The organism is Mitsuaria sp. BK041 (genome assembly GCF_014193085.1).
In the GTDB taxonomy this organism is placed as follows: Bacteria; Pseudomonadota; Gammaproteobacteria; order Burkholderiales; family Burkholderiaceae_C; genus Roseateles.
The window spans coordinates 2,473,691-2,531,096 of record NZ_JACHYT010000001.1; the positions used below are offsets into that span (position 1 = coordinate 2,473,691).

General features: G+C 70.7%; 46 protein-coding genes (2 of these 46 cut by a window edge). 23 read left to right on the top strand and 23 right to left on the bottom strand.

From position 1 onward, the window contains the following. On the top strand, positions 1-1,220 hold the 3' end of the coding sequence (locus tag FHT38_RS10455; RefSeq protein ID WP_183491710.1) for an MBG domain-containing protein. It extends 5,236 nt beyond the left edge of the window; the window shows 1,220 of its 6,456 coding nt (coding positions 5,237-6,456); the start codon falls outside the window, past its left edge; its stop codon occupies positions 1,218-1,220. 28 nt (positions 1,221-1,248) lie between these two features. Further along, positions 1,249-2,943 carry a ShlB/FhaC/HecB family hemolysin secretion/activation protein gene (locus FHT38_RS10460; RefSeq protein ID WP_183491711.1) on the top strand — a complete coding sequence of 565 codons (1,695 nt, stop codon included), beginning with the start codon at positions 1,249-1,251 and terminating at the stop codon, positions 2,941-2,943. Positions 2,944-2,988: 45 nt separating this feature from the next. On the opposite strand, the gene FHT38_RS10465 is transcribed toward FHT38_RS10460, so the two are convergent. Beyond that, the gene (locus FHT38_RS10465; protein ID WP_183491712.1) at positions 2,989-3,999 is read right to left on the bottom strand and encodes an expansin EXLX1 family cellulose-binding protein; all 1,011 of its coding nucleotides are present in this window, start codon (positions 3,997-3,999) and stop codon (positions 2,989-2,991) included. A gap of 191 nt (positions 4,000-4,190) precedes the next feature. Between FHT38_RS10465 and FHT38_RS10470 the strand changes: the two genes are divergently transcribed. Beyond that, positions 4,191-6,167: a phosphatase PAP2 family protein gene (locus tag FHT38_RS10470; protein WP_183491713.1), complete on the top strand. Its 1,977-nt coding sequence runs from the start codon at positions 4,191-4,193 to the stop codon at positions 6,165-6,167. A gap of 26 nt (positions 6,168-6,193) precedes the next feature. After that, positions 6,194-7,015: an NPP1 family protein gene (locus FHT38_RS10475; RefSeq protein WP_183491714.1), complete on the top strand. Its 822-nt coding sequence runs from the start codon at positions 6,194-6,196 to the stop codon at positions 7,013-7,015. A 72-nt stretch (positions 7,016-7,087) separates the two neighbouring features. On the opposite strand, the gene FHT38_RS10480 is transcribed toward FHT38_RS10475, so the two are convergent. Both FHT38_RS10480 and norR read right to left on the bottom strand, forming a co-directional pair. Beyond that, entirely contained in the window at positions 7,088-8,299 is a 1,212-nt protein-coding gene (locus FHT38_RS10480) for a PAS domain-containing sensor histidine kinase (RefSeq protein WP_183491715.1), read from the bottom strand. A 59-nt stretch (positions 8,300-8,358) separates the two neighbouring features. Then, entirely contained in the window at positions 8,359-9,921 is a 1,563-nt protein-coding gene (gene norR, locus FHT38_RS10485; protein WP_183491716.1) for a nitric oxide reductase transcriptional regulator NorR, read from the bottom strand. A gap of 183 nt (positions 9,922-10,104) precedes the next feature. Here norR and hmpA point away from each other — a divergent pair, with 183 nt between their 5' ends. Further along, positions 10,105-11,298 carry an NO-inducible flavohemoprotein gene (gene hmpA / locus FHT38_RS10490; RefSeq protein ID WP_183491717.1) on the top strand — a complete coding sequence of 398 codons (1,194 nt, stop codon included), beginning with the start codon at positions 10,105-10,107 and terminating at the stop codon, positions 11,296-11,298. 78 nt (positions 11,299-11,376) lie between these two features. Then, positions 11,377-12,210, top strand: coding sequence for an enoyl-CoA hydratase-related protein (locus FHT38_RS10495; RefSeq protein WP_183491718.1), 834 nt, complete (start codon positions 11,377-11,379; stop codon positions 12,208-12,210). A gap of 184 nt (positions 12,211-12,394) precedes the next feature. Here FHT38_RS10495 and FHT38_RS10500 read toward each other — a convergent pair whose 3' ends face one another. From FHT38_RS10500 to FHT38_RS10515, 4 genes are all read right to left on the bottom strand, one after another. Continuing rightward, the gene (locus FHT38_RS10500) at positions 12,395-12,670 is read right to left on the bottom strand and encodes an HU family DNA-binding protein (protein ID WP_091724693.1); all 276 of its coding nucleotides are present in this window, start codon (positions 12,668-12,670) and stop codon (positions 12,395-12,397) included. Positions 12,671-12,919: 249 nt separating this feature from the next. Next, positions 12,920-14,407 (bottom strand): PA domain-containing protein, encoded by a 1,488-nt coding sequence (locus FHT38_RS10505; protein WP_091724694.1) that lies wholly within the window; start codon positions 14,405-14,407, stop codon positions 12,920-12,922. A 3-nt stretch (positions 14,408-14,410) separates the two neighbouring features. Beyond that, positions 14,411-14,866, bottom strand: a complete 456-nt coding sequence (locus FHT38_RS10510) for a post-PEP-CTERM-1 domain-containing protein (RefSeq protein WP_147242362.1) — start codon at positions 14,864-14,866, stop codon at positions 14,411-14,413. 61 nt (positions 14,867-14,927) lie between these two features. Next, positions 14,928-15,608 carry a choice-of-anchor J family PEP-CTERM protein gene (locus FHT38_RS10515; RefSeq protein WP_183491719.1) on the bottom strand — a complete coding sequence of 227 codons (681 nt, stop codon included), beginning with the start codon at positions 15,606-15,608 and terminating at the stop codon, positions 14,928-14,930. Between the two features lie 558 nt (positions 15,609-16,166). On the opposite strand from FHT38_RS10515, the gene FHT38_RS10520 reads away from it, so the two are divergent. Next, the gene (locus tag FHT38_RS10520) at positions 16,167-16,937 is read left to right on the top strand and encodes an alpha/beta fold hydrolase (protein ID WP_183491720.1); all 771 of its coding nucleotides are present in this window, start codon (positions 16,167-16,169) and stop codon (positions 16,935-16,937) included. A 240-nt stretch (positions 16,938-17,177) separates the two neighbouring features. Then, positions 17,178-18,722, top strand: a complete 1,545-nt coding sequence (locus tag FHT38_RS10525) for an HD domain-containing phosphohydrolase (RefSeq protein WP_310737368.1) — start codon at positions 17,178-17,180, stop codon at positions 18,720-18,722. 31 nt (positions 18,723-18,753) lie between these two features. Here the strand turns inward: FHT38_RS10525 and FHT38_RS10530 are convergent, their stop codons facing one another. From FHT38_RS10530 to FHT38_RS10545, 4 genes are all read right to left on the bottom strand, one after another. Continuing rightward, on the bottom strand, positions 18,754-19,587 hold the full coding sequence (locus FHT38_RS10530; RefSeq protein ID WP_183491721.1) for an alpha/beta fold hydrolase: 834 nt from the start codon (positions 19,585-19,587) through the stop codon (positions 18,754-18,756). 303 nt (positions 19,588-19,890) lie between these two features. Beyond that, positions 19,891-21,132, bottom strand: coding sequence for an MFS transporter (locus tag FHT38_RS10535; protein ID WP_183491722.1), 1,242 nt, complete (start codon positions 21,130-21,132; stop codon positions 19,891-19,893). A 96-nt stretch (positions 21,133-21,228) separates the two neighbouring features. After that, on the bottom strand, positions 21,229-23,016 hold the full coding sequence (locus FHT38_RS25625; RefSeq protein WP_183479685.1) for an ATP-binding protein: 1,788 nt from the start codon (positions 23,014-23,016) through the stop codon (positions 21,229-21,231). Positions 23,017-23,323: 307 nt separating this feature from the next. After that, on the bottom strand, positions 23,324-24,013 hold the full coding sequence (locus tag FHT38_RS10545) for a response regulator transcription factor (RefSeq protein ID WP_217648414.1): 690 nt from the start codon (positions 24,011-24,013) through the stop codon (positions 23,324-23,326). Positions 24,014-24,447: 434 nt separating this feature from the next. Here FHT38_RS10545 and FHT38_RS10550 point away from each other — a divergent pair, with 434 nt between their 5' ends. The 8 genes from FHT38_RS10550 (at position 24,448) to FHT38_RS10585 (ending at position 38,114) form a co-directional block, all read left to right on the top strand. Continuing rightward, positions 24,448-27,078 carry a TonB-dependent receptor gene (locus FHT38_RS10550; protein ID WP_183479687.1) on the top strand — a complete coding sequence of 877 codons (2,631 nt, stop codon included), beginning with the start codon at positions 24,448-24,450 and terminating at the stop codon, positions 27,076-27,078. A gap of 10 nt (positions 27,079-27,088) precedes the next feature. Next, complete coding sequence (locus FHT38_RS10555) at positions 27,089-28,057, top strand: family 43 glycosylhydrolase (protein ID WP_183491723.1); 969 nt, start codon at positions 27,089-27,091, stop codon at positions 28,055-28,057. Between the two features lie 95 nt (positions 28,058-28,152). Continuing rightward, complete coding sequence (locus tag FHT38_RS10560; RefSeq protein WP_183491724.1) at positions 28,153-29,901, top strand: IlvD/Edd family dehydratase; 1,749 nt, start codon at positions 28,153-28,155, stop codon at positions 29,899-29,901. A 99-nt stretch (positions 29,902-30,000) separates the two neighbouring features. Further along, positions 30,001-31,554, top strand: a complete 1,554-nt coding sequence (locus FHT38_RS10565; protein ID WP_310737369.1) for an alpha-L-arabinofuranosidase C-terminal domain-containing protein — start codon at positions 30,001-30,003, stop codon at positions 31,552-31,554. A 2-nt stretch (positions 31,555-31,556) separates the two neighbouring features. Beyond that, positions 31,557-33,131 carry a glycoside hydrolase family 43 protein gene (locus FHT38_RS10570; protein ID WP_183491725.1) on the top strand — a complete coding sequence of 525 codons (1,575 nt, stop codon included), beginning with the start codon at positions 31,557-31,559 and terminating at the stop codon, positions 33,129-33,131. Beyond that, on the top strand, positions 33,131-35,740 hold the full coding sequence (locus FHT38_RS10575) for a glycoside hydrolase family 127 protein (RefSeq protein ID WP_255488655.1): 2,610 nt from the start codon (positions 33,131-33,133) through the stop codon (positions 35,738-35,740). The genes FHT38_RS10570 and FHT38_RS10575 overlap by 1 nt, the downstream gene beginning before the upstream one ends. Positions 35,741-36,081: 341 nt before the next feature. Continuing rightward, positions 36,082-36,798: a MipA/OmpV family protein gene (locus FHT38_RS10580; RefSeq protein WP_175538277.1), complete on the top strand. Its 717-nt coding sequence runs from the start codon at positions 36,082-36,084 to the stop codon at positions 36,796-36,798. A 152-nt stretch (positions 36,799-36,950) separates the two neighbouring features. Next, positions 36,951-38,114: a sterol desaturase family protein gene (locus FHT38_RS10585; RefSeq protein ID WP_183491726.1), complete on the top strand. Its 1,164-nt coding sequence runs from the start codon at positions 36,951-36,953 to the stop codon at positions 38,112-38,114. A gap of 65 nt (positions 38,115-38,179) precedes the next feature. On the opposite strand, the gene FHT38_RS10590 is transcribed toward FHT38_RS10585, so the two are convergent. Together FHT38_RS10590 and FHT38_RS10595 are read right to left on the bottom strand one after the other, a co-directional pair. Beyond that, a complete protein-coding gene (locus FHT38_RS10590) occupies positions 38,180-39,286 on the bottom strand; it encodes a DUF4126 family protein (RefSeq protein ID WP_183491727.1) in 1,107 nt (368 codons plus the stop codon). Positions 39,287-39,372: 86 nt separating this feature from the next. Continuing rightward, positions 39,373-40,824 carry a PLP-dependent aminotransferase family protein gene (locus tag FHT38_RS10595; RefSeq protein ID WP_183491728.1) on the bottom strand — a complete coding sequence of 484 codons (1,452 nt, stop codon included), beginning with the start codon at positions 40,822-40,824 and terminating at the stop codon, positions 39,373-39,375. Between the two features lie 260 nt (positions 40,825-41,084). Between FHT38_RS10595 and FHT38_RS10600 the strand changes: the two genes are divergently transcribed. Beyond that, on the top strand, positions 41,085-41,546 hold the full coding sequence (locus tag FHT38_RS10600; protein ID WP_183491729.1) for a carboxymuconolactone decarboxylase family protein: 462 nt from the start codon (positions 41,085-41,087) through the stop codon (positions 41,544-41,546). A 29-nt stretch (positions 41,547-41,575) separates the two neighbouring features. Here the strand turns inward: FHT38_RS10600 and FHT38_RS10605 are convergent, their stop codons facing one another. Beyond that, positions 41,576-42,202, bottom strand: a complete 627-nt coding sequence (locus FHT38_RS10605; protein ID WP_183491730.1) for an N-methyl-D-aspartate receptor NMDAR2C subunit — start codon at positions 42,200-42,202, stop codon at positions 41,576-41,578. A 60-nt stretch (positions 42,203-42,262) separates the two neighbouring features. On the opposite strand from FHT38_RS10605, the gene FHT38_RS10610 reads away from it, so the two are divergent. Next, on the top strand, positions 42,263-43,174 hold the full coding sequence (locus FHT38_RS10610; RefSeq protein ID WP_183491731.1) for a pyridoxal-phosphate dependent enzyme: 912 nt from the start codon (positions 42,263-42,265) through the stop codon (positions 43,172-43,174). Positions 43,175-43,179: 5 nt separating this feature from the next. Here the strand turns inward: FHT38_RS10610 and FHT38_RS10615 are convergent, their stop codons facing one another. Together FHT38_RS10615 and FHT38_RS10620 are read right to left on the bottom strand one after the other, a co-directional pair. Further along, a complete protein-coding gene (locus FHT38_RS10615) occupies positions 43,180-43,812 on the bottom strand; it encodes a hypothetical protein (protein ID WP_183491732.1) in 633 nt (210 codons plus the stop codon). Positions 43,813-44,022: 210 nt separating this feature from the next. Continuing rightward, positions 44,023-44,457 (bottom strand): DUF1801 domain-containing protein, encoded by a 435-nt coding sequence (locus tag FHT38_RS10620; protein WP_183491733.1) that lies wholly within the window; start codon positions 44,455-44,457, stop codon positions 44,023-44,025. Positions 44,458-44,771: 314 nt separating this feature from the next. On the opposite strand from FHT38_RS10620, the gene FHT38_RS10625 reads away from it, so the two are divergent. The 5 genes from FHT38_RS10625 to FHT38_RS10645 all read left to right on the top strand — a co-directional run bounded on the left by FHT38_RS10625 (position 44,772) and on the right by FHT38_RS10645 (position 50,458). Further along, positions 44,772-45,746 (top strand): ABC transporter substrate-binding protein, encoded by a 975-nt coding sequence (locus FHT38_RS10625; RefSeq protein WP_091724714.1) that lies wholly within the window; start codon positions 44,772-44,774, stop codon positions 45,744-45,746. After that, positions 45,746-47,266: a sugar ABC transporter ATP-binding protein gene (locus tag FHT38_RS10630; protein ID WP_183491734.1), complete on the top strand. Its 1,521-nt coding sequence runs from the start codon at positions 45,746-45,748 to the stop codon at positions 47,264-47,266. The genes FHT38_RS10625 and FHT38_RS10630 overlap by 1 nt, the downstream gene beginning before the upstream one ends. A gap of 201 nt (positions 47,267-47,467) precedes the next feature. Then, positions 47,468-48,451, top strand: a complete 984-nt coding sequence (locus tag FHT38_RS10635) for an ABC transporter permease (RefSeq protein ID WP_183491735.1) — start codon at positions 47,468-47,470, stop codon at positions 48,449-48,451. After that, positions 48,448-49,431 carry a galactofuranose ABC transporter, permease protein YjfF gene (gene yjfF / locus FHT38_RS10640; RefSeq protein ID WP_183479713.1) on the top strand — a complete coding sequence of 328 codons (984 nt, stop codon included), beginning with the start codon at positions 48,448-48,450 and terminating at the stop codon, positions 49,429-49,431. The genes FHT38_RS10635 and yjfF overlap by 4 nt, the downstream gene beginning before the upstream one ends. A gap of 37 nt (positions 49,432-49,468) precedes the next feature. Then, on the top strand, positions 49,469-50,458 hold the full coding sequence (locus tag FHT38_RS10645) for a glycoside hydrolase family 43 protein (RefSeq protein ID WP_183491736.1): 990 nt from the start codon (positions 49,469-49,471) through the stop codon (positions 50,456-50,458). Positions 50,459-50,479: 21 nt separating this feature from the next. Here the strand turns inward: FHT38_RS10645 and FHT38_RS10650 are convergent, their stop codons facing one another. From FHT38_RS10650 to FHT38_RS10680, 7 genes are all read right to left on the bottom strand, one after another. Further along, entirely contained in the window at positions 50,480-51,430 is a 951-nt protein-coding gene (locus tag FHT38_RS10650; RefSeq protein ID WP_091724719.1) for a LysR family transcriptional regulator, read from the bottom strand. A gap of 14 nt (positions 51,431-51,444) precedes the next feature. Continuing rightward, entirely contained in the window at positions 51,445-52,206 is a 762-nt protein-coding gene (locus tag FHT38_RS10655; protein WP_183479719.1) for a FadR/GntR family transcriptional regulator, read from the bottom strand. A gap of 132 nt (positions 52,207-52,338) precedes the next feature. Further along, positions 52,339-53,292, bottom strand: a complete 954-nt coding sequence (locus tag FHT38_RS10660; RefSeq protein ID WP_183491737.1) for a family 43 glycosylhydrolase — start codon at positions 53,290-53,292, stop codon at positions 52,339-52,341. Between the two features lie 51 nt (positions 53,293-53,343). Beyond that, positions 53,344-54,963: an alpha-N-arabinofuranosidase gene (locus tag FHT38_RS10665; RefSeq protein ID WP_183491738.1), complete on the bottom strand. Its 1,620-nt coding sequence runs from the start codon at positions 54,961-54,963 to the stop codon at positions 53,344-53,346. A 1-nt stretch (position 54,964) separates the two neighbouring features. Continuing rightward, positions 54,965-56,308: an extracellular solute-binding protein gene (locus tag FHT38_RS10670; protein WP_147240503.1), complete on the bottom strand. Its 1,344-nt coding sequence runs from the start codon at positions 56,306-56,308 to the stop codon at positions 54,965-54,967. After that, positions 56,308-57,144, bottom strand: coding sequence for a carbohydrate ABC transporter permease (locus FHT38_RS10675; protein ID WP_091724724.1), 837 nt, complete (start codon positions 57,142-57,144; stop codon positions 56,308-56,310). The genes FHT38_RS10670 and FHT38_RS10675 overlap by 1 nt, the downstream gene beginning before the upstream one ends. Further along, a protein-coding gene (locus tag FHT38_RS10680; RefSeq protein ID WP_183491739.1) for a carbohydrate ABC transporter permease crosses the window boundary here: on the bottom strand, positions 57,141-57,406 show its final stretch. Its footprint extends 661 nt past the window's final position; only the last 266 of its 927 coding nucleotides appear in the window; its start codon lies off the right edge, out of view; its stop codon occupies positions 57,141-57,143. Before FHT38_RS10680 ends, FHT38_RS10675 begins: the two co-directional genes overlap by 4 nt.

The following is a 57,406-nucleotide window of genomic DNA, read 5'->3' on the forward strand; positions in this document are numbered from 1 at the left end:
CGTCCGGTGTCTCGCAGCTGGGCGCGCTGGCCGTGGGCGGCACCACGACGCTGAATGCCGGCGGCGGGGCCGTCACGCTGCAGGACCCGCTCAATGCCCTACACACGCTGCGCGTCGTCGACGCCGGCAGCCTCGCCGTCGTGAACGGCCGGGCGATGACTGTCGATGGTGTCGGCGCAACGGGGAATGTCTCGTTGACGACGACCTCCGGCGACCTGACCGCCTCCGGGACCTGGCGCGTCAGCGGTGGCGACCTCCTCCTGTCGGCCGGCGCCGCCCGCGCGCGCGGCGATGCGGCCGGCGGCGACGTGATCAGCACCGCCACGCTGAGCCTGGACCCCGGCCGCCTGCTCTCCGTCTACACCGGCAGCCTCGACGGGACCGGGCTGGCGGGCACGCTGGCCGAGCGCGCGCCCGACGGCAGCGGCAATTTCCGCTATGGCCGGCAGGCCGGCGACGCGCCGGGCGCGACCGGCATCGGCGACGGCAGCACCTACGTCCTGTACCGCGAGCGCCCCGTGCTGACGGTCACGCCCACCGACGGCGCCAACACCAAGGTCTACGACGGCGGCCTGAGCGATCCCGGCATCGCCTACACGGTGGCGGGCCAGCGGCACGGCGACAGCGCCGCGATGATCCTCACCGGCAGCCTGGACCGCGCGTCCGGCCAGGACCGCGGCCGCTACGCGGTCCAGCCGGGCACGCTGGCCGACCGCCTCGGCTACCTCGTCACCGTGACGCCCGGGCACAGCTACGAGATCACGCCCGCGCCGTTGCTCGTCTCGGTCACGGACGCCAGTCGCCTCATCGGCCGGCCCGACCCGGCGTTCTCGGTGACCTATGCCGGCCTGGTCGCGGGCGAGACGGCCGCGACCAGCGACCTGTCCGGCACGCTGCGCTACCTCACCGGCGCGACGGCATCGTCCCCGCCCGGACGCTACGAGGTGTCGGTCACGGGCCTGTCCAGCCGCAACTACGACATCCGCTATGCGCCGGGCGTCCTGACCGTCTTCCCGGCCAGCGCCGGCCTGATCGCGACCGGCTCGGAGCAGGCCGCGTCGCGTTACCTCTCGGCGCTCGCCGACCTGTTCTGGAAGGCCCGGACCATGACCTCCGCACCGCTGGACCACCTGGAACCGGCGACGGTGGGCATCGGCCGCTGGTGGACCGGGACGCTCTCGGTCGAGACCCGCGATCCGCCGCCGGAGTCGGTGCGATAGAGTCGCCGGGTCCCACGACGATCCCCTCATGATCCGCCGCCCGCGCGACACACCCCCAGCCCATCGAACCCTCGTCCAGGCCTCGCTGCTGCTCCTGATGGCACAGCAGGCCCAGGCGGACGCACTGCCCATGGCGGCGGAGGCCGCCAATCGCGCCAGCGCGCCGCCCAGCCTGCTCACCACCCCGCCGCGCGACATCGCCTTGCCCCGTCGCCCGGACGATCCCGCCCAGGCCTCGGCCGCCGCGGACGCGACCCCCATTCCCGTGCGCCGCGTCCGCGTCACCGGCGCGCGGTTGTTCCCGGCCGAGGCCCTGGAGGCCCTGGTCGCCGACCTGAACGACGGCGCGCGGACGCTGGACGAGCTCGCACGCGGCGCGGCCCGCATCACCGAGCACTACCGCGATCACGGCTGGTTCCTGGCACGCGCGGTCCTGCCGCCGCAGACGATCCGGGATGGCGAGGTCGAGATCCGCGTGATCGAAGGCCGCTTGGCCGAGGTGCGTGTCCAGGTGGCCCCCGGCAGCCGCATCGACGCCTCGGTCCTCGAGGCCCGGATGGCCGCGATCCCGCTCGGCGAGCCGCTGAACCAGGCGCAGGTGGACCGCACGCTGCTGCTGCTGTCCGACCTGCCCGGCGCCCGGTTGAAGGCGCGGCTGCAGGCCGGCGCGCAGCCCGGGGACACGACGATCTCGATCGAGTCCGAACCCGCCCCTCTGGTCAGCGGCCGGATCGAGGCGGACAACCACGGCTCGCGCTACACCGGCCAGCGCCGCGCCGGTGGGTCCATCGTGCTGGACAGCCCGACCGGGCACGGCGAATCGATCAGCGCCCGCCTGCTCGCGAGCGAGGGCGACCTCTACTACGGCCGCCTGGCGGCGCAGCTCCCCCTCGGCAACGGCGGATGGAGCACGGGGCTGAGCGTGACGCGCACCCAGTACGCGCTGGGCTCGTCCTTCGCCGAGCTCGACGCGCGCGGCCAGGCCAACGTGGCGGAATGGCAGCTCAGCTATCCGCTGATCCGCGGCACCGCCCTCAACCTCACCGCGCAGGCCAGCCTCGAGCGTCGTCGCCTGAACGACGAGATCCGCGCCACCGGGACCGCCACCGGCAAGCGCGCGACGCATGGCACGCTGCAGCTGATGCTCGGCCTGCGGGACGATGTCGGCGCCGGCGCGGATACACGGATCGCGCTGCGCGTCGGCCGCGGGCACCTGGGCTTCAGCTCGCCGGACGCGGCGCTCATCGACAGCCTGAGCGCGCGCACCGCGGGGCGCTACGGCACGCTCAACCTCGACCTGCAGCGCAACCAGCGACTCGGCGGCGGCTGGGGTGTGCTGATGACGGCCAGCGGGCAGCTCGCCTCGCGCAACCTGGACTCGTACCAGAAGTTCGTCCTCGGCGGCGTGCAGGGCCTGCGCGGCTACCCCTCGGGCGAGGCCGTCGGCGACGAGGGCTGGCTCGCGTCCGGCGAGCTCTACTACGCCGCGAACCCGGCCTTCATTCCCAGCGTGTTCCTGGGCGCCGGCGGGGTGCGGCTCAACGAGGCGCCCTTCCTCCCGACGGACAACCGCCGCACGCTGCACAGCTACGGCGCCGCCCTGCGCGGCACCTGGCGGACGATGGACTGGACGCTCTCGATCGCCGGACACGGCGCGGAGCGGGCGCAGTCCGAGCCGGACCGCGCCGTGCGCGTCTGGGTCCAGGCCGGCTGGGCGTTCTGACCGGTCAGGGTCGTCGCGCCGGTCCGGCCGCCGTGCCCGTCCCGCTCAGCGATTGGCGCAGAAGCCGAAGGAGGTGGTCGCGCCGGCCTGCAGCGTCTGGTTCCAGCTGACGCCCACCGCGCTCGCGCTGGTGCCGCTCTGCGACACCGTCGCGTTCCAGGCGGTGTAGACCGCGCCGACGACCGGGAAGGACACTGTCCAGTTCAGCGGCGTCGCGTTGGGATTGCCCACGGTGACGTTGCTGCAGTAGCCCTGGCCCCAGTCGTTGGCCACGCTGATGCTGACCGTGGCCGGCTGCGCGGGCGTCGTCGGCGTGCCGCCGCCGCCGGACGATCCGCCCGAGCCCGCCGCCGGCAGGACCAGCGGGAACTGCTGGCCGAGGTCGATCTCCGTCGTCACCGCCAGCGTCACGTTCGGGGCCAGCATCTGCTGGCCGAAGACGTCGGTGATCCGGATGTCGTAGGGGCCTGGGCCCATGCCGCTCGGGGCGATGAAGTAGTTGTACATCTCGCGGCCGAGCGTCGTGAACGCGCCGCCGCTGCTGGGCCGGTATTCGAGCGAGGCCACCGGGCCGGCGTGATCGCGAACCTGCACCCCCGCCCACCACTGGCTCGATCCCTCCTTGAAGAACAGCTTGGCCGAGCGCGCGTTGCACGACACGTAGCGCCAGCTGATGGGGATGCGTCCGGCCTCGATCGGCGAGATCTTCGCGAAGGCCTCCTGCGACAGGTCCACGTCACCGGGCGCGCACTCGGGGCAGCGGTCGTCGACGCGCGCCACCACCTTCTGCTGCGTGTTGAGGTTGGTCACCTCGATGCAGGCGCCGCAGGCCTGCGCGGTGTTGTAGTCGGCGGTGTTCATCGCCGCGGTCAGGATGTCGGTGGGCTTGGGCAAGGAGCAGTTGCCGCCTCCGCCGTAGCCGTAGAAGGTGCCCTGCCCGGTGTGGGTCTGCTGGTAGTTGCCCTGCGCCGCGGCGGTGAGCTGCAAGCCCGCCAGCAAGCCGCCAACCAGCAGCGACAGGAACGCGCGGCGCTGCGCCGCAAGCCGTGATGTCATGACGATTTCCCCCGTTGACCTCGATGAACACTGGTGAATCCGTGGTCTGCCCCACTGGACCGCCGCAGTGTCCCGGCTTCGTCCGCAAGCCCTGGTGAGAATGGGTAACGCCATATGACTGCGTTGTCATCGGCACGACATCGAGGCGCCCTAGAGTCCGCCGCCGTCCCCACCCGCTTGTCTCTCCACCGATGTCCCTCTCCGCCTTCCCGGCCAAGCGCCGCCCGCTGCTGCTCGCCCTGCTCCCCGTGTTCGTGCCCGCGCTGCTGCTCGGCGCCTGCTCCTCCGACGACGACGACAGCCCGGAGCAGCCGCTGGTCATCCCCGCCGCGCCCAAGGGCCTGGGCACGACCGACAGCGCCGCGGTGCAGGACGAGACGCAGGTCCCGCCCTTCATCGACAACATCGCGAGCAACCAGCGCGGCGACGCGCGCTACGCCACCTTGCAGACCAATGCCGGCGTGCGCGTGGTGTCGGGCTTCCTGGACATCTGGCAGCCGAGCACGCTGCTCGTCGACGCGGGCGCGAGCGCCCCGGCGCGCGACGGCTTCGCGGCCGTGGCCGCATCGAGCTGGAGCGGCCTGCCCGGCGACGCGACCGACGGCAAGGTGCTCAACGCGGCGGTCCATGCCGCCAACGTGCAGTACGTCGTCGATGCCACCGCGCGCCGCACCCCGGCGCAGGAGCTGGCCGCCTACCTCGACGATCGCCGCGGCAAGGGCTACAGCATCAGCGACGGCATGGGCCCGTTGACGACGGCCTGGCGCACGCTCAGCGAGCAGAGCACCACCATCACGGACATCGCGGCCGACGCGACCACGGTGCTCTACAACGACAAGGGCAACGACATCGGCAACGCGGGCAGCGCCAACAGCCACGGCTTCGGCGCCGCGATCGACCTGGTGGCCAACATCGGCAACAACGCGTCGACGGAGCCGGCCAAGCGCTTCTACAAGTACGCCCGCCCCTGGCGCTGGAGCGCCGGCGTCAAGGTGGTGCCGGCGCTGGAGCCGGCCAAGAGCGGCACGCCGACGACCGACGGCGGCTTCGTCAGCGGCCACAGCGCGGAAGCCGTGCGCAAGGCGCTGGCGATGGCCTACCTCGTGCCCGAGCGCTACCAGGAGATGGTCACCCGTGCCCTGGTGCTGGGCGAGAACCGCATCTACGCGGGCATGCATTCGCCGCTGGACGTGATCGGCGGTCGCATCCAGGGCGTGGCGGCCGCGGCGGCCAACCTGGCGACCGATCCCAACAAATCCGGCCGTCAGGCCGCCTACGACCAGGCGCGCACGGCATTGATGGCCGCCGTCGGCGCGAAGGACGCCGCGGCGCTGCAGGCCTATGCGCATTCGCTGCCGCTGGCGCAGGACCCCTACGCCGACTACGCCACCAACAAGGCGACGGTGTTGCGCCTGATGACCTTCGGCCTGGCGCCGATCGCCGCCACCACCAAGGCGGCGGTCGTGCCCAAGGGCGCGGAGGTGCTGCTGGAGACCCGCCTGCCCTACCTCAGCGCCGACCAGCGCCGCGTGGTGCTGAAGACGACCGCGCTGGCCTCCGGCACGCCGGTCATGGACGATGCCGAGGGCTGGGGCCGGCTGAACCTCTTCGCCGCAGCGGACGGCTACGGCGCCTTCGATGGCGACGTCAGCGTCACGATGGATGCGGCCCGAGGCGGCTTCCAGGCGCTGGATGTGTGGCGCAACGACATCCGCGGCGCCGGCAAGCTGACCAAGCTCGGCAGCGGCACGCTGGCCCTGGCGGGCGCGAATGCCTTCACCGGCGGCACGCAGGTTTCGGGCGGCGTGCTGCGCGCCGACAGCGCCAAGGCGCTGGGCACCGGCGATGTCTACGTCGACACCGGCACGCTGATGACGCAGGCGGCCACGCCGGTGGCGGTGGTGAACTACACCCAGCTCGCGACCGGCGCGCTGGAGCTGCACCTGGGCGCCGCCAACGCCGGCAGCCTGACCGCGGCGGGCAACGTGGTGATCGCCGGCGGCACGCTGACGGTGAAGTTCCAGGCCGGCGCCGTGCCGCGCAGCGGCGACACCGTGGTGGCGATCCAGGCGGCGACGCTGAAGGGCAAGTTCGACAAGGTGGTGGTCGAGGGCTTCACCGCGACGCCGACCTACACGGCCACCGGCCTGCAGATCCGCATCAACTGAGCACGAGGGGACATCGCATGAACGGCATGAACCACACGAAGCGCATGAATCGCATGAGCCGCTTGAGCGCCGCCGCCGCGCTGGTCCTGTCGACGGTCGTCGCCGCGCCGTCGGCATGGGCCGACGACTTCCCCGCCCTGTCGGCGGCCTGGCCGGCGAACGTGTCGATCGCAGCGACCTATCCGCTGTTCGACTTCGACACCGACGGCTGCCTGCCCAGCGCCGGCATCAGCCGCGGCGGGCAGCAGAACGGCGGGCTGAAGACCTCGGGCGGCATCACCGCCGGCTGCCGCCGCGCGGACTTCCTGGACTACGCGAACACGCTGCACCGCCACGCCTGCGTCACCAGCGGCGGCAACGTCTATTGCGGCCATTTCTACGCGCTGTATTTCCTGAAGGACCAGGTGACGGCGCTGGGCGGCGGCCATCGCCACGACTGGGAGCACGCGGCGATCTGGACCACGAATGGCGTGGTCACCCATGCCGGCTACAGCGCGCATGGCGACCTGACCAACGCGGCGGTCGGCACGCTGGCCGTGCAGAACGGGCATGTGCGCTTCGTCTATCACAAGGATGGCGCGCTGACGCACGCGATGCGCTTCGCCGGCACCGACGAGATCGCCGCCGAGAACCCGTACGGCCAGTGGCTCACGCCAGCGATCGTCAGCTGGACCGCGATGAGCGGCGACGGCGTGAGCAACGCGACGATGCGCGGCCTGCTCAACGGCTTCGACTACGGCTCGGCCAACGTGCCGGTCAAGGACAGCAACTTCCTGACCAACCTCAACAACGGCCGTCCAGCCGGTTATCCGGCGTTCACGTCGGCCAGCATCGACGCGGCGCGCTGAATCGCCGCGGACGGCTTGGCGCCTCGGGCGCCGGGCGCGACCCAGGGCCGCGGCACGATGCCGCGGCCCTTGTCATTTCATCGCATGCGCCGTTTCGTCCGCCGGCGCTTCGGCGCTCAGCGGCAACCGGACCGACACCGACGCGCCCTGCCCGCTGCCCGCGCTGTGGGCGGCCGCACCGCCGCCATGCAGTTCCGCGATGCTGCGCACCAGCGCGAGCCCCAGGCCCAGGCCGCCGTGCGCCCCATGCGCGCCGTGACCGCGCGCATGCTCCTCGCCCTGCGAGAAGGGCTCGAACGCATGGGCCAGCGTCTGCGCGGTCATGCCGATGCCGTTGTCGACGACGGTGACCACCGCCGCGTCGCCGTCGCGCCGCAGCGTCAGCGCGATCGTGCCGCCCGGCGGCGTGAACTTGATCGCGTTGCTGAGCAGGTTGCTCACCAGCTGGATCAAGCGCGTGCGGTCGCCCGTGACCGCCAGCGGCTGCGTCGGCCAGGTGGCCAGCAGGCGATGCTCGCGGGCCTCGGCCGCCGGACGCATGCCCTCGACGGCCTCGCGCACCACCTCGCCCAGTTCGAGCGGCGCCATGGTCAGCCGCACCTTCCCGGTGGTGACGCGGCTGACGTCCAGCAGGTCCTCGACCAGCCGGTTGATCTGCCGCACCTGCTTGCTCGCGACCTCGACGCACCAGGTGGCGCGTGGGCTCAGCGTCTCGCGGCCCAGCAGGGACAGCACGTTGGTCAGCGGCGCCAGCGGATTGCGGATCTCGTGCGACAGCACCGCGATGAATTCGGTCATGCGGCGGCTCTCCTCGACCAGCTCCGCCATGCGGCGGCGCTCGCGCTCCTGCTCCATGCGCGCGGTGAGGTCGCGGGTGACCTTGGCGTAGCCGAGCAGGTCGCCGTCCGCATGCTTGATCGCGGTGATCACGACGTTGGCCCAGAAGGTCGACCCGTCGCGCCGCACGCGCCAGCCCTCATCCTCGAAGCGGCCGTGCTCGCGCGCGAGCCGGAGCTCCTCGTCGGGCCAGGCCGCGTCGATGTCGGGCTGGGTGTAGAAGACCGAGAAATGCCGGCCGATGATCTCGTCCGCCTCATACCCCTTGATGCGCCGCGCGCCCGCGTTCCAGGTCGCGATCCGGCCGGACGGCGTAAGCAGGAAGATCGCGTAGTCCAGCACGCCCTCCACCAGGCGCCGATAGGCCTCGTCGCCCGCCTGGTGCAGGCGCGCGACGTCGTCGCCCTCTCGGTCCTGACCGTCGTTTGCTGGCTTGTCAGCCGTCATCTCGTACCTCGTCCGCCTCACTGTCCCGTGAGTCCGTGACCTGCCCTGAGCGGGCGACTCTATCGCGGCACGGCCACGCCGAGCCGTTTCAACAGCCGCAGGAAATTGCTGCGATCCATGCCGGCCTCGCGGGCCGCGGCGGCCATCGCGCCACCGTGGCGCCGCAGCGCCTCCTCGATCCAGCGGCGCTGGAACTGCTCGGTCGCCGCGCGCAGGCCCGGCCCCGTGGCGTCCGTCGCAGCATCGACCGCCGAGGCCATCGGGTCACGGGGCATTCGGGGCTCCCGACCGGCATCCGCGCCGTCATCGGTGGGCGCAGGGCGAGTCACCGATGCACCTTCGCCCAGGCCGAGGTGCTCCGGCTCGATCGCGATCCATCGCCCGCCGCGCCCGGCCGTCGCCAGCGCGCGGAGCGCGGCGCGGCTGATCAGATGCTCGAGTTCGCGGACATTGCCCGGCCAGTCGTGGGCGAGCAGCGCCTGCGACGCCGCCGGCGACAGCCGCAGGTTGCGGGCGCCGAGCCGGTGCTGGTTCTCCTCCAGGAAGCTGCCCGCCAGGGCCAGCACGTCGCGGCCGCGCTCGCGCAGCGCCGGCACGCGCAGCGGATAAACCGACAGCCGGTGATAGAGATCGGCGCGGAAGCGCCCGCGCGCGACCTCCTCGCGCAGGTCGCGGTTGGTCGCGGCCAGGACCCGCACGTCGACCCGCTGCACGCGATCGCTGCCGGGACGCTGTACGTCGCCGCTCTGCAGCACGCGCAGCAGCTTGGCCTGCACCGGCAGCGGCAGCTCGCCGACCTCGTCCAGCAGCAGCGTGCCGCCGTCGGCCAGCTCGAACTTGCCGACCCGGTCCGCCACCGCGCCGGTGAAGGCGCCGCGCTTGTGGCCGAAGAGCTCGCTGTCGGCCAGGGTCTCGGGCAAGGCGGCGCAGTTGATCTGCACCAGCGGCCGGTCCTGGCGCGTCGAGCGGGCATGCAGGCGCTCCGCGACGAGTTCCTTGCCCACGCCGGTCTCGCCCAGGATCAGCACCGTCAGGTCGGAGGCCGCGACGGTGTCGATCTCGCCGCGCAGGCGGACCATCGCCGCGCTGCGTCCGAGCAGCTCGCGCGGACTGTCGCGCCGCACTGCGCGCGCCAGCGCCTGTTCGCGCGCGGCACGCTGGGCCAGCGTCGCGATCGTGTCCTCGGCCGCGAGGCCCGCCTCGAGCAGCCGCACGACCGCCGCCAGCCGTTGCGGACCGACCTCGTCGAACGCGTGCGGATCGAGCGCGTCCAGCGTCACCAGGCCCCAGACGCGGCCGTCGACGCGCAGCGGTGCGCCCATGCAGTCGTGGACGGCCTCCAGTTCCTGCTGGTGCTCGAGCAGGCCGTCATAGGGATCGGGCAGGCCGGCGTCGGCGGCGAAGCGCACGCCCTCGCCGCTGGCCAGCAGGCGGGCCAGGCGCGGATGGGCCGCCGCTGGGAAGCGCCGGCCCAGCGCTTCCTCGGCCAGTCCGTCGACGGCCACCGGTTGCAGCACCGGCTCGCCCTCTTCGGGCAACAGGCGCAACAGCGCGGCCGCGTCGCAGCGGACCAGGCCGCGCACCGCGGCGAGCAATTGGCGAAACCGCGTCTCCGTTGTCATTTAGACACTTTCGTTGTCCTTTCGACAGCGGCCGATTCTCGGTCATTCCGACCACATTCCCGGCGTTCAGCGCGGAAACCCCAGGCGGTTCAATGACTTGCGGCGCCGCTGCCAGCGCCGCATGCTTGGCACGATTCCTGATTGCTGACGGTCATCCTCAACGAATCCGGAGTTCCGACGCTCATGTTCAAGCCCCAGACCATCGCCCTGATCCAGGCCACGGTGCCGCTGCTGAAGTCGCGCGGCGAGGAGATCACGCGTCACTTCTATCGCGTGATGCTGTCCGAGCATCCCGAGCTGAAGGCCTTCTTCAACGAGGCGCACCAGGCCGAGGGCACGCAGGCGCGCGCGCTGGCCGGCGCGGTGCTGGCCTACGCGAGCCACATCGACCGCGTCCATGAACTGGCCCCGGCCCTGCCTCGCATCGTCCAGAAGCATGTGGCGCTGGGCGTGCAGCCGGCGCATTACCCGATCGTCGGCCAATGCCTGCTGCGCGCGATCCGCGAGGTGCTGGGCGCCGAGGTGGCCACCGACGCGATCATCGACGCCTGGGCCGAGGCCTACGGCGCGCTGGCCCAGTTGCTGATCGACGCCGAAGAGCAGGTCTACGCCGCCACCGCCGCGCTGCCGGGCGGCTGGCGCGGCCAACGCACGATGGTCGTCGCGCGCAAGGAGCGCGAGAGCGAGCTGATCACCTCGTTCTACCTGGAACCGGTCGACGGCCAGCCGCTCCCGCCCTTCCAGCCCGGGCAATACCTGACGCTGGTGCTGGACATCGACGGCCGGACGGTGCGCCGCAACTACTCGCTGTCGGACGCGCCGGGCAAGCCCTGGTACCGCGTCAGCATCAAGCGCGAGGACGGCGGCCTGGTGTCGGGCTGGATGCACGACCGCGTCGAGGTCGGCGCGCGCCTGGAGGTGCAGGCGCCGGCGGGCGAGTTCACGCTCGACCCGCAAGCCACCCGGCCGCTGCTGCTGGTGACCGGCGGCGTCGGCATCACGCCGGCGATGGCGATGCTGGAGTCGGCGGCCCCCAGCGGCCGGCCGATCCGCTTCATCCATGCGGCGCGCCACGGCGGCGTGCACGCCTTCCGCGAGCGCGTGGACCTGCTGGCCGCGGCGCACCGCAACGTCGAGGCCATGTACGTCTACGACGCGCCGCGCGAAGGCGACGAGCCGCACGAGGTCGGCCAGGTGACGGATGCGCTGCTGGCGCGCCACCTGCCCGAGGACCGCGACGTCGACCTGTACCTGCTCGGACCGAAGCCGTTCATGCAGGCGGTCTACCGCGCCGGCCGCCAGCTCGGCGTGCCCGAGTCGCAGCTGCGCTACGAGTTCTTCGGCCCGGCGCAGGAGCTGGTCGCGTCGCCTCGATGACGCGGCGCGGCAGGGTCTGCCGCTAGCATGGCCCGTCCCCTGCCCGCCCGACGGCAGGGACGGAACAAGGAGACCCGCATGGAATGCCTCACCCTGACCGAAGACGCCGGCGTCGGCCACCTGGTGCTGAACCGGCCCGACGCGATGAACACGATGTCGCCACAGCTATGGCGCGAGCTGGAGACGGTGCTGGGCCAGCTGCATCGCAGCCCGACGCTGCGGGCGCTGGTGATCTCGTCGACGGGCCGGCATTTCAGCGCGGGCATGTCGCTGGACGTGTTCCAGAACGGCGGGATCCAGCTCGACGACCGCAGCGCCGAAGGGCGTGCCGCGATCGTCGACCTGCTGGCCGACATGCAGCAGGCCTTCAACCGCCTGGACGACCTGCGCGTGCCGACGATCGCCGCGATCCAGGGCGGCTGCATCGGCGGCGCGGTGGACCTGGTGGCGACCTGCGACATCCGCTATGCGGAGGCTGGCGCCTTCTTCTGCATCCAGGAGATCAACATCGGCATGGCCGCCGACCTGGGCACGCTGCAGCGCCTGCCCAAGCTGATCCCGCTGGGGGTGGTCAAGGAACTGGCCTACACCGGCCGCCGCCTGCCGGCGGCGCGGGCGCTGGCGGTCGGGCTGGTGAACGATGTGCTGGCGACGCCGGCCGAATGCGTCGAGGCCGCGCTGCAGTGCGCGCGCGAGATCGCGCAGAAGCCACCGGTGGCGGTGTGGGGCAGCAAGCAGGCGATCCACTACGCGCGCGATCACGGCGTCAAGGACAGCCTGCAGCAGATGGGCTGGTTGCAGGCGGCGATCTGGCAGAACAGGAACTTGATGGAGGCGTTCGCGGCCACGCAGGCCAAGCGGCCCACCGCCTTCCCGGATCTGGCTGCGCTGAAGTTCTTCCGCGAGGGCTGAGGTCCTCGCTGCCAGCCCGCCCTTGGCCTTCATCGGAAAAGGCGGCTCCGCCTCAAGGCCCCCAGACGTCCCGGCGTCGTAGCTCCAGGCCGAGGTCAAGCCCGACGCGGCGGTCCAGAAAACAGAAACGCCCGCCCTGCGTGTCGCAGGAGCGGGCGTTGTCGCGAGACAAGCGCCGGGAGGCTTACTTGTTCACCGCATCCTTCAGCGCCTTGCCGGCGGTGAACTTGGCGACCTTGGAGGCCGGGATGTCCAGCGCTTCGCCGGTGGCCGGGTTCTTGCCGGTGCGGGCGGCGCGCTCGCTCACCTTGAAGGTGCCGAAGCCGACCAGCGCGATCTGGTCGCCGGCGGCCAGGGCTTCGGTGATGGTTTCCAGGGTCGCGTCCAGGGCGGTCGCGGCCACGGCACGGGTGACGCCCGCCTTGGTGGCGATGCCTTCGATCAGTTCACTCTTGTTCATCAATGCTTCCAGTAAAAAACCAGGGTCCGGCGAGCCGGGGCCGCGATTATCAGCCAGTCCGGCACCCCCGCCTGTTTGAAGACGCAACCGCCTCGACGCCAGGGCCGCCATGCGTCCGCATCGCGGCTGGCATCGCCTTTTCGGGCGACATCGTCCCCCTGAAGACGGCCCTCCCAGCCATTCAGTCCCCCTGAACGACGAAGCCCGGCGCTCGCGCCGGGCTTCAGGGGCGTCAGGTCGCCGGAAGGCTTACCAGCCCAGGTCCTTCAGCAGCGACTTGGTCAGGTCCTTCGGGGGCACCAGCACCAGGCCCAGGTCCGGGCTGATGTTGGGTTCCATCAGCAGGTTGGGCGAGGCCGAGACATCCCAGTGCGACACCGACGAGCCGCCCACCAGCGGGTTGGGCGTGTACAGCAGCGGCCGGCCCAGCGCGTCGGCACCGGCGCGGCGGCTCGGGTCGGTCGTCAGCGAGCCGGTCGCGTAGCCCACCTTGCCGCGCATGCCGTAGGGCACCGAGGCGGTGATGGCGGCGCGCAGCTTGACGCCGTCGGCCTGCGACACGCTGATCGTCGGGATGGTGACCGTCGGATCGCTGCCGCCCAGGCCCGGCGCGGCACCCGCGACGTTGTTGGCGATGATCACGCCGATCGCGCCGGCGTTCTGCGCGTTCTTGGCCTTGACCGCGAAACCGCAGGTGCCGCGATCGATCACCACCACCTTGCCGGCGCTGGCGGCCGTGTCGGCGCCGTTGAACGGCAGGCAGCCCTGGCCCGCGCCGACCGTGTCCGGCGCGATCGTCGAGATCGACCCCAGCGTCATCCCGCTGCCGACCGCCGGCCCGAAGGAGGCGGTGCCGTAGGGGTACTGGCCCGAATAACCCGGCGCCGCGGTCGCAACCTTCAGCACCGGCGTGGCCGCCAGCATGCCGGCACCGGCGACCACGTTGGGCCCGACCCAGGCCAGGCCCAGCGGGTTCACCGCCGAGGCCTTGCGCTCCGCGCTCGTCATGTTCAGCCAGGTCTTGCCCTGGGTGTTGTCGAACATGAAGCGCTCCCAGATGCTGGGCAGTCCGTCGTCGGTGTAGGCGGTGCCGGCGCGGTTGATGCGCTTGCCGGTCGAGGTCTGCACCGACAGCACGCTGAAGCCCAGGCCATGGCCCAGCTCATGCAGCAGCGTCTCGACGAAGTTCACGCCATTGCCGAAGTTGCCGTCGATGCCCAGGTAGAACGGCGAGCCGGTCAGGCAGCCTTCCTTGCCCAGGTTGATGTTGAACTGGGTCTTGATGTCGACGTTGTTGAAGCCGGTGGTGTCGGGCTGGCCCTCGCTCAGGTTGACCTTGGCCAGCTTGTTGGCCAGGGCTTGCGGGTACCAGGTGTCGGGCGCGCCGCCCTGGAAGCCGTACCAGAAGTTCCAGGCGCTGGCGCTGCCCAGCGTCGCCGACGAGGCGGTGCAGGCCAGCGGTTCCCAGGCGGCGCTGACGGTGATGGTCACGTCGCTTTCCAGCGCCTGTTCCCACACGTCGGCGACGTAGCGGTAGATGAACATGCGCTGCTCGCCGAGCGTGGTGCCCGGGTTGCCGCCCACCGGCGCGACCGGCGTCGTGTCGTTGAAGCCGACGCCGGCCGGATCGCGGCTCTGGATGACGATGGTGGCGGCCTGCGCCAGGCCGGCGCCGCACAGGGCGGCCACGACGGCCGAGCGCAGCAGGGTCTGCTTGAAGCTGAAGGTCTTGGGCATGGCTTACTCCGTGGGCAGGGCCGACTTGGCGGCGGCGGCGCTCTTCATGAAGGCCTCGGCCTCTTCCTTGCTGGCGAAGCAGGCTTCGATCAGCTTGCCGTCGGGACCGCGCACGACGACGGACTGGCTCGCCATCTCGTCGGTCGCGCGGATGCCGGTGGCACCGCTGCTGTGCAGCTTCATCTGCGGCGAGAGCGCCACCGCGCGCAGCGCGACGCGGGCCTTGGCGGCCGGCAACTGCGCCTGCAGCGCGGCATGTTCCTCGGCCGTGGCCGGGCGGAGCTTGCCGGTCTCGGCGTCGCGCACGACGACGAGGGACTCCTGCGCCATGACGGGCGCGGCGGAGGGCGCCGACGGGGCGGCGGGGGCGGCGGTCGCCGGCGCGGCGGCTTCGTGAGCCTGCGCCGCCAGCGGCAGGGCCACGGCGATCGCCAGGCCCAGGGAGATGCGGGTGATCATGGTCGTTGTCCTTGCGGAGATGACTCGGAGGGATCGGGAAACGGGAAGCGCGCGTCGGCGCTCAACGCGCGGCGCGACGGCGGCGGGCGGCCATCAGGCCCAGCAGGCTGACGCCGGCCAGCGCCCAGCTCGAGGGCTCGGGCACCTGCGCCACCACCAGGCTGTCGACGGCGGCGATGTCGGAGGTGTCGACGGCGCCGACGTGGCCGAGTGCGAAGCGCGCGCTCGAGCCCGCGCCCTGGCCCGCGATCGTGAAGGTGTATCGGCTCCACTCGCCGAGGGTGGCGGTGATCGTGGCGACCGGCAGCAGGCTGGCCAGGTCACCGGCGGCGTCCACCAGGCCGTAGGTCAGGTCGTCGGCGTAGTTGCCGTCGACGCCGCCACGGGCCCAGAAGGAGACCTGCGTGTCGAAGGCCGTCGAGAAGGCGGAAGTGATCAGCCAGCTGCCCAGCGAGCCGCCGTCCGGACCGGCCGCCCAGCGCGCCTGCAGGAAGGATTCACCGGCGCCGGCCTGGGCCGGGAAGTTGGACTCCAGGCCCTGCGTCCAGCCCGGCACCGCGCCCGACGACGAATTCAGGTTGATGAAGCGCCAGTCGGCGGCGCCCAGGCGGTCGGGGGCGAGCACCGTGCCGCCGTTGACGACCGTGGTGTCGAAGCCTTCGTTGATGAGGGTGTATTGCTCGGCATGGGCCGACGCCATCGCGCCGAACACCGCCGCGGCCAAACAGACTTTCTTGAACATTGCTGCGTCCTTCTTCGGGATGAAGGTGGGATGACCACCTGGACTCGAGCGGCGGCGCACCGGGATGACGGACGCCGCCGCGACTGCTGTCGGCCGGCGGGAGGGCGGCCTTCGGGCGGGTCGATTCTGTGACTCCCGTCACGGTTCGCAGGAGGGGGTCGGGCCGTGCCTCCCCCCCGGTGCGGGGGTGGTTGTTTCCCTAAGACGCGTGGGGACGCGGATCGCCATGACGGGGGCAGGACTTGCCCGGTCCGGACGCGCACGCGGGCGCAAACGGCCGCGCAAACGCATCGTCACAGGAAGTGCCGGCGGCGGGCCACCGCGCGCGTGGCGGCCCGACATGGCGCCAGCCGCCCGAGACGCGCGATGCGCAAACCGCGCGTCTCGCAAATCGCCCGTCGGCGAGTGTGGCGAGCTCCGCGTAAATCCGGATGGGCAGCGGGCGCGGATCTCTCCGGCACGGCGCCCTCGGACATTCGTCCGATACCGGCGTGCGCCTCGATTCGCGACAGTCGAGCCCTGTTCCAACACCCCTCCACTGTCCTCAGGAGCTTCCCCATGAACCTCGCCCGCCGCCTCCTCGTCGCCGCCGCCGCGGCCTCCGCCCTCGCCGCCTCGGGCCTCGCGTCCGCAGCCACGCCGGCGCCGCAGCCCTCGGTCGTGATCGTCCACGGCGCCTTCGCCGACGGCTCGGACTGGGCCAAGGTGATCCCGCTGCTGCAGCGCGAAGGCGTGCAGGTCACCGCGGTGCAGAACCCGCTCAGCTCGCTGGCCGACGACGTCGCCGCCGCGCGCCGCGCGATCGACGCGCAGCCCGGCAAGGTGGTGCTGGTCGGCCACTCCTGGGGCGGCACCGTGATCACCGAGGCCGGCGCCGCGGACAAGGTCGCCGCGCTGGTCTACATCGCGGCCTTCGCGCCCGACGTCGGCCAGAACACCGCCGAGCAGGGCAAGGGTTTCCCGACGCCCTCCGGCCTGGCGCACTTCAAGGCCGACGCGCAGGGCTGGCTGAGCCTGACCCCCATCGGCATGCGCGACCACTTCGCGCAGGACCTGCCGGCCGCGACCACCGCCGTGATGGCGGCGACGCAGGGGCCGATCCAGGCCAAGGCCTTCGAGCAGCCGGTGTCGGTCGCGGCCTGGAAGAGCAAGCCGTCCTGGTACCTGCTGGCCAGCGCCGACCGCATGATCGCGCCCGAGGCGCAGGCCGCGATGGCGCAGCGCGCCGGCGCCAAGGTGACCCGGGTCGGCACCTCGCACGTGCCGCAGCAATCGCAGCCCGAAGCGGTCGCCAGGCTCATCCTGGACGCCGTCCGGCAATCCCGGTAAGGTCCGCGCCGACCGCGGGCCAGCCGGGCGCGCCGAGCTCGGTTGGTGCGCCGAGCCTGCACGGCGCACAGCGTGCGCCGAGCACGCAAGGTGCGCCACGCCGGCGAGGCGCGCCGGACGCGCCCCGTGCGCGGCCCGCGATGCGCTGGACCTCGCTCCTGGAATGCCGTGACCGCTGCTTCTCTTCCGATCTCTCCGTCAATCCCGTCGACGCCCTCCCCGACGCCGGCGGGTTCGCGCGTGCCGGTGCTCGATGCCGTGCGCGCGCTCGCCTTCGTCGGCGACCTCAGCATGGGCCAGCCGGTCGACCACTCGACCCGCGCCGCCTGGCTGGCGGCCCGCATCGCCGAGGCCGCGCGGGCTGAAGGCCTCGCGCTCGGCCGCGATGCCGACGAGGCTCCCGGCCATGCGGCCTGCGTCGCGCTGCTGCGCTGGTCCGGCTGCACGGCCAACGCGCCGGAGTTCTCGGTGCTGATGGGCGACGACGTCGGCGGCCGCGACGCGATGCTCTCCAACGGCTCGGCCGCGGAGGCCTCGGCGCTGGCCGGCACGCTCGGCGACGCGGCGCTGATCCACTGCGAGGTCGCCGGCGAGATCGCCCGGCTGCTGGGCCTGCCCGTGGGCATCGAGCGCGCGATGCACCACCTCTTCGAAACCTGGGACGGCCGCGGCAAGCCCGCCGGCCTGCGCGGCGACGCGGTGCCGGCGGTCGTCTTCGCCGTGGCGCTGGCCGGCGACCTGGAGATCTTCAGCCGCGTCCACGGGCTGCCGGCGGCACTGCGGCACATCGCCGAGCGCGCCGACGCCAAGTACCCGCAGGCGCTGGTGGCGCTGGCCACGCGACACGCGGCCGACTGGATGGCGGCGCTCGACGAAGGCGCCCATGAGGCCGTGGGTGACGCCGCGATGGCGAGCTCCATGACCGGCGCTGAATGCAGCGCCCAAGATGCCCACGGTCGACGGGCGGCCGGCAGCGCGCCCGAACTGAACGGCGCGCTGGCCGCGCTGCACACGCCGCTGGAACTCGTCGCGGACGTCATCGATCTCAAGCTGCCCTGGATGACCGGCTTGTCGCGCCGCGTCGCGGAGGCCGCCCGCGCGGCCGGCGCCGCGCTCGGCCTGGACGAGCCGGCGCAGGCGCGGCTGCATCGCGCCGGGCTGCTGCACGGCATCGGACGGGCGTCGGTGCCCAACGCGCTGTGGAGCGAGGGCCGCCGCCTCGGCGAAGCCGATCGCGAGCGCCTGCGCTTGATGCCCTACTGGACCGGCCGCGCCGCCCGGCGACTGACCGCGCTGCAGGAGGAGGCCGAACTGGCGTCCTTCGTCGACGAGCGCATGGACGGTTCGGGCGCGTTCCGGGGCGCGTCCGGCGCGGCGATCCCCGTACCGGCGCGGGTGCTCGCGGCGGCGGCCGCCTGGGTCACCGCGCGCACCGCCCGGCCCGGTGCGCCGGCGCTGGACGTCGACGCGGCGCGCGCGGCCCTGCAGGTCGAAGTGGCGGCGGGCCGGCTCGATGCGCAGGCCACCGCGGCCGTCTGCGGCGCCGAACCGCGTCGCATGACGCCCACCGCGCCCTCGCCCGCGACGGTCACGCTCTCCGCGCGCGAGACCGAGGTGCTCGCGCGCATCGCGATCGGCGAGAGCAACAAGGAAGCGGCCAAGGTCCTGGGCATCAGCCCGGCCACCGTGCGCACCCATCTGGAAAGCGCCTTCCGCAAGCTCGGCTGCAGCACGCGCGCCGCTGCGACGCTCAAGGCGATGACGATGGGTTTGCTGCCGGTCTGAGCGGCTCTCTCCCGGACCCGCGCGACACCGCTCAGCGCGGCGCGCCGGGGCCGACCTCGACCAGCCAGTCGCGGACCGCGGCGATCACCTCCGCGGGCCGGTCCTTGTGCGGCGAGTGTCCGCAGGCGGGGATCTCGAAGAGGCGCGTCCGCGGCACCGCGCGGGCGATGCCGCGGATCTGCTCGAGCGTGCCGTATTCATCGTCGACGCCCTGCATCGCCAGCAGCGGGCAGCGGATCGTGCGGATCTCCTCGACGATCGACCAGTCGCGGAACGCGGGGCTGAGCCAGCAGTCGCTCCAGCCGTGGAAGGGCGAGTCGGGGTCGTCATGGAAGCGCGCCAGGCGCTCGCGCAGCGGGCCACGCTCATAAGCCGCGACGGTGTCGCGGATGCCGTCGATGGAAAGCGACTCCACGACGATGTGCGGCGCCGCGACGATCGCGCCCGCGGTGGGCAGGCGGGCCGCATGCAGCAGCGCGATGGAGCCGCCGTCGCTGTGGCCGAAGAGCCAGGGCGGGGAGTCGATGCCCAGCCCGGCCAGCACCGCGGGCAGCACCTCATGGGCCTGGCGGTGGAGATAGTCCGGGGCCCAGCGCTCATCGGGGGGCCGCATCGTCGAGCGGCCATAGCCGGGCCGCGAGTACACCAGGCCGCGCTGGCCCAGGGCCTCGCACAGGCGGGCCGGGAAGTCGCGCCACATCGCGATCGACCCGAGCCCCTCGTGCAGGAACACCATCACCGGCGCCGGCGCGCCGGCCGGTCCGCGGGCGGTGTCGCTGACCCAGGCGTAGTCGATGTCAGTCGGCCGGCCGCGCCAGTCGATGCGCAGGCGCTGCGTCGTTGTCGTGCTGTCCATGGCGCGCATCTTAGGCAGGCCGGACGATCGCCTGGACGCGCCAAAAGAAAAGGCCCCGGTCGTGAGACCGGGGCCGAAAGTTCGTCCGTCTGCAGAGGGAAAAGACGGACCATGCGAGAGAGAAGCATGAACAACGGAAGCTCGAATTCCGTTGTCAGGATCTACTGTACGGAGGTCCGCATCCGCGGGCACGAGGGCAACGGCGCATCGTCGCGGAGGACATCGCCCGATGCGGCTGTCGGGCGATCGCCTACAAGCCTCGCGGTCGTGCCCGCCCTCGCTCCCTGGCGCCTCGGCGCCCTTGCCTCGCCTTCAGTCCGCGGCGCCTGCGGGCGCCCCGGTGGCACCGCGCTGCTGGGTCACGCCCAGCGCGCGGTTGGCGCTGATCGCCATGATCAGCGCGAAGAAGACCACGCAGGAGAGTCCCGCCGTCAGCGACGAGTGCTCCGCGATCATCCCGATCAGCGGCGGCCCGGCCATCATGCCCAGGTAACCCAGCGACGACACCGCCGCGATGCCGTGCGCCGCGCTGACGCCCGGCACCTTGGACGCGGCGCTGAACAGCACCGGCACGACATTGGACAGCCCCAGGCCCACCAGCGCGAAGCCCAGCAGCCCCGCCGGCGCGACCGGCACCAGCAGCGCCGTGGCCATGCCGGCCGCGGCGAGCAGGCCGCTGGCGACCATCAGCGGCACCGGCGCGACGCGCGCCCGCACCCTGTCGCCACCGAAGCGGCCCAGCGCCATGGCCAGGCTGAAGCTCGCGTAACCCAGCGCCGAGACGCTGGCATCGCTGGCCCGCTCCTGCTTCATGAACAGCACGCTCCAGTCGTACATCGCGCCCTCGGCGATCAGCCCCAGCGCCGCCAGCGTGCCGATCAGCGCGAGCACGCCGCGCGGCAGGCTCAGCGGCTGCTTCTCGCCGGGCTCGGTCCGCATCTTCAGCATCGCCGCGCAGGCGCCGACGATCAGCGCCATGCCGACGCCGCAGGCCACCAGCAGGTGCGTCTGCGGCGCCCAGCCCAGCAGCGGCAGCAGGCTGCCGACACCGGCCCCCACCATGCCGCCCAGGCTGAACATCGCATGGAAGCCGCTCATCAGCGGCCGCGCCGCGAGGTGCTCGATCTCCGTGGCCTCGGCGTTGATGGACACGTCGAAGAGGCTGGCCGTCGCGCCGAACAGCGCCAGCAGCAGCACCAGCCCCAGGTAGGCGCTCGGCACGATCAGCAGCGAGACGCCCGCCGCGCACAGCACGCCGGTCACGCCCGCGACGCCGCGCGGGCCGAAGCGCGCCACGACCCGCCCCGCCTGCGTCAGCGCCAGCAGCGCGCCCACGCCCGAAGCCAGCATCGCAATCGCGAGCGACTGCTCGCCCAGGCCGTAATGCGCCTTCACCGTCGGCACGTGCACGCCCCAGGTCGCGAACAACGCGCCGGAGACGAAGAACTGGATGCGCAGCGCGCAGGCAGCCGCCGACAGGCGGCGGGGCGTCGGCGCCGGGGCGCTCGAGGCGGAGGTCGTGGAGGAACTCGTGGAGGAGGTGTCGGCGGACATCTTCGGCAGGGCGTGAAGAGGCCGTTACTGTAGGCGGCGCGGCGTGGCCCGCGCGCGAGGGTCGCCCCCCCGGCGAGGGCGCACGAAGTCAGGCGCTCAGGACACCATGCCGCGCAGCGCGTTGAACAGCTTGCGCGGCTGCAGCGGCTTGAACAGCACCGTGTGGCCGCTCTCGGTGGCGCGGCGCAGTTCCTCGCGGCTGGTGTCGCCGGTGACCAGGATCGCCGGCACCTGCAGCGCGCAGAGCTCGCGCACCGCGCGGATCGCCGCGATGCCGTCGGGCCCGTCGCCCAGGTGCAGGTCGGACAGGATCAGGTCGGGCGGCATCGCCCGCGCCCGCACCGCATCCGCCGCCTCGCCCGCGGTCGCCGCGATGATGGTCTCGTAGCCCCATTCCTCGAGCAGCAGCTGCAGGCCGAGCCGGATCGACTCCTCGTCGTCGATCACCAGCACCGAGCGCGGTTCCATCACCGGCATCGGCACCGTGTCCGCGGCGGTGGTGAACTCGGGGATCTCGGGCAGCCCGCCCAGCGGGACGCTCAGCCGGAACATCGTCCCGCGCCCCGGCCGCGACGCCACCATCAGCCGGTAGCCCAGCAGATGCGCCAGGCGCTTGACGATCGCCAACCCCATGCCCAGGCCCTGCGTGCGGCTGCGCTCGCTCTGGCCCACCTGGTAGAACTCCGCGAAGATCCGCGGCAGGTCGCTGGACTTGATGCCGATGCCGGTGTCCCAGACCTCCAGGTTGAGGGACTCCTCGGTGGTGCGGGCCACCACGACCACCCCGCCCTCCTCCGTGTACTTGATCGCGTTCTGGATGAGGTTGCCCAGGATGCGCTCGAGCAGCTGCGGGTCGCTGGTCACCGACTTGCCGCCCGGCGAGAAGCGCAGGCCCAGGCCCGACGCCTCCGCCTGGCCGGCGTAATGCATGTGCAGGCGCCGGAACAGGTCACGCAGCGGGAAGTGCTGCAGGTTGGGCTCGACGGTGCCGGCGTCCAGCCGCGAGATGTCCAGCATCGCGTTGAAGGAGCGCTCCAGGCCCTCGATCGAGCGCATCACGTTGCGGATCAGCGGCTCCTCCTCGGTGCCCTGCAGCCGCCGCTCGAGGCTGGCCGCGAACAGCCCCAGCGCATGCACCGGCTGGCGCAGGTCGTGGCTCGCGATGGCCAGGAAGCGGCTCTTCTCCTGGTCGGCGCGGATGGCGCCGTCGCGGTCCTGCTCCAGCGTGCTGACGTGCAGGTCCTGTTCCATCAGCAGGCGCTTGGCGCGCTGCCAGCGGTAATGCTCCAGCAGCGCCAGGCCGCCGATCACCGCCGCGGCCAGGAACCACACCGGCCCGGCGCCGGGCCGGGCCGCCGGATCGAACAGCCGCGCCACGCCCTCCGAGGCCGGCAGCAGCGCGATCACCGCCGCCCAGCGTCCCATCGGCGCGAGCAGCACGCCCACCACCGCCGCGGTCGCGGCCAGCAGCGGACCGGTGAGCAGACCGCGCGATCCCGGCGACTCCGCCAGCCAGGGGTGCAGGCACAGCAGGCCCAGGCAGCCGGCGGCCTGCAGGTAGAGCAAGCGTCGCCCATCCCGGTCGCTGAAACCGGTGCGTGCGTCGACCTTGGCGCCGCGGTAGGACATCGACCGCGCGGTGAAGACGCAGCCCACCGCCAGCGCGATGACGCCGATGATCCAGACGATCATCCCGGTCGTCGGCGTGCCGCGCAGCAGCGCCGACACCAGCGGCACCGCGACCGCGATCAGCAGCCACGGCCAGTGGCTCCAGGCCTCGTCGAAGCCGGCATCCTGCAGCCGGCGGGCGATCGCGCGGCGTTCGCGCCGGCGGCCTTCCTGCACGGCCTCGTCGGTCGCGGACGCGGCGCCGGCGACGGCCACGAACAGGCTGGGACGTGGCGCGCGCCGGGACCGCTTCTGGCGCGGGGGAGGCGCCGGCGGCTCCTCGTCCGGTGTCCCGCCCGACATCCCTCCCGAGGGTGGGCTCGTGGGCGTCGCGGCGGGGGGCGAGTTCATTGGGCCGGCGGCCCCGTGACCGCCGTCGCGGCGGGGCGGGCCGCCAGAAACGGCGCTCGCCGGCACGTCGTCGACGCCCGGCGAGTCGATGAGGATCTCGGTCGGCGGAAAAGTGGTGTCGGGCGCGCGTTCCTCGCCCGGGTGATCGCCTCGGTGAGCCGTGGCCACCTCGTCAGCGGAACAGGCTGATCATGTGCGAGCGCGACTTGACGTCCAGCGCCAGCAGCAGCGAGGACACGTAGTTCTTCACCGTGCCCAGCGACAGCTGCGTGGAGTTGCTGATCTCCTGGTTGCTGCATCCGGACAGCACCAGCTCCAGGATCTCCAGGTGGCGCGGGCCCAGTTCGGCCACGCGGTCATACATGGCGGAGGACGGGAAGCGCGGGAACAGCGAGCCGGCCTGGGTGGAGCGATGGCGCTGGCCCTCGGCCAGCAGCGTGCGCAGCGTGCTGCGCATCTCGGCCATCAGCGCGCCCTTGGGCAGGTAGCCCACGGCGCCCAGCGCCCGGGCCTGGCGCACGACGAATTCATCCTGCGTGCCGCTGAACACGACGACGCGCGCGTCGGGGAAGGCCTCCATGAACTGGCGCAGACCCTGCAGGCCCTTGCAGTCGCCCAGGTTCAGGTCCAGCAGCACCGCGTCCACCGCGCCACGCTCGCCATAGGCCAGCAGGCCTTCCTGCAGCGACGCGGCCTCGACCCATTCGATGTCGATCTCGTCCAGCGTCTGGTAGAGCGTGCGGATGCCCGCGCGCACCAGTTCGTGGTCGTCGACCAGCAACACGCGGCGCTTGAGCGCGGGCATCGTGTAGCCGCCATTTCCTGCCGCCTCGAATGCACGGGCAACGGACACTGCTTCCATAGGGCCTCCCTTCTTTGACTGACCGATCGTCTCCGGTTCGGCCGTCGTCACCCTTTGATCACCGGAGAAGGCCCGCATGATAGGCCGATGGTCACTTGCGTCGCCCCCTCTTCAGGGGGAACCCTGAGGGGCTGCGCCCGAAACACTTGTGACGACATGTTGCTGGTGCGATTCGTCAACGTTGTCAGGCCCCTTCCCTATTTATAGGTCTTGGCCAGTCCACGCCACCCCCTGTTCGGTGGGGACGCCCATCCGCCGCGCGGGCGATATCCGGGCCTGCCCTGATGCCGGAAATAGCATTGGCCAACTGGAAAATGTGATTGGCCGGGGATCACCCGGCTCCCTAGCATTTGCTCCGCTCGACAACAACCCCACGGCGGTTGTGGAGTCGCCCGGTCACCGGGTTGACACGCCAGAAAAACGACGGAGACAACATGAGCAAGATTCCCTTCGGGCTGCGGACCACCGTGGCCGCGGCCGCCCTCCTCGGGGCGGCGATCCAGGTCCAGGCGCAGAGCCAGCCCCCGGCCGACGAGAAGAAGTCGGACGACACCAAGCTGGAAACCGTGGTCGTGAGCGGCATGCGCCGCTCGGCCGAATCGGCGCAGACCATCAAGCAGAACAGCGACCAGGTGGTGGATTCCATCGTCGCCGAGGACATCGGCAAGTTCCCCGACAAGAACGTCGCCGAGATCCTGGGCCGCGTCACCGGCGTGCAGATCCAGCGCAACAACGGCGAAGCCAGCGGCGTGATCGTGCGCGGCCTGGGGGGCGTGGTGACGCTGCTCAACGGGCGCGAGTTCTTCTCGGACTCGGGCCGCAGCCTGTACCTGTCGGACGTGCCCGCGACGATGCTCAAGCGCATCGACGTCTACAAGACCCAGGAAGCCGCGCTGCCCGAGGGCGGCACCGCCGGCGTCATCGACGTGCGCACCAACCGCCCGCTGGACTTCAAGGACGCGCAGCTGGTGCTGTCGGCCCGTGGCGAGCACCGCGACAAGGCCAAGACCAACAACCCGGACATCTCCGGCATGGCCTCCAACCGCTGGAAGACCGACCTGGGCGAGATGGGCGCGCTGATCGGCCTGTCCTACCAGCGCGGGCAGTACCACGACGAGACCGGCTTCGTCGGCAACCCGGAATCCATCGTCGTGCCGGGCCGCGCGAACCCGGTGCTGGGCACCGACTCGATGGGGCGCGTCTTCGCGCTGGGCGACCGCAAGCGCGTCGCCGGCAACTTCGCCCTGCAGTGGAAGCCCAACAAGGATTCGGAGATCTACCTCGAAGGCTTCGGCACCCGCATCGACCATCGCTATCAGCTGTCCTTCCTGGTGGGCGGCATCGGCATGTTCAACGACGGCGCCTGGCGCCCGGTGCCCGGCACCGTCATCACGACCAAGCCCGGCACCGACAACCTGGACACCGCGACCAACACCAACTACCCGGGCTGGGGCTTCACCTCCACGCAGGCCAAGCATGACGAGGTCGGCAACAACCAGCTGGCGCTGGGCGGCAACTGGCGCCTGACCGACCGCCTCAAGGTCAGCACCGAACTGGCCCGCACCCGCAGCGTGATCGACTGGGTCAACCGCATCCTGGACACCGGCTACAGCCCGACCAGCACCGTCGCCGCGGTGCGAGGCGGTGGCGGCTACATCGACTACCCGGGCCTGGACCTGACCGACGCCGCGAACTTCCGCGTCAACGGCGGCGTCGACGTGCGCGGCCGCCGCGAGGGCAAGTCCACCGACTGGCGCGCCGATGCCGACTACGACATGGGCGACGGCTTCCTGAAGGAGCTCAGCACCGGCGTGCGCCTGGCCAAGCGCGACGCGATGTCGATCAACACCAACATGCCGTGGACGACCTCGTTCTCGGCGGTGGGCCAGACCCTGACCAACTTCCCCGGCATCTACGAGGTCTCGCCCAGGACCTACGGCGACTTCGGCGTGAAGCAGTACGTCTTCGCGTCCCGCGACTGGCTGCTCGACAACGGCGAGGCCTTCCGGCAGATGCTGACCGGCAGCACGGCGCTGACGCCGTACGACCCGATGACGCTCTTCGACGACACGGAGAAGACCAGCGCCCTCTACGGCCGCGCCAAGTTCGGCTTCGACGCCTGGGGCGTGCCGGTCTCCGGCGTCGCCGGCCTGCGCGTGGTCCGCACCGAGCAGACGCTGCGCGGCAACTCCCGCGACGCGTCGACCAACGTCATCACGCCGGTGCTGGTCGACACCTCGCGCACCGACACGCTGCCGACGCTGTCGCTGCGCGCCGACCTGACCCCGCGCCTGGTCAGCCGCCTGGTCTGGGGCAAGACGATCGAGCGTCCCAACTTCGTCGACTACAACCCGGGCCAGACCAACACGCCTCCCGGCGGCGGCGTCACCTTCGGCACCCTGGCCGGCGGCAACCCCAACCTGAAGCCGACCGAGTCCAACAACACCGACGTGGCGCTCGAGTACTACTTCGCCAAGACCGGCTCGGTCACCGGCACGGTCTTCGAGCACAAGTTCAAGAACCGCGTCATGACGCAGACGACGCAGACGACGATCAACGGCGTGCCCTACAACGTCACGCAGCCGATCAACGTCACCCGCGCCAACCTGCATGGCTACGAGCTGAGCTACCGCCAGTTCTACGACTTCCTGCCGGGCTGGCTGGGCGGTTTCGGCATGGAGGCCAACTTCACCTTCATGACGGGCAAGCAGACGCAGCCCGACGGCACCGACGGCCCCTTCCTCGGCCAGTCCAAGAAGGCCTACAACATCGTCGGCATGTACGAGCGCAACGGCATCTACGCGCGCCTGGCCTACAACTGGCGCGACAAGTTCCTGGCCGAGTCGCCGTACCGCAGCACCCAGCACCAGCTGTGGGTGGCGCCGCTCAAGACCCTGGACCTGTCGCTGGGCTACGAGCTGACCAAGCAGATGACGGTGTCGCTGGACGTGACCAACCTGCTCAATCAGGCCTATCACGACTACTTCGACAAGGACCCGTCGCTGGTGCGTGACGTGCGCTACTACGACCGCACCGTGGCCGTGGGCCTGCGCTGGAAGCTCTGATCCCGCCGCGATGCTCGACGACCCGCAAGTCCTGACCCCGCTGATCCCGCAGCGGGCCGATCCCCACCTGACCCGTCACGTGGACGGGGCCGGCCGCGCGCGCTACTTCTTCACCGCCTCGGTGCCGGAGTACGACCGCATCGAGCTGCGCGCCGCGGACGCGTGGCAGGACCTGCCCCACGCGACGCCGCGGGTGGTCTGGCGCAAGCCGGACACGGGGCGTTGGAGCGAGCTGATCTGGGCGCCGGAACTCCATTTCCGCCAGGGCGCCTGGTACCTCTACTTCGCGGCGGCGCCGAGCCGCGAGATCGTCGGCGGCCTGTTCCAGCACCGCATGTATGCGCTGCGGAACCGGTCGCCCGATCCGATGGCCGGCGAGTGGGAGTTCCTCGGGCAGATCGACACCGGCATGGACACCTTCTGCCTGGACGCGACGACCTTCGAGCATCGCGGCCAGCTCTACTACCTGTGGGCGCAGAAGGCGCTCGACATCCCGGGCAATTCCAACCTCTACATCGCGCCGATGCGCACGCCCTGGCAACTGGCCGGCGCACCGGTGATGCTGAGCAAGCCGGAGTTCGACTGGGAATGCCGCGGCTTCCTGGTCAACGAGGGCCCGTCGGTGCTGCACAGCCACGGCAAGGTCTTCATCAGCTACTCGGCCAGCGCGACCGACGAGAACTACGCGATGGGCCTGTTGTGGATGGACGAGTCCGCCGACCCGATGGATCCAGCGAGCTGGACCAAGTCGCCGACGCCGGCGCTGACCACGAGCCCCAGCCAGCCGATCTTCGGCCCGGGGCACAACAGCTTCGCGCTGGACGAGGACGGCCGCACGGTGCTGCTCGTCTATCACGCCCGCACCTACACCGAGATCGTCGGCGATCCGCTCTGGAACCCCGACCGCCACACCTTCGTCAAGCACCTGGGATGGACCGCGGACGGCATGCCCGACTTCGGCGACGCCGGATTGGCGTGATATCCGATTCGATATCGGAATCCCGGAAGTTTTGATTGGATCCGAATCACCTGTCTCCCTAGCATGGCTCACGGAGACATCACCCACTACCTGCAATGACCGAGGCCAAGAACAAGATCAAGCTGCGTTCCGCCGAATGGTTCGGGACCCAGGACAAGAACGGATTCATGTACCGGTCCTGGATGAAGAACCAGGGCATCCCGGACCATGAGTTCGAGGGCAAGCCGATCATCGGCATCTGCAACACCTGGTCCGAGCTGACGCCGTGCAACGCGCACTTCCGCAAGCTGGCCGAGCACGTCAAGCGCGGCATCCTGGAAGCGGGCGGCTATCCGGTGGAGTTCCCGGTGTTCTCCAACGGCGAGTCCAACCTGCGCCCGACCGCGATGCTCACGCGCAACCTGGCCAGCATGGACGTCGAGGAATCGATCCGCGGCAATCCGATGGACGCCGTCGTGCTGCTGGTGGGCTGCGACAAGACCACGCCGGCGCTGCTGATGGGCGCGGCCAGCGTGGACCTGCCCACCATCGTGGTCACCGGCGGGCCGATGCTCAACGGCAAGCTGAACGGCAAGAACATCGGCTCCGGCACCGCCGTCTGGCAACTGCATGAGCAGGTCAAGGCCGGCGAGATCTCGATGCACGACTTCATCGCCGCCGAGGCGGGCCATTCGCGCTCGGCGGGCACCTGCAACACGATGGGCACGGCCTCGACGATGGCCTGCATGGCGGAGTCGCTGGGCACCTCGCTGCCACACAACGCCGCGATCCCGGCGGTCGACGCGCGCCGCTACGTGCTGGCGCACCTCTCCGGCATGCGCATCGTCGAGATGGTCTGGGAGGACCTGAAGCTCTCCAAGATCCTGACGCGCGAGGCCTTCGAGAACGCGATCCGCACCAACGCCGCGATCGGCGGCTCGACCAACGCGGTCATCCACCTGAAGGCGATCGCCGGCCGCATCGGCGTGCCGCTGGAGCTGGAGGACTGGACCCGCATCGGCCGCGGCACGCCCACGCTGGTGGACCTGCTGCCCTCGGGCCGCTTCCTGATGGAAGAGTTCTATTACGCCGGCGGCCTGCCCGGCGTGCTGCGCCGGCTCGGCGACAACGGCCTGCTGCCCCACAAGGACGCGCTGACCGTCAACGGCAAGACGCTCTGGCAGAACTGCCACGACGCGCCGATCTATGACGAGGAAGTGATCCGCCCGATCGCCAAGCCCCTGATCGAGGACGGCGGCATCTGCGTGCTGCGCGGCAACCTCGCGCCGCGCGGCGCGGTGCTCAAGCCCTCGGCGGCGACGCCCGCGCTGATGCAGCATCGCGGCCGGGCCGTGGTGTTCGAGGACTTCGACGACTACAAGGCGCGGATCATGGATCCCAACCTGGAAGTCGATGCGGACTCCATCCTCGTCATGAAGAACTGCGGCCCGATGGGCTATCCCGGCATGGCCGAGGTCGGCAACATGGGCTTGCCGCCCAAGCTGCTGGCGCAGGGCATCAAGGACATGGTGCGCATCTCCGACGCCCGCATGAGCGGCACCGCCTACGGCACCGTGGTGCTGCACGTGGCGCCGGAAGCCAAGGCCGGCGGCCCGCTGGCGGTGGTGCGCGAGGGCGACTGGATCGAACTCGACTGCGCCGCCAACCGGCTGCACCTGGACATCAGCGACGCCGAGCTGCAGGCGCGCCTGGCCGACTGGGCCGCGAAGCAGCAGCCTGATCCCGCGGACCAGAGCGGCTACCGCAAGCTCTATGTCCAGCACGTGCTGCAGGCCGACGAAGGCTGCGACTTCGATTTCCTGCGTGGCTGCCGCGGTTCGGCTGTGCCGCGGCACTCGCACTGACCGTGCGCGTGGACTGAAGAACGAAGGACCGGGAACGGTCCTTCGTCGTTTCGGCACCGCAGAGTGCCGACGAAACGATAACGACACCTGGAGACAAGCATGACCATGAAGAGGACGGCCTTCGGCCTGGCCGCGGGCGCCCTGCTCGCCTGGAGCGCGCACGCGGCCGATGTTCAGCTCACCGTCGACGCCGGCAAGCCCGGTCCGGTGATCCATCGCAATGTGTACGGCCAGTTCGCCGAGCACCTGGGCACCGGCATCTACGAAGGCATGTGGGTCGGGCCCGACTCCAAGATCCCCAACGTGCGCGGCTGGCGCAAGGACGTGGTGGGCGCGCTCAAGGCGCTGAAGGTGCCGCTGGTGCGCTGGCCCGGCGGCTGCTTCGCCGACGAGTACCACTGGCGCGAAGGCATCGGCCCGCGCGGCAAGCGGCCGGTGAAGGTCAACACGCACTGGGGCGGCGTGGCCGAGAACAACGCCGTCGGCACGCACGAGTTCTTCGACCTGGTCGAGCAGCTCGGCGCCGAGGCCTATGTCAACGGCAACCTGGGCACCGGCAGCGCGCAGGAGATGGCCGAGTGGCTGGAGTACATGACGGCCGAGGGCAACTCCACGCTGGCGCAGCTGCGCCGCAAGAACGGCCGCGACAAGCCGTTCAAGGTCAGCTACTTCGCGGTCGGCAACGAGGCCTGGGGCTGCGGCGGCAACATGACGCCGGAGTACTACGTCAACCAGTACCGCCAGGTCGCGACCTTCCTGAAGACGCCGGACAACAACCGTCCGAAGTTCATCGCCAGCGGCGGCAACGCCAACGACACGCGCTGGACCGAGGTGCTGTCGACGCAGAACATCAAGTTCAACTTCGACGCGATCGGCCATCACTACTACGTGTTCCCGAGCGGCAAGTGGGAAGGCAAGGGATCGGCGGCCGGCTTCAAGGAAGACGAGTGGATCTCGCTGCTCTCCTACACGCAGGACTTCGAGAAGACCGTCGCCGCCAACATCGCGGTCCTGGACAAGAACGACCCGCAGAAGCGCATCGGCCTCTACCTGGATGAATGGGGCAGCTGGTACGACCCGGAGCCGGGCACCAACCCGGGCTTCCTGGTCCAGCGCAACACGCTGCGCGACGCGGTCCTGGCCGCCCTGCACTTCCACATGTTCCATGCGCATGCGGACCGGGTGCACATGACCAACATCGCGCAGATGGTCAACGTGCTGCAGGCCATGATCCACACCGACAAGACCCGCATGGTGCTGACGCCCACGTATCACGCCTTCGCGCTGTACACCCCGTTCCAGGATGCGACGACGCTGCCGGCGACGCTGAGCGGCAATCCCGAGTACGCGCTGGCCGGCAAGTCGCTGCCGGCGGTGAGCGCGTCGGCCGCGCGCGGCAAGGACGGCAAGCTCTACCTGGCGCTGATCAACGTGAACCCGCGCGAGGCGCAGACGGTGAAGCTGGCCGTGCAAGGCGCCGCCGCGCGCCGCGCCGTCGGCCAGGTGCTGAGCGCCGAGGCCATGGACAGCGAGAACACCTTCGCCAGGCCCGAGGCCGTCAAGCCCAAGGCCTACGAGGCGCAAGCCAAGGACGGCGCGCTGAGCCTGCCGCTGCCGCCCAAGTCCATCGTCGTCGTCGCGCTGGAGGGCTGAGCATGAGCACCCTCAACAGACGCACCCTGCTCGCGCAGGGCGGCGCGGCGGCGCTCGTCCTGACCGGATGCGGCGGTGGTGGTGGCGGGTCGTCCAGCGTCGACGTCAGCGCGGCACCGGCGCCGAGTCCCGCGCCGGCTCCGGCTCCGGCCCCTGCGCCGGCTCCAGCACCCGCGCCCACTCCGACGCAGGCCGCGATCCCGTTCACCGAGATCTCGGTGCACGATCCGTCGGTGATCCGCGTGGACGGCAGCTTCCTCGTGTTCGGCTCGCACCTCGCGGCGGCGAAGACCACCGACCTGATGAACTGGACGCCGGTCGCCGACGGCGTCAACGACGCCAATCCGCTGTTCAACAAGGTCACGACGGCGCTGGCCGACACCTTCGCCTGGGCGCAGGTCACCGACCTGTGGGCGCCCGATGTCGCGCGGCTCGACGACGGCAAGTTCCGCATGTACTACTGCGCCTGCAAGGGCGACTCGCCGCGCTCGGCGCTGGGCGTGGCGATCGCGGACGCGGTCACCGGGCCCTACGTGAACCAGCAGATCCTGCTGAAGTCCGGCCAGTGGGGCCTGCCCAGCGAGGACGGCACGATCTACGACGCCACCGTGCATCCCAACGTGGTCGATCCGAACGTCTTCAAGGACGCCACCGGTCGGCTCTGGATGGTCTACGGCTCGTACTCGGGCGGGCTCTTCATCCTGGAGCTCGACAAGACGAGCGGCCTGCCGCTCGCGGGCCAGGGTTACGGCAAGCACCTGATGGGCGGCAACCATGCGCGCATCGAGGGCGCCTACGTGCTCTACAGCCCGGCCTCGCAGTACTACTACCTGTTCAGCAGCTTCGGCGGGCTGGACGCCAACGGCGGCTACAACGTGCGGGTGTCGCGCTCGCGCAATCCCGATGGCCCGTATCTGGACGGACGCGGCACCGACATGGCCACCGTCAAGGGCGCCGCGGGCACGCTGTTCGACGACGCCAGCATCGCGCCGCACGGACAGAAGCTGATGGGCGGCCACCAGTGGAGCCTGGCGGCCGGGGAGACCGGCACGCCGCTGGGTTACGTCTCGCCGGGGCACAACTCGGCCTACTTCGACGCGGGCACCGGGCAGTACTTCCTGATCTTCCACACCCGGTTCCCGGGCACCGGCGAACTGCACCAGGTCCGCGTGCACGAGATGTTCCTCAACGCCGACGACTGGCTGGTCGCCGCGCCCTTCCGCTACGCGCCCCTGTCACTGGCGACGCCAGCGGTGACGGCCGCGGTCGGCCCCGCCGAGACGGCGGGCAGCTATCAGCTGATCAACCACGGGCTCGACATCACGGCCGTGTCCAAGAGCGCCATCGCGGTGAAGCTCGGCGGCGACGGCACGGTCAGCGGCGGCGCGAGCGGGACGTGGACGCACCAGGGCGACAACCGCATCAGCCTGACGCTGAGCGGCAGCGGCACCGCGGGCGGGACCTTCGCCGGCGTGCTGTCGCGGCAGTGGAACTCCAAGGCCGGGGCCTTCGTCGTGACCTTCACTGCGCAGTCGAGCGGCGGCGTGTCGCTCTGGGCCGCGCGCGCGGGCGACTGATGCGGCGCGACTTCCTGCGCCAGTGCGCCTGCGGCGTCGCGAGCGCGGCCGGAGCGGCGATGGACGGCCCGGGCCGCGCGCTCCTCGGTCCCGCCTTCGGCGCGCTGCTCGCGACGGACGCGATGGCCCAGGCCGGCGCGATGCCGGCGTCCGCCTCCGAGGACACCGCTTCCGCGATCACACGGCGCCACGCGACCGAGGCCATGTCGAGCGCGGCCCGCATGCCGCTGTCGCAGGTGCGGCTGCTCGACGGCCCGCTGAAGGCGGCCCAGGACGTCGACCAGCGCTACCTGATGGCGCTCGATCCGGACCGGCTGCTCGCGCCCTTCCGGCGCGAGGCCGGCCTGCCGCAGCCCAAGCCGTCCTACGGCAACTGGGAGAGCAGCGGCCTGGACGGTCACATGGGCGGGCACTACGTGTCGGCGCTGGCGATGATGGCGGCGTCCACCGGCGACCCGCAGGTGCATCGCCGGCTCGTCGAGGTGCTGCGCGAGCTCCGCCAGTGCCAGCTCGCCCATGGCGACGGCTACCTCGGCGGCATCCCCGATGGCAAGGCCGCCTGGCGCGAGGTCGCGCGCGGGGAGCTCAAGGTCGACAGCTTCTCCGTCAACGGGCGCTGGGTGCCTTGGTACAACCTGCACAAGACCTTCGCCGGCCTGCGCGACGCGTGGCAGCTGACGCAGGAGCCACTCGCGCGCGAAATGCTCATCGACCTGGGCGCCTGGGCGCTGGCCCTGCTCGAGCCGCTGAGCGATGCGCAACTGCAGGACTTGATGCGCGCCGAGCATGGCGGCATGAACGAGGTCTTCGCCGACATCGCCGCGATGAGCGGCGGCGCGCGTTACCTGCGCCTGGCCGAGCGCTTCTCGCACCGCGCGATCCTCGATCCGCTGCGCGAGCCCCGCGACGCGCTGACCGGGCTGCATGCCAACACGCAGATCCCCAAGGTGATCGGCTTCGCCCGCATCGCCGAGGAGCGCGACCCCGGCGCGGCGGACAAGGACTGGCTGGCGCCCGCGCGCTTCTTCTGGACCACGGTGCGCGAGCGCCGCAGCGTCGCCATCGGCGGCAACAGCGTCAGGGAGCATTTCCATCCGCTGACCGACTTCCAGCCCATGCTCGACGAGGTGGAAGGTCCCGAGACCTGCAACACCTACAACATGCTCAAGCTCACCGAGCTGCTGCACGCGCACGCGGCCGGCGACGAGGAGCGCGCACGCTACGCCGACTACTACGAGCGCGCGCTGTTCAACCATGTGCTCGCGTCGCAGCATCCGGCGGGCGGCTTCGTCTACTTCACGCCGATGCGGCCCAACCACTACCGGGTGTACTCGCAGGTCGATCTCGGCATGTGGTGCTGCGTCGGCTCGGGGCTGGAGAGCCACGCGCGGCACGGGCAGTTCATCTACACGCGCGACGAGGGATCGAATGCCGAGGGCGCGCCGGTGCTGTTCGTCAACCTGTTCGTGGCCTCGTCCCTCGACTGGCGCGAGCGGGGCCTGCGGCTGACGCAGCGCACGCGCTTCCCCGACGAGGCGACGACGCGCATCGTCATCGACGAAGCGCCGCCGCAGGCCCGCTTCACGCTGAAGATCCGGCATCCCGGATGGCTCGCGCCAGGCGCGCTCCGGGTCAAGGTCAACGGCGAAGCGGTCGCACTGAACGCCACGGACCGCCTGCCGGGCGGCTATGTCGCGCTGACGCGCGACTGGCGCGCCGGCGATGTCGTCGAGGTCCGCCTGCCGATGCGCACGACGCTCGAGGCCCTGCCCACGCGGAGCGACTTCGTCGCGGTGCTGCACGGCCCGATCGTGCTCGCGGCGCGGACCGTGCCGATCGCCGGCGAGCGGCTCGAGTACCGGGCCGGCGAGGCGCGCATGGACCACGTCGCGCAGGGCGCGCTCGTACCGCTGGCGCAGACGCCGCAGTTCGTCAGCGCGAAAGCGGACTTCGGCGGACGGCTCGCGCCGGTGCCGGGCCGCTCGCTGAGCTTCAGCGCCGGCTCGCTGCTGCAGGGACCGGATGGCGCGCCGATGCCGGACCTTGTGCTCGAGCCCTTCTTCCGCGTGCACGACTCGCGTTATGTCCTGTACTGGCCCTGCAGCACGCCGGCCGAGGCGAAGGCGCGCCGCGAGCGACTGGCCCTGGAAGAGCGCGAACGGCTGGCGTTGCAGGCCCGCACCGTCGATGCGGTCGCGCCCGGCGAGCAGCAGCCCGAGAGCGATCACGGCTTCGCTGGCGAGGGCATCGAGACCGGCCTCAACAAGGGCCGCCGCTGGCGCCATGCGACCGCATGGTTCAGCTATCGCCTGAACGATCCCAAGCGCGAGGGCCGGCTGCTGCGGCTGGCCTTCTCGGCGCTGGATGACGGCCGCCGGTTCTCGGTCTGGGTCAACGACCGGCGGCTGGCGGATCTGACGCTGCGCGCGGACGAGGCCACCGACCGGGCTCCGGGCGCGGAGATCTACAGCCGCGACTTCCCGTTGCCCGAGGACTGGCCGCGAGCGGCGGACGGCGCCGTGCGGGTGCGATTGGTTGCGGAGCCCGGCTCGATCGCCGGCGGGATCTACGACCTGCGGCTGTTGCGGGCCAGCGCGCCGGCGCACTGACGGTGCACTGACGGCGCTTCCAGGCATTCAGACGGCTCGGACGACCCAGGCGGCCCGGCCGGATCGAGCAGATCGAGCAGATCGAGCGGATCGGACAACCGGAGCGACCGGGAGGCGGGAACGGGGCGATTCGCGGCGACAGATTGCCGCAAGGTTGCGGCGGGGACCTCTTCCTAGAATCCCGCAACCCGTTCCTCCCGTTCATGCGCCGCTCCGTCCCTTGCCCGCCCGCGCGCGGCGCCGCCGCCCTCCGCTGCGCCGCGCGAGCCACCCTCCCCTTGCTTGGCGCCGGCCTCATGGCCGGCTCTGCAGGATGCTGGGCCGCCGGCAGCCTCGTGTTGATGGACGCACCGCCCGAGGCCGCGAGCTGGTCCGGCGGGGCGACCGCCCACAGCTGGCCGTCGGCGCCGGGTAGCCGCTCGCGCAGCGACGACCTTCTGCCCGCGCTGGAATACCTCGCGCCCAGCGGCGCCTTCGTGTCGACCGACCTGGGCATCGGCTGGAACCTCGTGCCGCTGCTCGCCGGCGCCGAAGCCGCCAGGACCTGGCAGGTCGGCGCCCGGCTCTGGCCGCAGTTCGGCCGCCCGTCGCGATTCACGCCAAACGGCATCGACCGGCTGGGCCCGCGCGTCACCACCGAGGCTTTCGCCAACGTCCAGGCGACGCCGTGGCTGCTGCTGCAATCGGGCCTGTCGTGGGGCAGCGCACGTCATCACGACGGGCAGTTGCTGGAGCTCGGCATCACCTCCGGCCTCCCCGTCGGCGAGGACCTGATCGCGGTGACGCTGGCGGCGACCGCGGCCAACGGCGCGCACCTGCGCAGCAGCTACGGCGTCGGTCCCGGCGAGTCGCTCGCCAGCGGCCTGCCCGAGTGGCGCCCGCGCGCCGGGATGATGGACTGGAGCGTGGCGCTGAGCGGTGAGCACAAGTTCTCCGAGCGCTGGTCCGTCAGCGGGCAGTGGCTGAACGCGCGCCTGGTCGGCGACGCGGCGCGCTCCCCGCTGACCAACTCGAAGTCGCAGCAGACCTTCAGCTTGAGCCTGTGGCATCGCTTCTGAGCGATCGCAGGTCCGTCGCCACCCGCTCCTCATCACCGCTCGCCGCCACCGCACCTCGTCACCGCCACCGCTCGCCGCCACCGCTGCCGGTCACCGATCGCCACCACTACTCCCGTCACTGCGCCCGTCACCGACTGCCGCCACCGCCCGCCATGCACCGCGTTCTCCTCATCGCCGTCCCGCTGTTCGGGCTCTGCATCGCGCTCGAATGGCTGTGGGGCCGGCTCACCGGCCGCGACAGCTACCGGCTGCCGGACTCGATCAGCAGCCTCAGCCAGGGCGTGCTGAGCCTGGCCGTAGCGGCGGTGACCCCGCTGTTCCAGAGCGGCCTGTACGCCTGGGCGCTGCCGCACCTGGCGCTGCTGCCGGCCTCGACCTGGTCGGGCGCGTGGGGATGGGTGGTCGCGATCGTGGTCTACGACTTCTGCGACTACTGGCTGCATCGCGTCAGCCACGAGAGCGCGCTGTTCTGGGCCGCGCATGCCGTGCATCACCAGAGCGAGCATTTCAACCTCACGACCGCGCTGCGCCAGGAGAGCTTCTACGCGGTGATGGGCGCGCCCTTCTTCCTGCCGATGGCGCTGCTGGGCCTGCCCGTCGACCTGTACCTCGGCGCCGGGCTGTTCGTGCTGCTGTACCAGTTCTGGATCCACACCGAGCACATCGGCCGCCTCGGCTGGCTCGACCGCGTGTTCTCGACGCCCTCCAACCACCGGGTACACCACGCGGTGAATCCTGGCTACCTGGACAAGAACTACGGCGCGGTGCTGGTGATCTGGGACCGGATGTTCGGCACCTTCGCCGAGGAGACCGAGCGCTGCGTCTACGGGACGGTCAAGCCGCTGCGAAGCTGGTATCCGCTGCAGGCCGTCGCGCAGTTCTATGGCGAGCTGCTCGACCGCGCGCGGGCCACACCGCGCTGGGCGGACCGGGCGCGGCTGCTGTTCAAGTCGCCCGGCTGGGCGCCGCCCGGACTTGCGCCCTTCGCGCCTCCGGACGAAGCCCGGCTGCGGCAGCCGCGTTTCGATCCACCGGTCAGCTTGCTCGACAAGGCCCGCGCGACCAGCCTGCTCCTCGTGACGGCGGTGGCGTCGGCGGTCTGGCTCGACGTCAGCGACGAGCTGGGCGAGGGCCGCAATCTCCTCGCGGCGGCCGTGATCGCGATCGGCCTGTCGGCCGCGGGCGCGATGCTGTCGCGTGGTGCGGCGGAGCCTCGCCGGAGAGCGCGTTGGCTGGCGTGGGCGATCTACATCGGCGCGATGGCATCTTGCGGGGCGTTGATCGCGGTGATCGCGGCAATCGCGCCGAAGGTCTGACGTCGAGGCGCCGCGGTCAGCGTGCTGCCGACGCAGGCCTCGTTCGAGGGCGCTCAGCTGTGCGGTCAGCCCAGGGCTGCCAACGCGTCGTCGTAGTCCTCAGTCGAGGCCGCATCGAGCCGCGCGGTGTCGGCTTGTTGGCCGAGCGATGCAAGGCAAAGCAGCGTCGCGCCGCCGAAGGCGATCAGATCTTCGGCCGCAGCCACCGGGGCATCGTGGCCGAGCGCCCGCGACAGGCGCTGGCGCAGCCGGTGGCAGGCGTAGGTCGACACGACAGCGCCCACCGTGCCGGCCAGTGCCGCCGGCCATGAACGCCCACCCGCCAGCGCGGCACCAGAGATCGCGCCGCTGACCGCGCGCGCGGCGAGGCCGGGCGGATCGGTGCGATCGGGCGTCGACGGCAGTTTGTCGACGATCAGCTCGCCCAGGGCCATCGGCGTGGTCAGCGCCACCGCGGGCGTCGTGCCGAGCATCGCCAGCGGGGAGTCCTTCAGGTCGATCCAGCCGAGCCTGGCCGCCCAGCTCGCGGTCACCAGCGGCGCGCTGGTGCGCGGTCCCGCGGTCGCACCGAGCAGGAAGGCCATGGCCAGCGTCCGGCGCGAGTCCGCCACCGGGCGGGTGACGATGGCGACACGTCGCGCCTTCGCCTGGCGGATCGCCGCCGCGCCGGCTCGCGCATCGCCGAAGAGCCGGCGGAAGCCGCGGCGGGCGGCCTCGGTGAACGCGCCGTAGACGAGGTGCGAGACATACGAGTAGGGATGCGACTGGACCGGCGCCCGCGTGACCGGATCGCCAAAGCGCATGGCGGGCACCAAGCCTTCGTCCAGGAGCGTCGCGGTGGCGATGCCGAAGGCAGCGCCCCGCCCCCAGGCGGCCTGCGGCTGGCGTTCCGCCACGGCGCCGTAGAGGCCGCCGACCAGCGATCCCACCGCGTAATGCACCGCCTCGCCCGCCGCTGGCCGATGGCGTGACGGCAGCCGGCGGCCTCCCAGGCGGGCGAGGCGATCGGCGGCCCGCTCGGTGGAGGGCCAGCCGCGCACGCCGGAGGTGATGCCCACGCGCGCGAGCAGGTCCTGGAACGCCGTCATCGCCGCGGCGCCGATCAGTCCGCCGGCCAGGCCGGCCGCGGCGCCCAGCGGAAGGTCGGAACGACAGGGAGGTGACGTGTTCATGGGGACTCCTTGGCTGACGAAGCCCGCACTGCGGCAAGGCTCGTGCCTTGCGGATCGACCGGTCGCCGACCAGCGCGATGCAGGGCTCACGTGGCCGGCCGCCACGCCGTCCCGGCCGGGGCGAATCGCGTCAGCGTCTCGACCACGCGGTCGCAGGCGCGCTCGACCTGCATCGCGGGGGCGGTGGCCACGCTGAGCATCAGTCCCGACCGGGCGTGCGCCGGCCGGGCGTACCAGACCGACAGCGGTGCCGGCGCGATGCCGAAGGCGAACAGCGCGCGGGCGACCGCCAGGTCGGACACCCCGTCGGGCGTGCGCACCAGGACCGCCAGCGCGGCCGGGTGGCTGCCGCCCAGGCCGCGATCGCGCAGCGCCCGCAGCAGCCCCTCGCGCTGCGCCAGGTACAGCCGCTTGGTCCTGCGCAGATGGCGCAGGTAGTGCCCGTCGCGCATGAACGCGGCGACCGCCAGCTGCGCCGCCGGTCCGGGCGGCGGCGCCAGGCAGGCGGCGACCTCGCCCAGGCGCGCCGCCAGCGACGCCGGCGCGACGACAAAACCCAGTCGCAGCCGCGGATCGATCGTCTTGCTGAAGGAGCCGATGTGGAGGACGCGGCCGTGGCGATCCAGCGACGCCAGCGCCGGGGCGGCGCGGCCTTGCAGCTGCAGCTCGCTCAGGTAGTCGTCCTCGACGATCCAGCCGCCGGTGCTGGCGGCCCAGTCCAGCAGCCGCAGCCGGCGTCGCAGGGACATCGTCACGCCCAGCGGCGCCTGCTGCCCGGGCGTGACCACCGCGAGCGCCGCATCGGGCGCGTCGCGCCAGCCGGCGTCGACATCCAGGCCTTCCTCGTCCACGAGTACCGGAACGGGTGTCAGCCGCCCGAGCTCGAGCGCGTGGCGCGTGAAGAAGAAGCCGGGCTCCTCCATCCAGGCGCGCCGCCCCTCGAGACCGAGCGCACGCAGGGCGAGGCCTAGTCCCGCCGCGTAGCCACCGGTGATCAGCACCTGGTCGGGAGAACACACCAGCCCGCGCGCCACCGCGAGGTAACCGGCGATCTCGCGCCGCAGCGCCAGTTCGCCGCGAGGGTCGGGATAGAGCGCCGCGCCGCTGATCTCCGCCGCCAGCGCGCGCGTCCGGAGTCGGGCCATCAGCTTGGCCGGCAGGCTGTCGCGCGAGGGAATGCCCGGCTGGAACAGCCCAGGGCCGGCGGTCAGCTCGCGATACATCGACACGAAGGCGCCCGGATCCCTCGCTTCATCGCTGCCACGCGCCCGCGATGGCCGCTCGGCGACACGGGTGCCGGCGGCGCGCGAGGCCTCGATCAGCTGGTCCGCCGCGAGTTTCTCGTAGGCGACGCGCACCGTGCCACGCGACACGCCCAACTGGGCCGCGAGGTCGATCCAGGACGGCAGCCGCATGCCGGGGGTCAGCACCGACTGCTCGATCGCCGCCGAGATGCCGCGATGGATCTGATCGGTGAGCGGCATGGCCGCGGACTTGTCGAGCGTGAGCGGCAGCGGCGGGTGCGGCGAGGAGGTCATCGGAGGCCTGCGGGGCAAGGGGACGGCACGGAACGGGACGGCAGTGGCGAAACCGCGAAACGGCGAGACGGCGAGACGGCGAGACGGCGAGACGGCGAGACGGAAAGGTATCGGCTCGTGGTACAGCGATTCTGGCGAATCTTGGGCCTTCGCGTTGCACCACCGCCGGCGAAGAATGGCGCTCATCGATGACGCGGTCCGTTGGCAGTGTCATCGTCCCCGCCTCGGGCGATTCCGCCCTCCCCCTTCAGGAGTCCCTCATGACCCAACGTCTCGATTACACCCAGGTCTCGCCCGCCGGCGTCAAGGCGCTCGGCGGCGTCTACGGCTACGTGACCCAGAGCGGCCTGCCCGCCGCGCTGGTGGAACTGGTCTTCCTGCGAATCTCGCAGATCAACAATTGCGCCTACTGCCTGGACATGCACACCCGCGACCTGTTGAAGAAGGGTGTGCCGATCGAGAAGCTCGCCCTGGTGCAGGCCTGGGAGGAAGGCGGCGCGCTGTTCGATGCCCGCGAGCGCGCGGCGCTCGCCTGGGCCGAATCGGTGACGCGCGTGGCGAGCACCGGCGTCCCGGACACTGACTTCGCCGCGGCGCATGCGGTGTTCAGCGAGAAGGAGCTGGTCGACTTGACGATCGCGATCGGCCTCATGAACACCTACAACCGCCTCGCGATCAGCTTCCGCAACCCACCGCAGGCGGTGGCGATGGCGGCACGCTGAGCGCCAGCCATGGCGCCGCGCCGGGGCGTTCAGCCGATCGCCCGGCGCAGGTTCTCGCGAGCGCGTGCCTCGAGGCGCTCGCGCAGCATCGCCGTGCTGTACAGCACCGGCCGGTCGAGGAAGGTGCGCAGGATCTGTCGACGCTTGCGGCGGAACAGGAAGCCGGGCACGAACGCGTATTCATTGCGGATCTGACGTTCGTACTCGTCGAAGCGCGGGCGCTCGGCGCCGAGGATGGCCAGGTCGATGTCCACCAGCACCTGCTCGTCGACGTTGCCCGGCACGCCGTCGTGCCGCGTGACCAGCACCAGCTGCCGCACCCGCTCGGCCGCCGCGGCGCCGGCGCTGGTCAACGCGCGGTGCGCCCATTCGGCGCTTCGTTCCTCGTTGCCGGAACCCTTGACGTCATAGATGGCATCGTGGAACCACAGCGCCATCTCGACCTCCTCGGGGTGCTCCGCCAGATCGCGGACCTGCTCGAGCAGCGCCAGGCATTCCTCGAGGTGCTGTTGCGTGTGGTAGTGGCGTTGCGGTTCGGCATAGCCGGCGAGCAGCTCGTCGCGCAGCGCGATGCCGTCCGGGCCGCTGGTTCCGGCGCCAGGTCCGACCAGGGCGGACCAAGCGCGCCGCCAGGAGCGTTCGAAGAGAGCGTTCATGTGGGCGCGATGGTAGCGACTCCCGGGGCTCGATCGGCCACTGCCCTACGATGCGGCCCCATGGCCATTCACATCACCACCCCGACCGTCGAGTCCGACGCCTTCAGCACCGCCAATCAACGCGTCTGGCTCAAGCTCGAAGCCCTGCAGCCTTGCGGCTCGTTCAAGCTGCGCGGCGTCGGCCATGCCTGCGAGGTCCATGCGGCGCGCGGCGCGCAGCGATTGCTGTCGTCATCAGGCGGCAATGCGGGCATGGCGGTCGCGCATGCGGGCAGGCGGCTCGGGCTGCCGGTGGTGGTGGTCGTTCCCGAGACCACGCGAGAGTGGCCGAAGACGCTGATCCGGCGCCAGGGCGCGGAGGTCATCGTCCACGGCAAGAGCTGGATGGAGGCCAATGACTTCCTGATGGCGATGCGCCAGCCGACGGACGCGTTCATCCATCCGTTCGACGATCCGCTGCTGTGGGAGGGTCACGCCACGATGATCGAGGAGGCCGCCACGCAGATGCCCAAGCCGGACGCGGTCGTGCTGTCGGTCGGTGGTGGCGGGCTGATGAGCGGCGTGCTGCAGGGGATGCATGCCGTCGGATGGAGCGACGTGCCGCTTGTCGCGGCCGAAACCGTCGGCGCGGACTCGTTGCATGCGGCCATCGTCGCGGGCGGGCTGGTGACGCTCGATGCAATCACGAGCATCGCGACCTCGCTGGGCGCACGCCGCGTCAGCGAGCAGGCCTTCGAATGGACGAAGCGGCATGCGGTGGTCAGCGCGACCGTCACCGACGCGCAGGCCGTGCAGGCATGCCTCGACGTCGCGAAGGAGCACCGCTTGATCGTCGAACCTGCCTGCGGCGCGGCGGTCGCGGTGGCGCGCCAGCGCGCCGTGCCGGTCTTGCAGAAGGCGCGCAACGTGCTGGTGATTCTCTGCGGCGGGGCTTGTGCGACCTATGAGGACCTGCAGGCGTGGGCGGGGTGACGCGATCAGCGGCCAGCGTCCACGTCCGATCCCACACTGCCGGAGCGGGCTGCGGAGCTCATGCAACCGGTGCACCCCCGCGCTGCAGATTGAAGAAGCAAACGGAGCCCGCGGCGCTCCATCTTGACGGCGGCTACGCGGATTGGGCCCGCCGCTTCGATGGCATCCAGGGCTGTGATGGCGGGGTAGGTTTGTAGCGACCGGAAGCGGCCCCGGAAGTAGCAGTCCCAATAGCTTATGGCCCGCTGCCTGGTGATCGCCATGAACCTGGGGTTCTCCCGTGCGAAGTCGGACAGGTCCTGAACGGTGTCCCGCCGGATGGCATCGGCAATCACTTCGACGATCTCAATGACGTATTCGCCAAGCAGCTGGACCAAGAATGGGGCGGCCCAAGGACGGTCGGTCGAGATGAGTTGTCGCAAGCACTCCTCACGGACGTATCCATTCCAGTGCCTCGTCCCGAGGCAGAGTGCAAGGGCATGACTGTCGCCAGCGGCCTCATCGATCAATGCCCGCAGGTCGCTTGGCGAGCAATAGAGCCGGGCAGGAGCGGAGAGCAACTCTCCTTGCACCGTGACTTGGAATCCCTGATGCGCCGGGGTGGGCTTCGAGGCAGTCATTGCTTTCAGCAATGCCATCGCTTTCGGCTGAAGTGCAACGGGGAAGGCGGGTTGGTATGACATGAGCGCAGCCAGATTTGAACTTCGTCGATCGCCGACGATGACGCCTGACTGCGGGGTAGTTTTCTCCGTGCAGGGGGCGATGCTAAATCAATCTCTGGAGGCCTTCATCGCAGCGTGACCTGCCGGTGGCCCCAATGGACATTGGCTCGGTCGCGCCTTGACCGACTACATCCGCTCCCCAGGCAACTCACTCGCCGCCTGGACCCACGCCACGAACGCCGCTTCATCCAGCGGCTCCTGCTCGCTCACGTGCAGGTACCGCGCATGCGCCGTCTTGGAGTCCACCGGTGGCATCGGGTCCAGCGACCTGCCGTTGAAGAACGCCACCTTCAGGTAGCGCGTCATCACATGGAGGCCGAGGAACCAGGTCTCGCCGTCCATGCCGTACAGCGGGGAGTTGTACTTCACCGCCTTGCGGACCTCGGGCACTGCGTCGGTGATCAGCGCGTCCAGGCGCCGGACCACGGTCTGCTTCCAGCCCGTGAGGGCCGCGATGTAGGCCTGCACCGGCGCGTCGCCGTGGCCCTTCGGGATCTGGGGATTGCCGCCGGCGAGCAGCACGCCCGTGCCGGCCGGGCTCGCCGTCTTCTGCTTCGTCATGCGCGCGTCCGTCAGTCGAGGAGATCGGCGGACCTTAACACTGCCTTCACGTTGACGCCCGCTGACTGCGTCGAGCCCCCTCACCCCTTCCCTCTCCCCCTCGGGTGAGAGGGAGTGAATCCACTCTCCGTGCCTCGAGGGGAGGGAGGGGGTCGGGGTAGGGATCTCACGGAGTGATATCGATCAGGACATCGCCGGCACTAGAAATGTGATTGGTCCGGCATCTCTGGCCTCCCTACGATCGCTGTCACCTCACGAGGCGCGCCGGCCATCGGCGTGACCTCCACAGCAACATCAACGAGGAGACAACGACCATGAAGACGACGCGTCGTCATCTGCTGGCCATGGCCGCGCTCGGCCTGTCGCTGGCCGGCACCGCTTCCAGCGCCTTCGCCGCCGACAAGCCGCTCGTCCTGGGCTTCTCCCAGGTCGGCGCCGAGAGCGAATGGCGCACCGCCAACAGCAACTCCATCAAGGACGCCGCCAAGCAGGCCGGCATCACCCTCAAGTTCGCCGACGCCCAGCAGAAGCAGGAAAACCAGGTCAAGGCCATCCGCTCCTTCATCGCCCAGAAGGTCGACGTCATCGCCTTCTCCCCCGTCGTCGAATCCGGCTGGGACACCGTCCTGCGCGAAGCCAAGAACGCCAAGATCCCCGTCATCCTCACCGACCGCGCCGTCAAGGTCAGCGACCCCTCCCTCTACGTCACCTTCATCGGCTCCGACTTCGTCGAGGAAGGCCGCAAGGCCGGCCGCTGGCTCGTCGACTGGGCCAAGAAGAACGCCCCCACCGGCGAGGTCAACATCGTCGAGCTGCAGGGCACCGTCGGCTCCGCGCCCGCGCTCGACCGCAAGCGCGGCTTCGAGGAAATCATCCAGGCCGAGCCGCGCCTGAAGATCGTGCGCTCGCAGTCCGGCGACTTCACCCGCGCCAAGGGCAAGGAAGTCATGGAGGCCTTCCTCAAGGCCAAGGACAAGAAGATCCACGTCCTCTTCGCTCACAACGACGACATGGCCATCGGCGCCATCCAGGCCATCGAGGAAGCCGGCCTCAAACCCGCCAAGGACATCGCCATCGTCTCCATCGACGGCGTGCGCGGCGCCTTCCAGGCCATGGCCGCGGGCAAGCTCAACGTCACCGTCGAGTGCAACCCCATGCTCGGCCCGCAGCTCATGCAGCTGGCCAAGGATGTCGTCGCCGGCAAGCCGGTGGCCAAGCGCATCACGACCGAGGAAGGCGTCTTCACCGCCGACGTCGCGGCCAAGGAACTCCCCAACCGCAAGTACTGATGGACGCCCCGGCTCCGCTGCTCTCGCTCGCCGGCATCGACAAGGGCTTCCCCGGCGTGCAGGCCCTGTCCGGCGTCGGGCTGCGGCTCTTCGCCGGCGAAATCCACGCGCTGATGGGCCAGAACGGCGCCGGCAAGTCCACGCTGATCAAGGTCCTCACCGGCCTCTACGCGCCGGATGCCGGCCGCATCGAGCTCGGCGGCGCGCCCATCGCGCCGCGCTCCACCGCCGACGCGCAGGCGCTGGGCATCAGCACCGTCTACCAGGAGGTCAACCTCGTCCCTAACCTCTCGGTGGCGGAGAACCTCTTCATCGGCCGCTATCCGCGGCGCTGGGGCCAGATCGACTGGCGCCGCATGCGCGAGCGCTCGCGCCAGCTGCTGGCGGAACTGGAGCTCGACATCGACGTGGACGCGCCGCTGGCGCGCTACTCGCTGTCCATCCAGCAGATGGTGGCCATCGCGCGGGCGCTCAACATCTCGGCGCGCGTCCTCATCCTCGACGAGCCCACCTCCAGCCTCGACGAGGCCGCGGTCCAGCACCTGTTCCGCGTCATGCGCCGGCTGCGCGAGCAGGGCATGGCCCTGCTCTTCGTCACCCACTTCCTGGACCAGGTCTACGCCGTCTCCGACCGCATCACCGTCATGCGCAACGGCCGCACCGAGGGCGAGTACCTCGCCCGCGACCTCGGCCGGCTGGAACTGATCCAGAAGATGGTGGGCCCGCACGCCGCCTCGACGGCACCACCCGCGTCCTGCGCCCAGACCACCACGCCGGCCCTGACCACCCATGGCCTCGCCCGCCGCGGCGCCTTGCAGCCGCTGGACCTGGAAATCCGCGAGGGCGAGGTGCTGGGCCTGTGCGGCCTGCTGGGATCGGGCCGCACCGAGGCGGCGCGGCTGCTGTTCGGCGCCGACAGTGCCGACGCCGGCGACATCGAGATCGCCGGCCGGCGCCAACGCTTCGCGTCCCCTCGACAGGCCATCGCGAACGGCCTGGCCTTCTGCTCCGAGGACCGCAAGCTCGAGGGCGCGGTGCTGGCGCTCTCGGTCCGGGAGAACATCGTGCTCGCGCTGCAGGCGCGGCAGGGTTGGTGGCGAGCGATCCCGCTCAAGCGCCAGCAGGCGATTGCTGCTGACTACGTCCAGCGCCTGGGCATCAAGACGGCGGACATCGAGACGCCGATCGGTCTGCTCTCCGGCGGCAACCAGCAGAAGGCCTTGCTGGCCCGCTGGCTTCTGACGCAGCCGCGCCTCTTGATCCTGGACGAGCCGACGCGTGGCATCGACGTTCGCGCGAAGGAGGAGATCATGGACGAGGTTCGTCGCCTGTGTGCCGAGGGCAACGACGAGGACCGCCGCATGGCCGTGCTGTTCATTTCGTCCGAGCTCCCCGAGGTCCTGCGCTGCAGTGATCGCATCGTCGTCCTGCGCGACCGCCGCGCGATCGGCACCTACGAACGGGGCCAGCTCGACGAACGCTCGGTCCTCGAAGTGATCGCCGCCGATGGTCCTCGGTAGCAAAACCGTTGAAGGAAGGTGGTGGTTGGGGACGGCAGTGCGTGGGGTTTTGGCGCTTGCCGCCAAGGCCCCATGCACTGGCGGCCAACGCCCCGACCGCGGCAGTGAATGCCAGAGCGCATGAATCGAAAGACTCCCGTGACAGACGCCCTCCCCCTGAGCGCTCTCCCGACGCCAAAGCGTCGCCGCGTTTTCGCCGTCATGGCCGAGCACCCTCTGCTCCGCCCGATCGCCGCGCTGTTGATCCTGTTGCTGATCGACGTGATCCTGCTGCCCGGTTTCTGGCACCTCGAGATCAAGGACGGCCACCTGTACGGCCCGCTGATCGACATCCTGAACCGTGCTGCGCCCTTGATGCTGGCGGCCTTGGGCATGAGCCTGGTGATCGCGACGCGCGGGATCGACGTGTCGATCGGCGCGGTCGTGGCGATCGCCGCGACGGTGGCGGCGATGCTGGTCAACGGTGAGCAGCCCCTGGTGCTGGCCTATGGCGGCGCGCTGGGCGCCGCGCTGCTGTGCGGGGTCTGGAACGGCGTGCTGGTGGCCGGCCTGAAGCTGCAGCCGATCATCGCGACCCTGATCCTGATGGTGGCGGGCCGCGGCCTGGCGCAGCTGCTGTCGGACGGCCAGATCCTGACCGTCTACCGCGACGATTTCTTCGTGCTGGGCGGCGGCTACCTGCTGGGACTGCCGGTGTCGCTGTGGGTGGTGGCGGCCCTCTCGCTTGCCACCATCGCGCTGCTGCGCAAGACCGCGCTGGGCCTGTTCATCCAGGCCGTGGGCCTCAACCCGGTCGCATCGCGCCTGGCGGGCCTGCGCACCGCGACGCTGATCTTCGGCACCCATGTCTTCGCCGCCGGCTGCGCGGGCCTGGCCGGCCTGATGATCGCGTCCAACATCAAGAGCGCCGACGCCAACAACGCCGGCCTGCTGCTGGAGCTCGACGCCATCCTGGCCGTGACGCTGGGTGGCGCCTCGCTGGCCGGCGGCCGCTACCACCTGGCCGGCGCGCTCATCGGCGCCCTGATCATCCAGACCTTGACGACGACGATCTACTCGCTGGGCGTGCCGCCCGAGGTGAACATGGTGGTCAAGGCCATCGTCGTGTTCCTGCTCTGCATCCTGCAATCGAGCGAGCTGCAGCCAATGCTGCGCCAGCTCGCCCCGCGCGGAGGCGCCCGATGACTCCCCTCGTCCTCTTCCAGCGCTGGCTCCGCCAACCCGCCTTCAGCGCGCAGGTCACCGTCGTGCTGCTGCTCGCGCTGATCGCCGCCGGCGGCGCCCACTACACCGGCTTCGCCGCGCCGCAGGTGATGCTCAACCTCATCATCGACAACGCCTACCTGCTGGTGCTGGCCGTCGGCATGAGCCTGGTGATCCTGTCGGGCGGCATCGACCTGTCGGTCGGCGCGGTGCTGGCGCTGGCCACGACCGTCGCCGCCTGGCTGCTGCATCACGCGCACTGGCCGGCCTGGGCCGTCATCGCGCTCGTGCTCGGCGGCGGCGCGGCCTTCGGCGTGCTGCAGGGCGCGCTCATCCATGCGTTCCGGCTGCAGCCCTTCATCGTGACGCTGGCCGGCATGTTCCTCGCGCGCGGCCTGTGCTACCTGATCAGCGTCGATTCGATCACCATCGAGGATCCCACCTTCGTGCTGGTGTCCCAGACGCAATGGGCGGTGCCCGGCGGCTTCATCTCGCCCAGCGCCGCCATCGCGGTGGCGGTGCTGGTGGCGGGGATCTGGCTGGCGCACCGCAGCGCCTTCGGGCGCGCCGTCTACGCGCTGGGCGGCAACGAGCAGTCGGCGCTGATGATGGGCCTGCCGGTCGGGCGCACCAAGCTGATGGTGTACGGCCTGAGCGGCCTGTGCGCCGCCCTCGCCGGCCTGCTCTTCGCGTTCTACATGCTCAGCGGCTACGGCCTGCATGCGCAGGGCGCGGAGCTGGACGCGATCGCCGCGGTGGTCATCGGCGGCACGATGCTCAGCGGCGGCTATGGCTACGTCGCCGGTGCGCTGTCGGGCGTGCTGGTGCTGGGAGTGATCCAGACGCTGATCGCCTTCGACGGCACGCTCAGCTCCTGGTGGACCAAGATCGTCATCGGCGCGCTGCTGTTCGTGTTCTGCGTCGTGCAGCGCCTGCTGGCGCGGCCCGCGGGCCAGGCTTGAGCGGGCGTCCGACTTCAACCCTTCGATTGCTTCCCGCATGAATCCCTCCGCGTTCAGGTCCTGCCTCGCGGCCGCGCTGGTCGCCGCCCTCGCGATCACCGCCGCGCCGGCGCGCGCCGCCAACCCGCTCTTCCCCCAGCTCTACACCGCCGATCCCGCGGTGCTGGTCGACCAGGGCCGCGTCTATCTCTACGTCGGCCATGACGAAGCCAAGCCCGATGGCAAGGACTTCGTGATGAACGAATGGCGGGTTTATTCCAGCTGCGACCTGATGCGCTGGACCGACCACGGCTCGCCGATGAAGGCGCTGGACTTCAAGTGGGCCAAGGGCCGCGCCTGGGCCTCGGACATCACTCGCCGGGTGGTCGACGGCAAGCCGACCTACTTCTTCTACACGACCGTCGAGCATGCGACGGTCCCCGGCTTCGCCATCGGCGTCGCCAGCTCGGACAGCCCCACCGGTCCCTTCAAGGATGCGCGCGGCTCCGCCCTGGTCACCAACGACATGACCACCCAGACCGACATCGCCTGGGACGACATCGACCCGGCCGTGTTCGTCGACGACGACGGCCAGGCCTACCTCTACTTCGGCAACACGGTGCTGAAGGTCGCGAAGCTGGCGCCGTCGATGACGGCGTTGGCCGGCCCCATCGACGTCGTGCCGGTCAAGGACTTCACCGAGGCGTCCTACCTGCACAAGCACGGCGCGACCTACTACCTGTCCTACTCGCAGCATTTCCCCGAGGAGACGGCGTACATGACCGGCCCGTCGGCCACCGGCCCGTGGACGCCGCGCGGCGTGATCATGGCGAAGAACGCAGGGACGCCGACGATCCATCAGGCGATCTTCGAATTCAACGGCAAGAGCTACATCGCGTATCACAACGCCAAGCTGCCCGGTGGCGGCGAGTTCCGCCGCTCCGTCGCCATCGAGGAACTGCACTACAACCCGGACGGCACGATCCGCTTCATCCCGCAGACCGATGCCGGCCCCGCCGCGAATCCCTCGCCGGGTTGCCGGGGCTGAGCCCCTCGGCCCGTCAGCGTCTCAGCGCGCGTAGAGCTCCCTGGCGACGCCGCGCACCTCCTGCAGCAGCGTCCGCGCCCCGGGCGACAGCAGGTGCCCCTCGCGCGTGATGATGCCGAACGCGTCCATGCTGCAGGGCAGCTCGATCGGCAGGATCGCCAACGCCTTCAGCGAGGCGTAGTAGCGCGCCACCTCGATGGGCATCACATGCAGCGCGTCGGTCTGCTGCAGCAGCGCCGTGATCACCAGCAGCGCCGTCGTGTCGACGGCATCGGCCGGCGGCTCGATCGCGGCGCGCCGGAACATCTGCTCCCAGCGATGCCGCAGCACGCTGCCGGGCGGCGGCAGGATCCAGGCCTGGGTGGCCAGGTCGGCCAGCGACAGGTCGTCGCGCAGCAGCAGCGGATGCCCGATCCGGGCGACGGCGCAGGCCGGCTCGCCGCTGAGCTCCTCGTACTGCAGGCCCGACACGCTGTCCTCCTCGAGGATGCGGCCGATCATGAAGTCGAGCACGCCGCGCTGGAGCTGGTCCAGCAGCACCTTGCTGGTCTCCATCTGCACGCCGATGCGCAGCAGCGGCGCCTGCGCCTTGACCCGCGCGATCGCGCGCGGCAGCAGCGACATGCCCGGCGTCATGATCACGCCGACCTCGACCTGCCCGGTCAGGCCCTTCTTGAGCGCGACGATGTCGTCATGCGCCGCCGCCAGGCTGGTCAGCGCCATGCGCGCGTGCCGGATCATGGTCTCGCCGAACAGCGTCGGCTCCATGCCGCGCGGCAGGCGCTCGAAGAGCTTGACCTCCAGCATGTCCTCCAGGTCCTTGAGCTGCTTGGACGCGGCGGGCTGGGTCATGCACAGCGCCTCCGAGGCGCGGTGGATGTTGCGGTGGTCGTCCAGCGCGATGAGCAGCAGCAGCTGCCGCGTCTTCAGCCGCGCGCGGAGGAACCAGTTGGGATTGGGAGCGTCGTCCATCGCGTCGGGGTCGGTCAGGCCAGGTCCACGATGCCCTTGGCGGAGAGCACGTTGCTCAGGTCGTCGCCGGTTTCCTGCAGCTGCACCAGCGTGGCCTGGCGCGCGCCCAGCGGGTCGCGATTGCGGATCGCCGTCAGGATGGCCTGGTGGCGCGGCAGCGAGAGCTCGTGGGTGTTGGGCAGCTGGCTGCTCAGCAGGATGGATTCACGCAGCGCCAGCGACAGCATGTTGCCGATGTAGGCCATCAGGTCGTTGTTGGTGGCCTCGGCGATGTGGCGGTGGAAGGCCAGGTCGGGCTCGAGCAGTTCCTCGGTGTCGGTGGCCGCGGCCATGCCGTCGAAGGCTTCCTCGATGCGATGGAGCTGGTCCGGCGTCGCGGCCTTGGCGGCCAGCGCGGCGGCGGCCGGCTCGAACACCCGCCTCACCTCCATCAGCGTGTTCAGGAACTCCGTCTGCGGCTTGGACTGGATCAGCCAGTACAGCACGTCCGGGTCGAGCAGATGCCATTCGTTGCGCGGGCGCACGATCGCGCCGGCGCGCTGGCGCGACACCACCAGCCCCTTGGCCACCAGCACCCGGATGGCCTCGCGCAGCACCGGCCGGCTGATTTCGTAACGGTCCAGCAGCTGCTGCTCGGGCGGCAGGCGGTCGCCGGGGCCGAGCTCGCCCGAGACGATCGCCAGGCCCAGCTCGCTGACGATGCGGCCGTGCTGGCTCTTGCCCTCGGCGCGGCGGGAGCGCGGGCTGTAGGTCGAATGATCGGCGCGGGTCTTCATATCGGGCGGCAGGCTATCACGGGCGGCCGGCCGGGAGACTCGCGACAAATCCTCCCTTGGCGGGCGGCGCGAGGCGTTGCAGGCAGCCACCCTGGCGCAGCGCCGGCCGCCGCCTCGCGCATCGACCTGTCGTCATGCGTCCACCGCCTGCACCGGCCCGTCGGGCTGCGGCTGGCCGAAGTCTGGCAACCCGTCCGCGCGCCAGCCGAAGGGCTGCACGCGCGCATGGCGGTTGGGATCGTGCAAGGGGTCGCCGACGATGTCGCGATAGCCGCGCGCGTGGTAGACCAGCAGGTCGGTGCGGCCGTCCAGCGTGGTGGTGAAGCTGTTGTGGCCCGGACCGTACTGGCCGTTGGCGCTGGCGAAGACCGGCGTCGGCGACTTGTGCCAGACCGACGGATCGAGCAGATCCGCCTGGGCATCGGCCCACACCAGCCCCATGCAATAGTTCGCGTCGGTCGCCGCGGCCGAGTAGGCGACCAGCACGCGGCCGAAACGCTGCAGCACCGCCGGCCCCTCGTTGACGGCGAAGCCCACGCGCTCCCACGGCAACACGGCCTCGCTGATCAGGGTCGGCGCGCTCTTGAGCGTCCAGGCATTGGCCAGCGTGGCCAGGTAGAGATTGGTCTTGCCCTGCCGCGCGCGATCCGCTTCCGCCCAGCACAGGTACTGCTCGCCGCCATGGCGGAAGGTCGTCGCGTCCAGCGCGAAGTCGTCCAGCGGCGTGTGGATCTGACCGCGTTCGATCCATTCGCCCTGCGTGGGATCGGCATGTGCGTTCTCCAGCACATGCATGCGGATCTTCCAGATGTCGTCGCGCTCGCCGCCGGCGAAGTAGATCAGCCAGCGGCCGTCGACGCGATGGAGCTCGGGCGCCCAGATGTGCCAGCTCGCCGGCCCCTGCGCATGGCGGGTCCAGACGATCCGCGGCGTTGCCTCGGGCAGGTCCTCGATGCGTGCGGCGCTGCGCAGCTCGATCGCGTCGAAGCCCGGCACCGAGGCGGTGAACCAGTAGCGCCCGTCGTGCAGCGACAGGTGGGGATCGGCGCGTTGGGAAATCAGCGGATGGGACCAGTTCAGCGACATGGGAGCGACAGGAGGAAGGAGGAGGATCGGCGACCGCCGGGCAGCCGGTGATCAGCGGGGACGAAGGACGATCACGTTCCAGGACGCGGGCCGGAGCGTCGCGCGCAGCGTGTCGCCATCGACGCAGATGCCGCCTAGCGCGCGCGGCTGGAAGCGGTCCGGCAGGTCGACGGTGTTGGTGGCGTGGAGGTCCAGGTCGTGGAGCTCCCAGGCTTCGCCGAGCGCCAGGCCGGCGTCGCCGCCCAGGCCCTGCAGCGCGACCGCGAGGTCCATGGGCGCGGCCAGGTGACGGTTCAGCGCGAAGACCGCAAGCGTGCCGTCGTCCTCGTTCCAGACGACGCTGGCCACCAGGTAGGGCAGCTCGCCTTCCTTGACATGAGGATAGGTCGGCGACGCGATCGACGGCCGCAGCACGGTGCCGCGCCCGAAGCGCGAGGCCAGCGCGAAGGGCCAGAAGATGGTCTGCCGCCAGGCCGGGCCGCCGGGCTCGGTCATGATGGGCGCGATCACGTTGACCAGCTGCGCCAGGCAGGCCACCTTCACCCGGTCCGCATGGTTCATCAGCATGCACAGCATGCCGCCGACCAGCAGCGCGTCCTCGACGGTGTAGACCTCCTCGAGCAAGCGCGGCGCCTCGGGCCAGCCGCCCTGCTTCAGGTGATGGCCGTGCCGCGCGCGGTACCAGACGTTCCACTCGTCGAAGCTCAGCATCAGCCGCTTCTTCGAACGCCGCCGCGCGGCGACCGCATCGGCGATCGCGACGGTCGCCTCGATGTAGCGCGCGTTGGTCTCGATCTGGGCGAAGAAGCTCTCGGTGCTGGTGTCCGCACCGGGCGGCAGCACGCCGTCCGGCGCGAAGGGCTTCACGAAGTAGCTGTGCAGCGAGACGAAGTCGACCTCGTCATGGCAATGCGACAGCACGCGGTCCTCCCACTCGCCATAGGTCGGCATGTCGAAGGCCGACGAGCCGCAGGCCGCCAGCTCGATGCCGGGCTGCAGCATGCGCATCAGCTTGGCGGTCTCCTGCGCGAGGCGCCCATACTCGTCCGGCGTCTTGCGGCCGATCTGCCAAGGGCCGTCCATCTCGTTGCCCAGGCACCAGAGCGGGATCCGATGCGGCGGCTCGACGCCGTGCGCGCGGCGCCGTTCCGACAGCTCCGTCCCGCCGGGATGGCAGCAGTACTCGAGGTAGCGGCGCGCATCGTCCATGCCGCGCGTGCCGAGGTTGACGCCGAACATCGGGCTCAGGTCGAGTTCCTCGCACCAGGCCATGAACTCGTTGGTGCCGACCTGGTTGGTCTCGGTCGAGTACCACGCCAGGTCCAGCCGGCGCGGCCGCTGGTCCCGCGGCCCGACGCCATCCTCCCAGTCGTAGCCCGACATGAAGTTGCCGCCCGGATAACGGACCAGCGTGACGCCCAACTCCTTCACCAGCGCCTTCACGTCGCCGCGGAAGCCCTGTTCATCGGCGGTCGGGTGACCCGGCTCGAAGATCCCGGTGTAGACACAGCGGCCCAGGTGCTCGACGAAGGCGCCGAAGAGGCGACGATCGAGCGCGCCGATGGCGAAGTCGCGGTGCACCGTCAGCGTGGCCGGGAAGCCCTCGCCCGCGGCGCCCGGCGATGCGGTGCCGTCGCGGGCGCCGGCAGCAGCGGCATTCGGGAACGTCATCTCAGCGCCTCACCTTCTTCAAGGCCTTGTTGACCTGCTTCTCGACGTCGTCCTGCACCTCGGCGATGGGCTTGCCGGATACCAGCAGGTTGCTCACGTCCTCGCCGATCAGCAGCTCGACCGCCCGCTGCGTCGGCACGCTGCTGGGCATGGACGCGCCGGTGCGGGTGATCTCGGCCAGGTTCTCGCGGAACGGCAGCGCGCGGAAGGCCGCGCTCTGCGCCACCGAGCGCCGCACCGGCAGATGGCCGGTGCGCGCCCATTCGGCGCTGCGCTGCCAGATGAACTGGAGCAGCTTGAGTGCCGCCGCATGCTGCTCCGGCGTGGCGGCGCCACCCTTGAACAGCGCCCAGCTGTGACCGTCGGCGAAGACCGCCGGCCGCTGGTACAGCTGCGGGAACGGCACGACGGTGTAGCCGCCCTTGAGCGGCGACTCGGGCTTGCGGGCCTCGCGCAGGAACTGGTCGATCGTCCAGGTGCCGACCACCACGACACCGGCCTCGCCGTTGAGGAAGGCCTGGTTGGCCGCGCCGTAGTCGAGGTTGGGCTTCACATGCCCCTCGGCATAGAGCCGCTGCATCAGCGACAGCGCATTGACCACCTGCGGCTGGTGCATGTCGATGCGCCGGCCGTCGTCGCTGAACAGCTTCGTGTCCTGCTGCGCGATCAGCGTCTGGAAGGTGCGGTTGGTCGCCGCCGTCTCCTTCACGATCGCCCAGGCAAACAGCGGCTTGCCGGTCCGCTGCTTGAATTGGCGCGCCATCGCGAGCAACTCGTCCGGCGAATGCGGCAGGCGCGGCTTGCCATCCGCGCCCATCAGGCCGGCCTGGCCCATCAGCGTGGTGTTGATGTGCCACAGCCAGGCCCAGGTGTCGAAGGGGAGCGCGTAGATCTGGCCGTTCAGCGTCACGCCGCGGCGGGCATGGTCGGTGAAGTCGTTCACGTCGATGCCCAGTGCCGGCAGCGACGCATCCAGCGGCTCGATCAGGCGGCGGCGAACGTAGTCGCCGAGCGCCGATTCGTGCATCACCGCCACCGTCGGGATGTCCTTGGCCACCAGACGCGCGGTCAGTTGGTCGTAGTACGGCGCCCACTCGGCCGTCTGCGTCTTCACGCGGATGCCGTCGGTGTTGGTGGCGTTGAACTCGTTGACCATCGCGGTCACGATGCCGCATTCGCCCACGCCCTGGCTCGCGTCGTTCACCGCGCCGAACTTGGCGTCGCAGCTGCCGAAGAAACGCATCAGCGTGATCTCGGTCTTGGGCGCGGGCTCGGCGTGGTTGTCGCCGCAACCGGCCAGCACCGCCGCGCCGGCCAGCATGACCATGAACAGGGAGCGCTTCATCACGACCGCCCCGTTCCCGCGACGGCGGTCACCAGATGCTTCTGGAAGAAGAGATAGATCATCAGCACCGGGGCGCCGGCGAAGACCGCCTGCGCCATCAGGAAGCCCAATCCCTCCGACTGGGCGAAGTTGGTCTGCGTGGAGGCCAGGCCCCGCGTCAAGGTGTACATCTCCGGCTTGGTCGCGATGACCAACGGCCAGAGGTAATCGTTCCAGCACGCCAGGAAGGTGAAGATGCCCAGCGTCGCCTGCGCCGGCAGCGTCAGCGGCAGCACCACCTTGAAGAAGGTCTTGAAGCGCGAGGCGTTGTCCAGCATCGCCGCCTCCTCCAGGTCGATCGGGACGGCCTTGAAGTACTGCGTCATCAGGAAGACCCCGAACGGCGCGGCCAGTCCCGGCAGCGCCAGCCCGGCGTAGGTGTTCTGCAGGCCCCAGTCGGAGAACAGCCGGTGCAGCGGGATGAAGACGCTCTGCGAGGGCACGGCCAGGCCGAAGAGCACCAGCGGGAACAGCCAGCGCCGGCCCGGGAACTCGCAGCGCGCGAAGCCGTAACCCGCCAGCGAGGACAGCACCAGCACGCCCAGCGTCTGCAGCGCCGCCACCAGCGCGCTGTTGCCCAGCCAGCGGAACACCGCCGAGGTCTGCAGGATGTCGGCGTAGTTGGCCAGGGTGTAGGGCGGGGCCAGGAAGACGTCGGTGCGGACCATCAGCAACTCGTTGGGCTTGAACGAGAGCGCCAGCACCCACAGCAGCGGCAGCATCCACAACGCGGCCAGCAGCACCAGCGCGGCCATCACCGCGCGGTCGAACCAGCCCTTGCGCAACATCGGGGTCATCGACGCGCTCCTTGCGCGGCTTCGCGCCGCTCCAGCCACATCTGCACGCTGACGCCGACCAGCATCACCGCCAGCAGGACCTGCGACGCGGCGGTGGCGTAGCCCAGCGAGAGCTGCATGAAGGCCTGCTCGTAGATGAACTGCACGATCGGCCGGGTGGTGTTGTTGGGGCCGCCGTTGGTCATGAGCATGATCTGCGGGAAGACCTGGAACTGGCGGATCACCTCGATGACGGCCACCAGCGCGACCGTGCGCTTGAGCG

Coding starts and splice junctions, on each gene's coding strand:
- FHT38_RS10460 (WP_183491711.1), top strand. CDS start 1,249: ATGATCCGCCGCCCGCGCGACACACCCCCAGCCCATCGAACCCTCGTC.
- FHT38_RS10465 (WP_183491712.1), bottom strand. CDS start 3,999: ATGACATCACGGCTTGCGGCGCAGCGCCGCGCGTTCCTGTCGCTGCTG.
- FHT38_RS10470 (WP_183491713.1), top strand. CDS start 4,191: ATGTCCCTCTCCGCCTTCCCGGCCAAGCGCCGCCCGCTGCTGCTCGCC.
- FHT38_RS10475 (WP_183491714.1), top strand. CDS start 6,194: ATGAACCACACGAAGCGCATGAATCGCATGAGCCGCTTGAGCGCCGCC.
- FHT38_RS10480 (WP_183491715.1), bottom strand. CDS start 8,299: ATGACGGCTGACAAGCCAGCAAACGACGGTCAGGACCGAGAGGGCGAC.
- norR (WP_183491716.1), bottom strand. CDS start 9,921: ATGACAACGGAGACGCGGTTTCGCCAATTGCTCGCCGCGGTGCGCGGC.
- hmpA (WP_183491717.1), top strand. CDS start 10,105: ATGTTCAAGCCCCAGACCATCGCCCTGATCCAGGCCACGGTGCCGCTG.
- FHT38_RS10495 (WP_183491718.1), top strand. CDS start 11,377: ATGGAATGCCTCACCCTGACCGAAGACGCCGGCGTCGGCCACCTGGTG.
- FHT38_RS10500 (WP_091724693.1), bottom strand. CDS start 12,670: ATGAACAAGAGTGAACTGATCGAAGGCATCGCCACCAAGGCGGGCGTC.
- FHT38_RS10505 (WP_091724694.1), bottom strand. CDS start 14,407: ATGCCCAAGACCTTCAGCTTCAAGCAGACCCTGCTGCGCTCGGCCGTC.
- FHT38_RS10510 (WP_147242362.1), bottom strand. CDS start 14,866: ATGATCACCCGCATCTCCCTGGGCCTGGCGATCGCCGTGGCCCTGCCG.
- FHT38_RS10515 (WP_183491719.1), bottom strand. CDS start 15,608: ATGTTCAAGAAAGTCTGTTTGGCCGCGGCGGTGTTCGGCGCGATGGCG.
- FHT38_RS10520 (WP_183491720.1), top strand. CDS start 16,167: ATGAACCTCGCCCGCCGCCTCCTCGTCGCCGCCGCCGCGGCCTCCGCC.
- FHT38_RS10530 (WP_183491721.1), bottom strand. CDS start 19,587: ATGCGCGCCATGGACAGCACGACAACGACGCAGCGCCTGCGCATCGAC.
- FHT38_RS10535 (WP_183491722.1), bottom strand. CDS start 21,132: ATGTCCGCCGACACCTCCTCCACGAGTTCCTCCACGACCTCCGCCTCG.
- FHT38_RS10545 (WP_217648414.1), bottom strand. CDS start 24,013: ATGGAAGCAGTGTCCGTTGCCCGTGCATTCGAGGCGGCAGGAAATGGC.
- FHT38_RS10550 (WP_183479687.1), top strand. CDS start 24,448: ATGAGCAAGATTCCCTTCGGGCTGCGGACCACCGTGGCCGCGGCCGCC.
- FHT38_RS10555 (WP_183491723.1), top strand. CDS start 27,089: ATGCTCGACGACCCGCAAGTCCTGACCCCGCTGATCCCGCAGCGGGCC.
- FHT38_RS10560 (WP_183491724.1), top strand. CDS start 28,153: ATGACCGAGGCCAAGAACAAGATCAAGCTGCGTTCCGCCGAATGGTTC.
- FHT38_RS10565 (WP_310737369.1), top strand. CDS start 30,001: ATGACCATGAAGAGGACGGCCTTCGGCCTGGCCGCGGGCGCCCTGCTC.
- FHT38_RS10570 (WP_183491725.1), top strand. CDS start 31,557: ATGAGCACCCTCAACAGACGCACCCTGCTCGCGCAGGGCGGCGCGGCG.
- FHT38_RS10575 (WP_255488655.1), top strand. CDS start 33,131: ATGCGGCGCGACTTCCTGCGCCAGTGCGCCTGCGGCGTCGCGAGCGCG.
- FHT38_RS10580 (WP_175538277.1), top strand. CDS start 36,082: ATGGACGCACCGCCCGAGGCCGCGAGCTGGTCCGGCGGGGCGACCGCC.
- FHT38_RS10585 (WP_183491726.1), top strand. CDS start 36,951: ATGCACCGCGTTCTCCTCATCGCCGTCCCGCTGTTCGGGCTCTGCATC.
- FHT38_RS10590 (WP_183491727.1), bottom strand. CDS start 39,286: ATGAACACGTCACCTCCCTGTCGTTCCGACCTTCCGCTGGGCGCCGCG.
- FHT38_RS10595 (WP_183491728.1), bottom strand. CDS start 40,824: ATGACCTCCTCGCCGCACCCGCCGCTGCCGCTCACGCTCGACAAGTCC.
- FHT38_RS10600 (WP_183491729.1), top strand. CDS start 41,085: ATGACCCAACGTCTCGATTACACCCAGGTCTCGCCCGCCGGCGTCAAG.
- FHT38_RS10605 (WP_183491730.1), bottom strand. CDS start 42,202: ATGAACGCTCTCTTCGAACGCTCCTGGCGGCGCGCTTGGTCCGCCCTG.
- FHT38_RS10610 (WP_183491731.1), top strand. CDS start 42,263: ATGGCCATTCACATCACCACCCCGACCGTCGAGTCCGACGCCTTCAGC.
- FHT38_RS10615 (WP_183491732.1), bottom strand. CDS start 43,812: ATGGCATTGCTGAAAGCAATGACTGCCTCGAAGCCCACCCCGGCGCAT.
- FHT38_RS10620 (WP_183491733.1), bottom strand. CDS start 44,457: ATGACGAAGCAGAAGACGGCGAGCCCGGCCGGCACGGGCGTGCTGCTC.
- FHT38_RS10625 (WP_091724714.1), top strand. CDS start 44,772: ATGAAGACGACGCGTCGTCATCTGCTGGCCATGGCCGCGCTCGGCCTG.
- FHT38_RS10630 (WP_183491734.1), top strand. CDS start 45,746: ATGGACGCCCCGGCTCCGCTGCTCTCGCTCGCCGGCATCGACAAGGGC.
- FHT38_RS10635 (WP_183491735.1), top strand. CDS start 47,468: ATGGCCGAGCACCCTCTGCTCCGCCCGATCGCCGCGCTGTTGATCCTG.
- yjfF (WP_183479713.1), top strand. CDS start 48,448: ATGACTCCCCTCGTCCTCTTCCAGCGCTGGCTCCGCCAACCCGCCTTC.
- FHT38_RS10645 (WP_183491736.1), top strand. CDS start 49,469: ATGAATCCCTCCGCGTTCAGGTCCTGCCTCGCGGCCGCGCTGGTCGCC.
- FHT38_RS10650 (WP_091724719.1), bottom strand. CDS start 51,430: ATGGACGACGCTCCCAATCCCAACTGGTTCCTCCGCGCGCGGCTGAAG.
- FHT38_RS10655 (WP_183479719.1), bottom strand. CDS start 52,206: ATGAAGACCCGCGCCGATCATTCGACCTACAGCCCGCGCTCCCGCCGC.
- FHT38_RS10660 (WP_183491737.1), bottom strand. CDS start 53,292: ATGTCGCTGAACTGGTCCCATCCGCTGATTTCCCAACGCGCCGATCCC.
- FHT38_RS10665 (WP_183491738.1), bottom strand. CDS start 54,963: ATGACGTTCCCGAATGCCGCTGCTGCCGGCGCCCGCGACGGCACCGCA.
- FHT38_RS10670 (WP_147240503.1), bottom strand. CDS start 56,308: ATGAAGCGCTCCCTGTTCATGGTCATGCTGGCCGGCGCGGCGGTGCTG.
- FHT38_RS10675 (WP_091724724.1), bottom strand. CDS start 57,144: ATGACCCCGATGTTGCGCAAGGGCTGGTTCGACCGCGCGGTGATGGCC.